This window comes from Collinsella sp. LCP19S3_C9 (assembly GCF_052121575.1).
Classification (GTDB): Bacteria; Actinomycetota; Coriobacteriia; order Coriobacteriales; family Coriobacteriaceae; genus Collinsella.
This window is the reverse complement of record NZ_JBQKDZ010000001.1, coordinates 56,988-113,716: the sequence shown is the minus strand read 5'-3', so window position 1 is coordinate 113,716 and position 56,729 is coordinate 56,988. Positions and strand designations below refer to the sequence as shown.

The following is a 56,729-nucleotide window of genomic DNA, read 5'->3' as shown; positions in this document are numbered from 1 at the left end:
GAAGATCTCGAGGAACATCTACCTCCAGGCCATTAAGGACGGATTCCTTGGGTGCATGCCCATCGTCCTCACCTCTTCGATCTTCCTGTTGATTGCCACCCTTCCCGGCGTAGTTGGCATCACGCTGCCCCAGCCGCTCATCGACTGGTGCAACAAGCTGTACAACTTCACCATGGGCGTTATGGGCATCATGGTTGCCGGCACCACCGCCAAGAACTTCACGGCTTCCATGAACCGTCGCATGCCCGCCGGCAAGGTGCTCAACGACGGCTCCACCATGGTAGCCGCCCAGTGCAGCATGCTGCTGCTCGCTGTTACGCAGTTCACCACCAAGTTCGACGGCTCCGAGCTTTCGGTCTTCGATTGCACCAGCATGGGTACGCGCGGTCTGTTCTCGGCCTATATCGCCGCGTTCATTACCGTGTGGGTCTATAAGTTCTGCGTCTCGCGCGATCTGACCATTAAGCTGCCCAAGGAGGTTCCGGGCGCCATCGCTCAGAACTTCCGCGACATCATCCCCTTTGGCGGCGCCGTCATCATCTGCGGCATCATCGATGTCGTCGTGCGCAACCTCATGGGCGTTCCGTTCTCCGAGCTGCTCATCAAACTGCTCTCCCCGCTCTTCACTGCAGCAGAGACCTACCCCGGACTCATCCTTATTCAGGCAGCCACCGCATTCTTCTGGTTCATCGGTGTCCACGGTCCTTCGATCGTCCAGCCGGGCATCGACCCCATCCGTCTTGCCAACCAGGCCGAGAACCTGCAGGTTCTGCTGGCAGGCGGCCACCCCGCCCACTCCCTCACATTTAACATGTCGCTCGTGGGTGAGTTCGGAGGCACCGGCGCCACGTTCATCGTGCCGCTTCTGCTGATTCTCTTTATGAAGTCCAAGCAGCTCAAAGCCGTCGGTAAGGCTTCGATTGTTCCTGTTGCCTTCGCCGTCAACGAACCGCTGCTCTTTGGCGCGCCGATGATCCTTAACCCCTACATGCTCATCCCCTTTGTTGCCGCCGGCTGCGTCAACGTAAGCGTTGCCAAGTTCTTTATCGATAACGTGGGCATGAACGGCTTCTCCTTCGTGGTGCCTTGGGCTACCCCTGCCCCCATCGGCATTTTCATCACCACGAACTTCCAGCTCATCGCCCTGGTATTTGTCGCGATCATTATCTTGCTGGACGCCATCATCTACCTGCCGTTCTTGAAGGCGTACGACAAGCTGCTCTGCGACCAGGAGGCCGAGCGCGCCGCCGAGCTGGGTCTCGAGTCCGATGGCGCTGCCACCATCGCCGCCAGCACCTCTGCGCCCGCCGTCGAGCCGACCGCCGCTGCCGCCGACAGCAAACCTGTCGCCGATCAGCCCGAGCCCGCCGCCGATGCATCCGCTAAGAAGGATGTCGACGGCCTGAAGGTCCTCGTCCTATGCGCCGGCGCCGGCACCTCTGCCATGCTCGCCAACGCCATCAAGGAAGGTGCCGCACAGACCGGAGAGAACATCGCTTCCTCCGCAGGCGCCTATGGCCAGCACACTGCCATCATGGATCAGTACGACGTTATCGTGCTCGCCCCGCAGGTTCGTAGCTACTACAACGACATGAAGGCCGACACCGATCGCCTGGGCATTAAGCTGCTCGCCCCGCGCGGTAAGGAATATATCGACCTTACTCGCGACCCCGCTGGCGCCATCAAGTGGCTCCGCGAGAACCTCGACTAGTTCCTCCCTCTGTTGGTGCCCGGATCCCCAGTTCGGGCACCTCTCCCTATTCGTATCCCACAGAAAGGATGACTCATGACCAACCCCATGCAGTTCCCCGACGGCTTTGTGTTTGGCGGCGCCACCGCCGCTTACCAGGTTGAGGGCGAGACCCGCACGCACGGCAAGGGCAAAGTGCCCTGGGACGATTTCCTGGCCGCTCAGGGTCGCTTCTCCCCCGACCCCGCAAGCGATTTCTACAACAAGTACCCGGTCGATATCGACTTGTGCCAGCGCTTCGGCATCAACGGTATCCGCGTCTCCATCGCTTGGAGCCGCATCTTCCCCAACGGCACCGGTGAGATTAACCCCGAGGGTGTTGCCTTCTATCACGAGCTCTTTGCCACCTGCAACAATGCCGGCGTTATCCCCTATGTCACGCTCGATCACTTCGATACGCCCGAGGCCTTTTACCAGAACGGCGGCGAAGGCTTCCTGACGCGCACGACGATCGACGCCTTTGTCGAGTACGCCAAGTTCTGCTTTGCCGAGTTCACCGAGGTCAAGCACTGGTTTACCTTTAACGAGATTCCCGCGACCGCCGAGGGCAGCTTTATCGTCGGCAACTGGCCGCACGGCGAGAAGTACCGCCTGGACAAGGCCTTCCAGCTCATGCACAACATGATGGTGGCCCACGCCAAGGCCGTCGTCGCCTTCCATGAGGGCGGCTTTGAGGGCGAGATCGGCATTGTCCAGAACCTGGAGCCCAAGTATCCCCTCGACCCCAACAACGCTGCCGACTGCGAGGCAGCTCGCATGGCCGACGTCATCAACAACCGCTGGGTACTCGACGCCACCTTCCGCGGCCACTATGCCGCCGACACCATGGAGGCTGCGACCAAGCTGGCCCATATCGCCGGCGGCGAGCTCGACGTCCGCGACGAGGACATCGCCGCGCTGACCGCCGCGCTCCCCTACAACGATTGCCTGGGCGTCAACACCTACAAGTGCCAGTTCCTGCGTGCTGCCGAGGGCGAAAACGACATCAACCATAATGGCACCGGCGACAAGGGATCTTCGCGCTGGTTCCTCAAGGGCGTGGGCGAGTCGTGCGTGCGCGAAGGCGTTCCCACCACCGATTGGGACTGGATCATCTATCCCGAGGGCCTGTACGACCTGCTGCTGCGCATTAAGAACGATTACCCCAACTACAAGAAGATCTACATCACCGAGAACGGCATGGGCTATAAGGACGACTTCGAGGATGGCTTTATCGACGACGCCCCTCGTATCGACTACATGCGCCAGCATCTCGCGTGGATCCTCAAGGCGATCGACGGCGGCGTGAACGTCGACGGCTACTTTGTGTGGTCGCTGCAGGACCAGTTCTCCTGGACCAACGGCTATAACAAACGTTACGGCCTGTTCTACATCGACTTTGAGACCCAGAAGCGCTATCCCAAGGCGAGCGCGTACTGGTACAAGAACGTCGCGGAGACCGGCCTGCTCATGGCCTAGTTTCCGCCGCATACCCCCTGTCGGCCGCATACGAATCCCTCCACGGGTTCGTATGCGGCCTCTTTTGTTTTGGCGCGGCCCGAGCAGGTCGTTTGTCTCGGATTTGTAACATCTAACCGAATATTTCGGCCCTAGCTGTTACAAATCGAGACAAACAGAACGCCCGAGCAGAAATATCTCGATCTGTAACATCTAACTCGCTTTTAACCGTCTAACTGTTACAGATCAGGACAAAGGTGATGGCTGGATAGACAAAATCTCGATCTGTAACACCTAGTCGAGTTTTTGGGTCCTAGCTGTTACAGATCGAGACAAACGGAATAGGCCGAGCCAAAAATCTCGATCTGTAACATCTGACTCGCTTTTGGCCGCCTAGATATCACAGGTTGAGACAATTTGATAGCGAAGTCCCCATTTGCGCGTCATATCGCATAGCGCTGACGCGCCGATTCCCCACAATGACAGGGGGGGGCAAAAGTCCTCACACAGCGCTAGCTAGCAATCCTGCAGCGCTAGCTAGCAGATGATCTGCGTATGCTCCTCGATGGCGGCACGATCCTCGGCGGTAATACCCGGCTCGCACACCACGGCATCCAGGCTGTCCAGACGGCAGAAGGTGTAGAAGTCGCGCTTGCCAATCTTGCTGGAATCGGCGATCAGATAGCGCGAGTCTGCCTTGCTAAAGGCGAGCTGCTGGATGCGGCCCTCTTCCATGTTAGACGTAGACACGTCGCCGTCCAAAATGCCGTTGGCACCGATAAACGCCGCGTCGATACCCAACGCACGCAGGGTATCCTCGGCCGTTGGTCCCACAAAAGCGGCGGTGCGGCGACGATACATGCCGCCCACGAGGCACAGGTCGCAGTCTTCGCGCGCCTCGAGCAGGCTAAACACCGAAAGCGAGTTGGTCACAATGCGCAGGCGAAACGCCGGCAGCATCGACGCCATCTGCTCAACCGTAGTGCCCGTACCCAAAAAGATGGTCGAACCTTCCTCGATAAGCTCCACGGCGCGGCGCGCAATCTGCAGCTTTTCCTCGGCATGCTTGGTGCGCTTTTCGCTGTGCGAGTACTCGTGGCGCAACATAGCGTGGGGACGACCCTGCGCACTGCGGGCGCCGCCGTGCACGCGCTCGATCTCGCCCAGGCTCGCAAGCTCCTCAAGATCACGGCGGATCGTCATATCCGAGACGCCCAGTGCATCCGAAATCTCCTTGACCGAGACCGTGCCCTGCTCCTCGAGCAGCTGACGAACCTTATCCTGTCGCTCTGCCTTAATCACGATGAATCCTCGCCGTTCTTTGCGCGCATATCATTCAAACAGTAACGAACAAATTGTATCAGACTCGTGCGCGTCAAAAATGAACGCCCGCACAGCTCCAATCATCACTTTTTTGAGAAAAATACCCCCTGCTTTAGTGGGATGTAGTGATAATCTCGCCTGTTCGCGCTACAGTTTGTCGGAAATACCTCGATGTTAGGAACCAAATGATCACTTCTGAGCTTTTCGGCACCGCGCCGTGCGGTACCCCCGTTCATCGTTACACCCTCAACGGGCCCGAGATCTGCGTTCGCATTATGGACTATGGCGCCACCGTGCTGGGTATCGATGTGCCCGACATTCCCGGCAACGTGCGCGATGTGGTGCTGGGCTTCGATAAGCTCGAGGATTACTTTGACAACCCCGCCTGCTTTGGCGCGACCATTGGCCCCGTGGCAAACCGCACTGCGGGCGCCACGATCACCATCGACGGTACGGACTGGCATATGCCCGCCAACGAGGGCGCCAATAACCTGCACAGCGATCTTGAACACGGCCTGCACAAGCGCGTGTGGGATGTTGAGCTCGACGAGGCCCACAACGCCGTGCGCATGACCACCTCACTTGAGGATGGCGAGTTGGGCCTGCCCGGCAACCGCACCTTTACGGCCGTGTTTACCGTAACGCACACCGGCCGCTTCCGTATCGAGTATGGCTGCGAGAGCGACCGTGCCACGTACGTGTCCATGACCAACCACACGTACTTTAACCTTGCCGGTCATAATGCCGGCATGGACTGCGAGCACTTCTTTGTTGCCAACGCCGCCCACTACCTGCCCATCGACGACCAGAACATTCCTACTGGCGAGATTGCTCCGGTCGAGGGAACACCGTTTGATTTTCGCGAGTTACGCCCCGTCGCGCCTGGCATGGAGGCCGACCATCCGCAGATTAAGCAGGCACGCGGCTACGATCACTGCCTGTGCATTGGCGGCTATCAGTACGGCCGCAATCTGCGCCGTGCCCTGCACGTCGAGGAGATGTGGACCGGCCGTGAGCTGGACTACTACACCACCGCCCCGGGCGTGCAGCTCTACACCGGCAACTGGCTAGGCGATGAGCACGCCAAGGACGATGCCAACTACGGCTGGGGCGCCGGCTTTGCCCTCGAGGCCGAGATGTACCCCGACACGCCGCACCGCCCGCTGTTCCCCCAGGGCATCGTGGGCCCGGGTCATCCCTACAGCAATGTGATCGAATACCACTTTATGAGGCACTAAGCCCATAACGCAACATATCGCACAGCAGCGCCCGCCGGCACACCGCCGACGGGCGTTTTTCTACCCAGTTGTAGGCAACCAGGCACATCCCGGCTTGAATGATTAGTGCATTTAACGTGAGAAAAGCTGTCAGAACACTTGCGCGGATTTACGATGTCCCGTATCATAGACAGCCGTTGACGCCTCAGCTGCGTCACCACATGGCCGCCAGCGTAGCTCAGTTGGTAGAGCACCGCTCTCGTAAAGCGGGGGTCACCGGTTCGAGCCCGGTCGCTGGCTCCATTGCACAAGACAGCCGCCTTCGGGCGGCTTTTTTGTTTTCGATTTTGAGTGCGCGCGCCCACCCACGCATCGCCACAGCGTCAGCTCCCCTATTCAAAAACAGAAACCCCGTTAATCGTGATTCCCCTAGGAAAACACGATTAACGGGGTCGTAGCGTGCTTCCCTTAGGGGAAACACGCCATCAGACGAACAGCTCAGTCGGGCAGTTCGCTACTCCTCCCAGTAGGCGTCGGCAAGCAGCTTAAAGCAGATCTTCTTGACCGGCTGCGCGCCATCGCCCGGGAACTCGAGCGTGGGCATGTGAGGCTCGCCGGCAACGAACAGCGCAAACTTGTCGTCGGCAAGATCGCCGGCGATCGAGGCGTCGGAATCGACCAGATCGTAGTCGTCCTTCTCGTCAAACTCCTGGACCAGCGTCAGGCTACCCGTAGCGACCTTAAAGGCCTCGCGACCCTCGACGTCGATCTGCAGGTCGTGATAGCGCTGATGCGTCTCATAGTGAGCCTCGGCCTCGGGACGCGTCGTGGGAGCCATGACGTTCGCAAAGACCTTGTCGCCCAAAATCGGATGGCTGCCGACCTCGAGCTGCGCCGGGTCGTTCTCCTCGAGCCAGTCGATCAGCACGTCGAGGCCCTTGAGCATTCCGCGGTACTCCTCGATATCGCCCAATGCACCGTAAATCATCTAAATCCCCTCTCGGATCGTTTCTTTGGCGGCTACTCGGCAAACGCGTTGCCAAAGCTGTTGCCGCCCGCATACGTCTCGACCAGGGTAAGGTCGGGAATGAACACGACAGTATCGGCGTCGCGCCCCGGCATAATGCTACCGCACTTGTCGTTGGCTCTAACCACAAGCAAACAACCGATGCCGGAGCCGACGCCCAAGCTCTTACAGCTCGGTCACGACAACGCCGTTGTAGACCTCGTCCCAACGGTCCATAACCAGATGACCGGTCATGGGATCCATGGCATTGAGCTTGCCGCAGGTGTTGGCGGTACGCAGCACCGTCTCGTCGTCCGCGCCGGCAGCGATGGCATGCGCGAAACCGGCGATAGTGGAGTCGCCGGAACCCGTAGCGTTAACGGCAGGAATATCGGGGGTCTTGGCACGGAACGCACGTCCGTTGTGGAAGCCCACGGAGCCGGCAGCGCCCATGGACACGACGACCCAGGGGATATCGGAGAAGCGGTCATCAGAGGCAAGTGCGGCCCGGAGCTCGTCCACATCGTCGGTGGTAAAGCTCGTGCCCAGAAGGCCGTTGATCTCGGTTAGGTTAGGCTTGACCAGCTCGGGCTTGACCTCGGACTTGAGGGCAGCCTCAAGCGAAGCGCCCGAGGTATCGAGCAGCACCTTGGCGCCGGCGTTCTCGGCAATGCCCGTAATCTTGGCATAGTAGTCCGCCTCGACGCCGCGGGGCAGCGAACCCGAAATAGTGACGACGTCGGCCTTGCTCGCAAGCTCGGTAAACTTGGCGGTAAAGGCATCCAGCTCCTCGGGGGCAATCGTCGGGCCGCTCTCGAGCAGCTCGGTCTGGTTGCCGGCGTGGAGGATGTTGAGGCAAATGCGAGTCTCGCCCTTGATGGGCACAAAGTCGTTGTTAATACCGTTGGCATCCATGAGCTCTGCCATATAGGCGCCCATATGGCCACCGAGCAGACCGGTTGCCACAACGTCGTCGCCCAGCTGGCCCAGCACACGGGCCACGTTGAGACCCTTGCCGCCGGCGGTCTTTTCGGGCGTCACACGGTTGACGTCGTCGATAATGAGCTCATCGAGCTGATAGCGCGTATCGACAGACGGGTTCATCGTAACGGTGAGGATCATTTTAGCTCCTTATCTCGCGGGCTCCTTGTGCCTCGCGATACGAGTCGACAAAACGGAATTACAGAATCTCAATCGTGAACGAGCGAACGACGGTCTCCTTGGGCTTGGCGACAAGGCAGCCGCGCTTATGCTCAAGTACGTCGTCCTCATCGGAGCAGGTCGAGAGGCCGCCCCAGGGCTCAACTGCCACAAAATCGCCCTCGGGCTTGCTCCACACGATGAGGTACGGGAAGCCCTCAAAACTCAAGCGAACGCCCTTGTCCTCGCCCTTCTTGGAAAGCGTGACCTGACGACTCTCGAGCACGTCAAAGATGGTCTCCGCAAAATCGAAGAGCTCATGCGACAGGGGCAGCGTCTTTCCCACCATGGGGTTCTTTGAACGGTTAGCTACATCAATCAAGCCAGTCGAGGGTACGGCGGTGCAAAGCTCCGCAGCCTCGTCTTTCTCGAAGCGCAACTCGTAGTCCGTATAGGCCTCGCCCTCGTCGAGCGGGCACCTAAAGCCGGGGTGTCCACCGATAAAGAACGGCATGTCCTCGGTGCCCTCGTTGGCCACCTCATAGGAAACGCGCACGGCAGCGTCCTCGAGCGTATAACGAGCGACAAGCTTAAACGGGTAGGGATAATCTCTCAGCAGCGCGGCGTTATCCTCCGAAGCCAGGCACATAGCCAGCTCGTTTGCGCTTTGGCTCAGCAGCTTCCACTCCTGTTTGCGCGCAAACCCGTGGCGAGCGAGCTTTACATGATGCCCGGCAAACGTCATGGCGCTGCCATCGCGCAGGCCTCCGCAAATCGGGAAGCAAATCGGTGCCTGGCCGGACCACACGGCGGGATCGCCCTGCCACAAGTACTCGCGGCCTCCGGCCTCAATCGAGGTAAACGAACCACCAGCCGTGGACACCTTAATAGAAATCGAATCGTTGGAGAGAGCGTATTCCATTGCCCATCCTTTCGAACAACTGCTTTTGCTCGCAAGTATCCGTCTCGGCCCTGACCAAAGGACAAACCCGCACGCTCAGCGATGTGTCCGGTATCCCAGCAATGCAACGGGGTACCATACAGACATTGATGCAATTACAGCTGGAAGGTCTTCTTATGCGAACCATCATCCTCTACGCCTCGCGCCATCACGGCAATACGAAAAAGCTCGTGGACGCCATCGTCGAGGCACACCCCGAGATCGATACCCTCGACGTCAAGGCGCTCGGCAAAAACGAGTATCCCAACCTGCACGAATATCATCTGATCGGTGTCGCCACGGGCATCTATTACTCCGAGATCGACAAGGACATGGCACGCGTGCTCACTAACGTGCTGCAGCCGCAGGACAAGGTGTTTGGCCTTATGACCTACGGTGGCAAAAACAAGTGGTACGGCAAGGATATCGATGGCATCTGCCGCATGAGGCAGGCCATCTTTATGGGTGTCTACGGCTGCCCCGGCTTTGATACGTGGGGGCCGTTCAAACTCACCGGCGGTGTCCAAAAGGGACACCCGACCGCTGAGGAAATTAAGGGCGCCGTCGACTTCTTCGACAAGATCGAAGACGAGTATGGCGACATCATCGTCGAAGAGTACGCCAAGCGCGAGAAGCGCCTAGCATACGAGAAGGAGCATCCTGCAGGAGGCCTGGTGACCGGCGTTAAGCGCACGGTAAAGAAGATCGCTAACAAGCTATAACTGTGAAGGTACTTTTGAGCGTTTAACCCATGCGGCGGGTCCGAGCAGATTCGGGCCCGCCGTCTTTTTCTATCGTTACTCGGTAAAGGCGTTACCGACGCTCTGACCGCCAACATACGTCTCGACGAGGGTGAGCTCATGGTCGAACACGACAAAGTCGGCGTCGCGACCCGGCATGATGCTGCCGCACTTATCCTCGATGTGCACGGAGCGTGCCGGCACCTCGGTTGCCATGCGAATGGCGATATCGGCACTGGCAATGCCCCAGTCGACGATGTTCTTGACGCCCTGGGCAAGCGTGAGCACCGAGCCGGCAATGCTCTTGCCGTCGGCGAGCCAGCACAGGTTGTCCTTCATGATGACGTCCATGCCGCCACTGGTGTAGCTGCCCTCGGGCATGCCGCCGCAACCCAGGCAGTCGGTGATGAGCACCGTATGCTGCCAGCCCTTTGCCTGCAGCAGCGCCTTGATAGCGCCAGGGTTTACGTGCTTGCCGTCACAGATGATCTCGGCGTAGGTCTCGGGCGTGGACATGGCAGCACCCACAACACCGGGCTCACGGTGATGCAGTCCGCGCTGGCCGTTATAGGTATGCGTAAAGCAGCTGGCACCGGCGTTGATGGCGGCGATGCACTCATCGTAGGTGGCGTCGGAGTGACCGATGCTGGTCACCACACCCTTGGCGTTCAGAGCAGCCGCATAAGCAGCGGCACCGTCGTGCTCGGCTGCCATGGCGCTCTTAACGATGCGACCACCCGCAGCCTCCTGCCACTGATCGAAGACCTCCTCGGAGGGATCGATAAGATAAGCGGGGTTCTGCGCGCCCACGTGCTTCATAGTAAAGAAAGGGCCTTCCAGGTAGATGCCCTGAATGCGAGCACCGCAAAAGTCGGGGCCACGGCCTTCGTCCGCCTGAGCGATGGCGGCGCAGGCGTCCTTGATCTGCTCGACGCCATCGGTGAACGTCGTGGGCAGCCAGCTGGTGGTACCGCGACGGGCGAGCTCGGTCGAGCTGATATCGATGCCCTCGGGATCGTTATCGGTAGTCGAATGGTTATAGAAGCCATGGATGTGGGTGTCGACCATGCCCGGAGCGATCCACGATCCCGTGTAGTCCTTGATCTCGCAGGAGGGCTCGTCGGCCTGCCAAGCGCCAAAGACGCCGTCCTCGACCATAAGATAGCCGCCCAGTTGCGGGCCTGCCGGCAAGAAGAACTTGTCAGCCTTAATTGCGTACGTGCTCATATGTACTCCTTACTTCTAAAGCAGTTAACTGTGGTGATGTTTATACCCAGCTCACGTAAAACAAAAAGCGCCCGCCCGCCGTTACGAGCGGACGGGCGCCCTTACAGGGGGACGCGATTAAGCGGTGAAGGGGTGAATCGTCACGCCCTTGACCACGCGGTTGACCGTGCCCGTGGGGCTCGGCGTGTCGGGCGTGTTGCCCACGCGCACGGAGTTAAGCAGGCTGATAGCCTGAGCAAACATCACGAACGGCAGAGCAAGGTAGCCCTCGGGAAGTGCCTCGTAGCCCTTAAAGGTGAAGGACTCACCCTCGTAGACAGTAGCGCCATCCTGCTGAACGGCAACGGTGTGCTGAGCAATATCGTCGCCACCGATCTCATTGAGGATGTCGATGTCGTACTGACGGGTGTAGGCGTCGTTGTTGACGAACACGAACACGAGGGTCTTGTCGTCGACGAAGGACTTGGGTCCGTGACGATAGCCCATGGAAGTGTCGTAAGAAGTGGCAACCAGGCCGTGAGCGAGCTCGAGGATCTTGAGCTGGCTCTCCTGGGCAAGGCCACCGAAGGAGCCAGAACCCAAGTAGGTCACGCGGTTGAAGTCTCCAGCGAGGTAATCGGCGATCTCGGGCTCACGGGAGATGACCTCCTCGCCCATCTTGGCAATCGTCTCGACCCACTCGGCCTTCTGCTCGTCAGAGGCAGTGTCGAAAATAAGGGTGGCGAGCAGGGTCATGCAGGAATAAGAACCGGTCATGGCGAAGCCCTTGTCGTTGGCGCGCGGAATGAGCAGCGTCAGCGCGTTGGGATCATCGGCAGACTCGACGGCGAGCTTGCCCTCGGGAGCGCAGGTGATGTTGAGGAATTTGACGTTGTGGACAAGCTCCTTGGCAACGGCAACGGCGGCAAGGCTCTCGGGGCTGTTGCCAGAGCGGGCAAAGGAAACCACGAGCGTGGGATCCTCGGCACGCAGGAAGTCGCGCGGGGCGCTCACGATGTCGGTCGTGGCAATGGGCTTAAAGTCGTAGAGATCAGTGTTGCCAGCGTGACGCAGGTACGGGGCGCAGGTATCGCCAACGTAGTCAGACGTACCGGCACCGGTGAAGACAACGGACAGACGGCCCTCGCCCATAGCGCGAGCCTCGGCCAGAAAGGCCTCGATGGCCTCCTTGTTCTCACGATAGATGTTGAGCGTATCACGCCAAAGCTCGGGCTGCTGAGCAATCTCGGCCGTGGTGATCTGGGCGCCGAGCTCGGTGAGCTCCTCGACACTCTTCTCGAACATTTCTAATACCTCTCTCTAGAAGTAATCCTCTGACGTGCAATTATACACTTCGGTTGGTTATCTGGTAGTAACCAGTTAAATGCAAGGAATCACCATATGGAAACGATGCGAACACTAGTTGCTACGCTGGTGGTAAACCTTGTATTTAAACTGATCGGCACGAGCAACCGAGAGCGTATACTCCACAACCTCGTTTGACTCGTTATACGTAGTCCTGACCAAATCGAGCACAGGCGACCCCTCGACAATTGCCAAAAGGTGGGCATCGGTGGGACGGGCTATGCTCGCATAGAACTCCTCTTCGGCCACGCGAATCTTTTGCTGAAAGTCCTGCTCAATCACATCGTAAAGCGGCTTACTCTCCAGCAGTGGTCGCTTTAGGGACAGAAATTGACGAACCGGCAGATAGCTGCGTTCGACCATCATGGGCATGTTGTCGGCAGAACGAAGGCGCTTGAGCTTAAAAACGCGATCACCGATATGCAATCCCATATGCTCGGCTAGATTCTTATCGGCCTCCATCTCGCAAAACTCGAGAATCGTGGTCTCGGGGTCACGACCCATCGCGCGCATCTGTTCGGTAAAGCTGTAGGACTGCATAAGATTGGTTGCCTTTGCCGAACGGTCGGTCACAAAGGTACCGCGACCGTGCTGCCGAACCACCAGTCCTAAACGCTCCAGTTCCTGCAGAGCCAGGCGTACCGTGGTGCGCGAGAGACCATAGCGCTCCGAAAGTTCGCGCTCGGAAGGAATCATGTCACCGGCGCGATATTCATGGTCAATCTTTTCGGTCAGAATATCGACCAGCTGATCGTACAGCGGTTGCTTACGCGCCCCGATCGCCATCCTATCCTCCCATTTTCTCAAACTCGGCTACTACCTTGGGTGGTTAACATTATCTGTCTGCCACATCCGAATCATCAAGAAAACAAAAGCCGCGCGCTCTTTCGAGCACGCGGCTTTTAACATACACATGGCTTAAGGGGTCGGGGTGTGAGCCGCGTAGGGACACACCCCTCAAGCTAGAGCCTTACCAGATGCTCGGCCAGAGACCAAGCGGGCCAGCGCCCAGGATGCCCAGGACGAAGAGCAGCAGAATGCCCTTGGTCGGGGTCCAGCTGTGCTTAGCGAACATGTAGTAAAGCAGCAGCGTAAGCATAAGCGGGACGAGCTTCGGGACGATGGTGTTGAGGGTGTCGGCAACAGAGAAGTTGACCGGATCCTCGGTAACGGTGCCGTAGGTCACGGACTCCATGCCGTTGCCCAGATCGGTGACGCCGCACTCGACAGCGTTGCCGTCGGCATCGGAAGCGGTGAGGGCGTTGCCGTCCTTATCGGTCATGGCGATGGTACCGGCCTCAGCGGTCTCGGTATCGATGCCCTCCATACCGGTGAAGTTCTCGGCCTCCTTCTCGGAGACGATCACGGTAGTAGCGGAGAGGCCACGGGTGGTGCCGTTGGGAATCTGGAGGTTGATCTGGGTGCCACCCATGGTGACGACCAGGCAACCGACGACGAAGACGCCCATGATGGAAGCGGCGCGCGTGAAGGCCTGCATGTTGGCGGTCAGAGCGTCAATAGCGCTGGTGCCAAGCTTGTAGGACCAGTTCATGAGCCAGAAGCGCAGTGCGAACTGGACGGCGTTGAAGATCACCAGGAAGATGATCGGCGCAGCGGCGTTGCCGTTGATGGCCATGTTGGAGGTGATGCCAGCCGTGATAGGCACGAGCGTCAGCCAGAACAGGGCGTCACCGATACCACCGAGCGGGCCCATTGCGGCGACGCGGACGGCGCGAATCGTGGGGATGTCAACCTTGTTCTGCTCGAGCGAAAGCACGATGCCCATAACAAAGGTGACGAGGAACGGGTGAGTATTGAAGAACTCCAGGTTGTGGCTCATGGAAGCCGCGAGGTCGTTCTTGTTGGTGTGGATCTTCTCCAGACCGGGGATGATGGAGTAGAGCCAGCCAGCGGCCTGCATACGCTCGTAGTTGAACGAGGCCTGCAGGAAGCAGGAGCGCCAAGCCATCTTGTTGAGGGTCTTCTGGTCGAGCTGCGGAGCAGGAGTGAGATCCTCGTAGTGCTCCGGGATCACATACTCATTAGATGCCATCTTCGAAGTCACCTCCGTCAGAAACAGCTGCACCCTTCAGCTCGGTCTGCTGCTGGAAGTCCCAGAAAGCGATGCCGAAGCCGATGAGAGCGAGGATGAGCAGGGCAGGAGTTGCCAGAGAATCGTTGGCAACGGTGATGATCGCGAGGCCAAAGCCCATGAGGAAGAAGCCCCACATATCGCGGTTCATCATAACCTTGAGCAGGACGGCGAAGCCGACGAAGCGCATCATGCCGCCTGCAGCGGAGAGACCGGTCTGCAGCCAAGCCGGGATGGCGGAAGCGATGGTCTGACCGATGGTAGCGCCAGCGATGAAGAACAGGGTGACGACGATAGCGAAGATCAGGCCGAGCAGAGCCATGGCGAAGTAGTTCAGACGCTCGATACCCTTGGTGTCAGCGTTGTGAGCCATGTTGTCCGCGGAGGACATGAGCGGCGACATAAGCGTGAAGACCAGGGTAACGCCGAGCTGACCAAGCAGAGCGAACGGAATGGCAAGGCCGACTGCCGCGTTAGGCTCGAGGCCCGTGGCGATTGCGAGAATGGCTGCCATGATGCCGCCGATGACGGCGTTAGGCGGCTGAGCGCCTCCGATCGGCATGTTGCCGATCGTCATGAGCTGATAGGTACCACCCACGAGAAGACCGGTGTTGAGGTCGCCAAGGATAAGACCGATGACGGCGCCGGTGACGATGGGCTGATAGAGAGACTCGAGGAAGTTGAACTGGTCGATTGCCGCGACGAACGTGACGATGAAGACCAGAGCGACCTGGATGATCGAGTATTCCATCTTGCTCCTCCTTTCAAAATGCATGTACGCACTTTTGATATCACGTACAGAACGTCAGGGTTTCACTCCTGACAATGTGGATCACGAGGATTACGAGAAGAGCTTGCTCGTGTCCTCAACAGGCGTGCTCGGAACGCGCCTGATCTCCAGCTCCACCCCCAATTCCTTCAGCTCTTTAAACGCAGCGACATCCTCGTCGTTAACTGCGACGGAGGTGGCGACTTGGCGCTTTCCTTCCGACATGTGCATGTTGCCGATGTTTACCTTCTTTATAGGCACACCGCCCTTGACGAGCGTAAGCACGTCTTCCGGTGTTTCGGCCACGATGAAGATCTTCTGGCGCGGGCTCGCCTTGCCGATGACGTCGATGGTCTTCTGCAGGGAGAAGAAACGCGTAGCGACGCCGGCGGGAGCGGCCATCTTCATGAGGTTCTGACGCATGGTATTGGTTGACACGTCGTCGTTGGCGACGAGGATGAGGTTGGAGCCCAGAGTGGAGTTCCACTGGGTGGCAACCTGACCATGAATCAGTCGGTTATCGATGCGGGTAAGAAGAATGTTGGGTTCTGCCATGCTGATCAGCTTCCTTTCGCTATTTGCTGACGACAGTTACTTGATCTCCTGAATCGCGTAACGCGAAACATCTACGACGGCTCCGGATCGGACCTTGATCTGGACCTTCTCGCCTTCGATGCCCTTGACGGTTCCGTAGATACCGCCGGCGAAAAGAACCTCCTGACCCGGCTTGAGCTCGGTGTGCAGCTCCTTGAAGTACTTCTGCTTCTTCTTCATGTTGATTTGCGACCAGATGGTGTAAATCAAGCCCATGATGACAAGCAGGCCTAAAAGAGCGACCGAGGAGCTCAGGACGTTGGCTCCGAAATCGGCCATTAGATGCCGTCCTCGTCGCCGAAGATATCCTCTTCGTCGGAGCCGGCAACGGATGCGACCGTCTGGGCGGTGATGCCCGTCTGGCCAACGGTCACTGCCTGCTCGCCAAGCTCGGCGAGCGTGGCATTGCCGCGGAGGAACAGAAGCTCAATAACCATGGGGAGGTTGGTGCCAGTCAGAACCTCGACGTTGTCGACATCCTGGGCAATCATCATCGACTGGTTAAACGGGGTGCCGCCAAGCAGGTCGGTAAAGACGAGCACGCCATCGCACTCCTCGCGCATGGCGGTAATAGCGGCGCGGAGATCCTCACCGTAGGAAGCAGCCTGGTCGCCCTCAAAAGGAACGACGGTAAAAGCAGGCTGGTCGCCGGCAACCATAGCGATAGCGCTTGCAAGGCCGGGTGCAAACTGTCCATGACCGGTAAGAATAAAGCCAACCATTCAAATTTCCCTTCCGAAGGTGTGTACGATCTGAGTCCGATGATTTTCGGAAGCCAGCGGGCGCTCGCCCTTAAAGCTTCTTAGAAAGCGTTCTTTGAAGACCAGTGGTTTCTCAACTGGTAGTAACCACGTGACGTGTTGTTGTCACTATATCACCCCAGAAGAGGTCGCTTTCGTTGATTCATACAGTAAAACGTTTTTGCACCGCTCACGGTGATATTTCGACCGTTTACCGGTCGTTAACACATCTACCTGCGGTTTTGAAACCGTTTCGAAATGTTTTGGCAAAAGATCGGATCTTTTCCCGTGTCTAAACAACGCAGGGCGGCTAAAAATAGCGTGTAGAAAAATTGCAGGTCATTGTGAAGATATGTGAATTGGTCTTTTTGACTTAATACCAGTCTGAACCAGTTTTGAGATTATCGGTGAACGGTCGTTTTCGACCGTTCACCGGTTACTTGCAATCGTTTGCAGTTGTTTTCCCAGATGAATTAGGGAGACCCGATGAAGCACGTGCGTGATCATTCAATCTGCCCTTTCCGTCTCAATAGATAGCCCTCCAACGCAAAAAGCCCCCTAGAACGATTTCCGTTCTAGGAGGCTTCATCAGATATTTCGGCTTCGTACTCGAAGGCTCAGGCAAACCCTACGCAAACAGGCCGTAGATGCTGATATTGGCCTTGGCGTAGAGGCCGTTGGCGTACTCGGTCCACTTGGAGCTGGCGCTCGAAGCCTGCGAAGAGTACTGCTGGTAGGCGGTGTAATAGGCGGTCATGGCCTGCTTATAGGTAGCGCTATCGGCCGTAAAGGCATCGTCGGCAAAAGCCTTAGCGTAGGTGCTATCGGCGTCCTTCCAGGTGCCCTTCTTGCTATCCCACTCGTCACCGGCAAGGTTGATGATGTAATCGGCGTAGTCCTTGCTCGCGGTGTCCTCGTTGCCGTCAGAAGGCTCGGTCGGAGCGATCGGCATGCTTGCGGAGCTATCGCCCACCTTCTTCTTGTAGAGCTTCTGCAGCGTTGCGGACTGGCGGACGATCTGCTTGGCCTGGTCCTTGGACACGCCATACTGCGTGGCCATGGTCTTGTAGTCCGAAGTGCCAATAGAATCCTCGACGTACTTCTTCATCTCCTTAGAAGAGACGGTGATGCCCTCGTCCTCGGCGGCGTCGAGCAGGATCTTGTTGCGCACGTAGGACAGGATAACGTCGGCAGAGGGAGCGGTGTAGTTGCCATCGCTATCCTTGACGGTATCAAGGCTGTACTGGCTCTCGATGGCCTCGCGCGCGGTGATGTCGCTCTTCTTGCCGTTGTAGCTGTAGCTTGCCACGGTCGAATCGAGCTGGTCCTCGGTGAGGGTCGCCGAGCCGACGCCCTTGCCGCCAAAACCACCGTTGCCGATAAAGAAGCCGACCACAGCAGCGATCACGATGGCGACCACAAAGGCGGCAATCATCGTCTTCTTGTGCTTGGATGCGCTGTCGTCCACGTCGGAGTCATCGTCCTCGTCCTGCTCCTCAGGCATGAGGTTCTCGTCGGCGGCATCCGCGGCAATCTGAGCCTCCAGGCGGGCGTCCTCCTCCTCGGCGGTCGTGCCGGCAGCAATGTGCTCGGCAGACGTACCGGCGACCAGGTCGATCTTCTCGTCCTCGTCACCGTCGGGGCCTTCGCCGCGCTCGATGATCTGGATGCCGTCGATCTCGTCCTTTTCGTCCTTCTTTTGAATCAGACCCATATCAGTTACTCCTTGTTAAGAAACATAGTCCTCAATAGAATACGCCCGACAGAGCGCCGGGCGTATTCATTCTCAGGTTATCCGCAAACGTATAAGTACCGTTTAGGCGTTTGAAGCCGTATCCCCTTAGGCAAGATGCGCGATAACGGCATCGGCAAAGGCCTGCGTGCCCACGGCGCCCTCAATGGAGCCGGTCTGGGCACGACGCACGTCACCGGTAACCTGCTCGCCCTCGTCGAGCGTGGCAGATACGGCGGCGCGAATACGATTGGCAGCGTCGTTCTCGCCCAGGTGATCGAGCATCATAGCCGCAGACAGAATCTCGGCCGTGGGATTAGCGATATCCTGACCAGCGATATCGGGCGCGGAGCCATGCGTGGCCTCAAAGATGGCACAGTCGGCTCCGATATTGGAGCCGGGGGCCATGCCAAGGCCGCCTACAAGACCGGCGCACAAGTCGCTGACAATGTCGCCATACAAATTGGGCAGGACCAGAACATCGAAGTCGTTGGGGTTCTGAACCAGACCCATGCAGGTGGCGTCGACGATCTTGTCGTTGAACTCGATATCGGGATAGTTGGCAGCCACCTCGCGAGCCACGCGCAGGAACAGGCCGTCAGTCGCCTTCATGATGTTGGCCTTATGCACGGCCGTCACCTTTTTGCGGCCGCAGCGGCGAGCATACTCAAAGGCGTACTCCACAATACGGCGGCTCTTGGCGATGGAGATGGGCTTGATCGAGATGGCGGAATCCGCGGCGAAGGTTTTCTGACCCGAGCGCTCGACAAGCTGTGAGAGCTCCTCGACCTCGGCAGCGCCCTCGTCGAACTCAATACCAGCGTAGAGGTCCTCGGTGTTCTCGCGCACGATAACCAGGTCGACACCGCGGAAGCGCGAGCCATCGCCCGGTTGCGACAGGCAGGGGCGCACGCAGGCGTACAGGTCGAAGTACTTACGCAGGGCAACGTTGACGCTGCGGAACCCCGTACCGACCGGCGTGGTGATGGGGCCCTTGATGGCAACTTTGGTCTGGGCGACGGCATCGAGCACATGCTGGGGCAGCGGCGTGCCAAACTCGTCCATGACGCCGGCACCGGCCTCCTGGACGTTCCAATTGATCTGGACACCGGCGGCCTCGACCACGCGGCGCATGGCCTGCGTAATCTCGGGACCGATACCGTCACCGGGAATCAGGACTACATCGTGCGCCATAATCTGTTACTCCTCGTCTTCGGCGTCGTCAGATTTTTTAACGCTAGCACGCTTCTTCTTTTTGGAGAGATCCAGGCCAAAACGTTTAACAAGCATTTCGCAAATCTCGCTCGAACGGGCCTTGAGATAGCTGCCCTTGCCGTTCTCGGCATCGAACTTAAGGCGCAGCGCAAGCTTCTCGGCGATCTCGGCATCGATCTCGCCTTTGCCAAACTCGTACAGGCAGCCGAGCATATCGCGATACTCGAGGTCACCGTGGTAGCACTGGATGGCCTCGTCCAGGATGGGCCAAGCCTCGCGCGAACGCTCGACGCTCGTGGCACCCCACACGCACAGCAGGCGGAAGGCGGCATAGCGCAGCGTGGAGGAAATCTCGTCAAACAGTGCGGTCTCGGCGCCCTCAAAGGCATCACCCAGCTGGTCGGGGCAGGTGGTGGCAAGCGCCGCCAGGGCATCGAGGGCCTCCCAGCGAGTCTGAGCCTCGGGCCGGTCGAGCGCCTCGATCAGCGCGGGCACGCAGGGCACGACGCGCTGCGGGTCGCGCTCGGCAAGCAGGTGCAGCACGCGGGCGGCAAACTGGCGGATACGGCGCGTGGGGCAGCCGAGCTCCTGGACCAAGCGGTCGACGGTGTTCTCGTTCTCCTCTGCCAGCTGAAGCTGTGCCAGCTCCTCGTCGGTGAGCTGTTCGTCTTTGTTTTCTGCCATAGTTACCTCTTCTTACTATTTCTTAGTGTGCCTGCCAGCACCCTTGCTGTCATCGGTGACCGAGATGAGCTGTCGGTCAGCCGCGCCATTGCGACGCGCGCGGCGGCGCTCCTCGGCGTCTCCTGCGTCGGCGGCGGCGCGGTGAGCCTGGTTGACGTTAAAGACCTCATCGTGCTTGCGCCACGGACCAACGGACTCGCCAAAGCTCATCTTAAGACCGGCGATAAAGCCGCCAAGCCAGCCGATCGGCGCAAACTGCACCAGCGGGAACAGCGAGAACACCCAGGTCAGCAGGACGACTGCCGCCGCTCCTGCAAAGTTGGCAATCCAGTAGTCGCGCTTGGTGACGACGCGCTTTTCGCACGCCCACTGGCCGCACAAAAAGCCAATGTAGATCGCAAAGAGAAAGAGCACTAGTGCAAGCACCACGAACGTCCAGCTCATGGGCGCTACTCCTCGTGATGGTGGCCGCAGCAGCACTCGTGGCCGTCGTCATGGCCGTGGCCGCCGCAGCACTCGTGGTCCTCGCCATGGTGGTGGCCACAACCGCACTCGTGGTCGTCGCCATGCTCGCCGCAACCACAGCCTTCCTCGTGAGCACCATGCTCCTCGGGACGATACTGCGACCAGTCCAGACCGGCGGCAATGGCGTCGGCCTCCTCCTTATAGAGGACATTGATGGCCTGGGTACCCAGCTTGGCACCACCGATGGCGTCGAGCATGTCATAGAGCGTAAAGGCCACGTCGGCGCCGGGCAGCGCAAGCTCGCGGTCGTCGGCATAGGCGAGCGCCAAGCGCAGGTCCTTGATGAAGTGCTCCACCATAAAACCGGGCTTGTAGTCGCCGTCGAGCGCCTTGGGCGCCAGGCTCTCCATGGCACCGGACTTGCCGGTGCCGCCCAGGATCATCTGACGGGTCTTCTCCATATCAAGGCCGCTCAGCTCGGCAAACGCCAACGCATCGGCCATGCCGACCATGCAGGCGCCCAGCGACACCTGGTTGGCGAGCTTGGCAGCCTGGCCCTTGCCGGCGCCATCGAAGCAGCAGATGGTTGCCGCAAAGGTGGAAAGGATATCGCGGACCGGGGCAATGTCGTTCTCGGTAGCGCCCACGATAGCCGTAAGCGTGCCGGCGATAGCACCCGACTCGCCGCCGGTGACGGGGCAGTCAAACGCCATGCGGCCGGAAACCTGGGCGGCCTCGGCAATGTCGCGCGCCAGCTCGGGCGAGCTCGTGGTGAGGTCGATCAGGACCGCACCGGGCTTAGTGCACGCGAGCAGACCGTCGCCCGCCAGGTAGAGCTCCTCGACCTCGGAGGGATAGCCCACCATGGTAAAGACGACGTCGGCGTTCGCCGCGGCATCTGCCGGCGTATCGGCCCAGACGGCACCGCGCTCAACAAGCGCTGCAGCCTTGGACTTGGTGCGGTTGTTGACCGTGACGGGATAGCCAGCGTCCAGAATGTGGCCGGCGATAGGGGCACCCATGATTCCGGTGCCGATAAATGCGACAGAGAGCTTGTTTGCCATGAAACCTTTCCTTTTGGGTTGGGTGTTATTACCAGGTTGAATACTCGTTGCCAGCGTTTGGGCTGTGAGTCGAGGGCGATTACGGACGCAGCGCTTGTCTACTGGCCGCGCACGCGGCGGGCGATGCGGTCGGAAAGCGACGCCTTGTCGGTGCGGTTCTTGCCCCAAAACGCGCAGGCCACCATGCCGGGGCCCACGTGCGAGCCGATGGTGGGGCCCACGGAGCTGCGAATGATCGTGACGTCGGCGCAGCCCTCCTCCTTGCGGATGGCGGTTTCGAGCCAGTCACCGTCCTTTTCGGCATCGGCCGTCATGATGGCGATGGGCATGGTGCGATCGGGCACGTAGTTCTCGCGGAACGACTTGAGGATGGACTTGAGCGCCTTCTTGCGGCCGCGGTTGACGCCGATCAGCGACAGCGAGCCGGCAAGGTCGTAGGAGAGCTCGGGCTTGACGTCGAGCTTTGCCGTGAGCTGCGCCGCCGCGGGCGGAATGCGGCCGCCGGCAGCCAGCGCATCGAAGCTCTCGAGCGTAAAGTAGCCGTGCACGTAGGTCTTGGCCTCGTTTGCCCAATCGACCAGCTGCTTGGCAGTCAGTCCCGCCGAACGCTGGCGCACGGCCTCAAGCGCCAGGAGCTCGCCGGTCGCGCAGGGCAGAGCGTTGTCGACCACGTAGAGCTCAAAGTTGGGATACTCGGCGCGCACGGCATCTGCCGCCTGGCACGCGGAGTTGTAGCTCGACGACAGCGCCGAGGTAAAGCACAGGTAAACCGTGGGCGTGCCCTCTTTGGCGCACTCGGTAAAGAACTCGATATAGCGACCGAGCGACACAGCCGAGGTGGACACGCGGGCACCGGCGCGCATACGGTCGTAGAACTCCTTAGGGCTCATGCTCGACCAGATGTCGTCCGTGCGCTCCTCGCCATCGATAATGAAAGGGAAGCCCAAGATATCGACATCGAGGTTCGCGGCGACCTCGGGGTTAAAGTCGCAGCAGGTATCGACGACGATACGGCAACGGTCCGAATGACCGGCGGATGCGGCCTTGTCCATCAAAGCGACTCCTTACGTAAAAAAGGCGGCCACCCGCATGGGATGGCCGCCAACCGTTAACTCATGCAAGTTAACGTATTTTACTCGTCAAGTGTTTCGATGCGGGGCTTGATGATGCCATATCCACCATTCTTACGGTGATACACCACATTGATGAGGCCAGTCGTCGCGTTCTCGAACACGTAGAAGTCGTGGCCGAGCAGATCGGTCTGCACCAGCGCCTGCTCCTCAGTCATCGGGGTGACATCGATGACCTTCTCGCGGACGAGCAGGTCGTCGTCCTCCTCGGGCAGCAGCAGGTCGGCCAGATCCTCGACGCGCTCGACCGGTGCGACATCCGCGGCGCTGGCACCGCCCTGGCGGTTGTCCACAACCTTGGTCTTGAACTTGCGCAGCTGGCGGGTGACCTTATCGGCGGAGAGATCGATGGCGGCATACATATCTGCGCCGTGCTCGGCGACGCGAATCACAGAGCCGCGGGCACGAACCGTGACCTCGACGATTGCCGGGTTGGGGTTCGAGGGGTTCTTCTCATAACGAAGCACGACGTCGACTGTCATGGGCTCGATATCGAAAACCTTGAGCGCCTCGCCGATCTTCTCGTCCACATGCGCACGCAGAGCATCGGTTACCGTCGTCTTGCGTCCAGAAACCTTGATATCCATACGTGGCTCCAATCTGCCTCGGGGACTTACTGTACTGGCTATGTACCCATTGCCGTGCATTTAATCACCCGAATTCCCAAAGGCCCGAATAACGACTGCTTGATACCGCATACCGAAGTCTCGCACTTTTCCGCGGCAAAGTGCGCTATATGAGGGCGTCGGCGGAGTTGGTTTTTCTCCTGGAAATTGCCCTTGAGCTGCTGGTTTTATCAAAATTGAAAAGCCGGGCTCCCCTATGGGGGAGACCCGGCCATGCGTGTTGAAACCGTGAAGAAGCGCCGCGTTCAATGTATGGCAGGCGCCACCCCTACCAATAACTAGCTATTGAGCTTGTTGATGTCATCGTCGGTGATGGCGCCCTCCTGGCTAGACGACGGGCTGTCGCCGTTGTTATCGGAGGTGTCGCCATCGGAGGACTCGGTCTCGTTGGACGTAGATTCGGATGCCTGCACATTGGCCCCCGAAACAGTCTTGGCGGTAAGGTCATAGGGCATTTGGCCGTACCAGACGCAGTGGACCGCCTCGAGCGTGCCGTCGACCGTGATGTCGTCGAGGGCATCGCTCACGGCACGGCACAGCTCATCGTTAGAGCTAAGGCCTGCGACGCCAAGCGTGGAGGGCGTCTCGAGCGTGCCGACACAGGAGATCTGGCTCATCAGGCGCGCGAGGTAACCACCGGCCGTGGAATCACAGATCACGTAATCGACCTCGCCCGACTCGAGTGCCTCGAAGCACTCGTTGATGTTGGAGAAGGTCTTTTGGTTGGCTGTGATGCCCTGCTTGGCGAGCGCTTCCTGCGAGGCCGAGAAGGTCTGAACGCCCAGAGTAGCGGTGTTAAGCGTTTCGGTGGAAACGCTCGGCGACTCGCCGTCACTGCTCTTGCCGAATACGGCGGGGGCGTCGTACAGACAGGTGCCAAGCGAGCTGATATCGCCGTCCGTAGAGCTGACGTCGCCAATGAAGATATCGGCCTTTTTATCGCTGAGCGCGGAATCGGCCGAGGACGCATCGACAAAGGCGACCTTGAGACCCATGCGGCATGCGAGGGCACGAGCGGCATCGACCGCATAGCCCGTCAGGTTTCCGTCGGCATCCTGCATGGCTTGCGGGGCATCGGAAGTATCGAGGGCGACCGTCAGGGTTCCCGGCGTGACCAGGGCATCGTCCGATACCGTGGGGGTAACGGTCTCGCGCTCGATCTGGTCGATCGTGGGCGTCGTGAACGTGGACAGTGGATTGAACGCGCATCCACTCAGGCCCAAAACGGCAATGACCGCCGCGGTCCCAGCACCCAACCGAGCTGCATGCATCAAGCTGCCCCTCACCATGTCCGCTACCCTGCCTTCTGTGTCGTATACGATCCGTGCCCTGCACGGAATATCGGGTTGTTCCCACCAGCTGACCTGGTATTTGACCCCACACTTGCGCACCGGGGCGTTTGCTCGGGAGGCCGCAGCCACCTTCACGACTGGCCCGCTCGCCCGCGAGGCGGTATTGCCCCAAAGAAAGTAGAACGGACGGTACGGCTTACATCTAGGACGCGCCATGATCGCGCCGCGCGCACGCGGTCGCTTACGTGGATCCCTTTGACCGCGTCTGTCTTGGACTTGGATGGGCGCATTGCCCGTCCGCAACCACAGCCTGGCGGGAACGTAGCGCATTATAACTAAGTTCAAGCTAAAGTTTAAGGTTAGGTCGTCATTCGCACCGCGAGTACAGATTTCGCAGGTCGAGGCGGGCAGCACACGGCGCTCTTCATCGGGACGGAAGTCCCTCCAACTGATGTGACCCATTTGCCGGCGCTCGGCGCGCATCATGTGTAGCGCCGAGGCGCCGGTCAGGATTACAGAGGCTGCCAGTTGCTCGCCTGTCGGCTCGACGCGCCGCGCAATCTTCACTGCCACAAAACCACCCCTACCAAACGCGTGCGATAGCGAGGCCATCGACGGCTTTGGCGCCGGCGCGCTTAAGCTCCGCCGAGGCCGCTGCCATTGTTGCGCCCGTGGTAATGACATCGTCGATGAGCAGCAGACGACAGCCACGTACATCCTCGACCGTCTCGTACATGTCCCGGGCATGTTCCCGGCGCTCGGCGCGACCGAGTTCGCGCTGGTCGCCATGACCGTATTTGACCAAGGCGTCCAGCAATGGCACGCCCGAAAGATCGCAAAACGAGCGAGCGATTGCTTCCATGTGATCAAATCCACGCCGCCGAAACGCCGCCGCAGTCGCGGGAACAAATACCACCGCGTCGACACCGGACAGCACGCCGCCGTAACGGTCGGGGGCTGCTACCTGGGCATGCAAGGCGGTGTCGTAGAGCAGCTCTGCCAGATACGGTGCCAGACGGCGCTCGCCCGCATCCTTGTATGCCTTGATGATGCGCGGCAACGGATGTGCATAGACAGCGCACGCCAGGCAGCGATCGAGGGCCTTAGCCACCGCCGAAGACGCACCCTCGACCGAGCACTCGGTACACAGCAGGTCTCCAAACGGAGCGCCACACCTCGTGCAGCTGTGGCGCGGATCGACAAGCGTGAGCGACGCCAGGCACTCCCGACAAATAAGCGCACCGGCACGCTCGCAACCGGCGCATCGCGTGGGCGAAAGAACCTCGAGTGCCTCATGCGCCGCGCGCTCGGCAAACGGTAGCAATTCATCCGCTAACGGCAAGATGCCGGCACTCCGTAAGCGGCTCAAACCATTCAGATAGTTATTTATGACAAAACCCTCCCTACGCTTGGGCGAAGGGAGGGCTGTCGATTCAGTGCCATGATACCCCGTTGCACTTGGGGTCAGACAAGTCGAATCCGCTTGCGGGCGCTATTCGCCGGCAGGCGGTTGCGGTGCGGACGAGGTGTGGGTCGAGCCTTCGCCACCATCCTGGCGCGGCTTGCGGGAACGGCGACGGCGGCGGCGCTTCTGACTCTGGTCGGCCGAACCCTCGCCACTGCGATCCTCACGCGGTTCGCGCTCGTCGCGAGCACCGCCGCGCGAAGCCTTGGCGGCAGCTCCTCCGCCATCGCCGGGGCGACGGCGCGTGACCTTGACTTCACCATCCGAAACCTGATCGGCCACAGAAGGAACCGAGGGTTTCTGCTGCGTGCCCGAGGAATGGCGACGGCGCGGACGCGGCGCGCGCTCCTCCTCGCCACGTGGCCTGCCAGCCTTGTCGGCAGGCGCGTCGGAGGCCGAGGCGCCCTTGGGAGCGGCACCGGCCTCGCGAGCGGCTGCGGCGCGGAAGGCGTCCTCGCGCTCCTCGCTCGACAGGTGGCGGCGACGACGGCGCGTGGGGTTCATGCCGCCGCCGCGGTTTTGCTGCTGGGGCTGCTGAGCCTCGCGCTCGCGAGAGGCGTTCTTGCCCGCGGTCTCGCCGTTGTCGACGGACGCCGCGCGCTTGCGGCGACGACGGCCGCCGGCCGCCTCCTCGGCCTCGGAAGCCTCGGCCTTGCCGCGGCCCTTTCCGCGGCCACGACCCTCGCCCTGGCCCTGACCGGCACAAGCATCGGATTCGGCATCGCGACGACGGCGCTTGGGCATCGACGTGCCGGCCAGACGGTCGGCACTCGACAGGCCATCGCCCACGTCGACGCCGTTCTCGCGATCGAGCTCCATGAGCGCCAGGCGCATCTCGGGCGACTCGATACGCTCGAGCACATCGCGCGTCACGCAGTCGGGGCGGCAGCTGCAGCCCTGCTCGGCGGCCTTCTTTTTGCAGCCCTCCGAGCACGTCATATCGGCCAAGTTGACCTTAAAGACTTTACCGTTCTCCAGGCGCAGCACCAGCTGCTCACGCGGCGTGTCATATTCCTGGATACGCGCCTTGCCGAGCGGCGTATCGATGAGCGTCTTCTTTTTGGGCGCACGGCTCTTAAAGTCCTTGTACGCCTCGAACTCATAGCGCAGGCAGCACATCAGGCGGCCGCACACGCCGCTGATCTTAGACGAATTGAGCGGCAGGTCCTGCTCTTTTGCCATGCGAATCGAGACGGGCTCAAACTGTCCGCCAAAGCGCGTGCAGCAGAGCTCCTGTCCGCATTGGGCATAGCCGCCCACCAAGCGAGTCTCGTCGCGCACGCCAATCTGGCGCATGTCAACGCGAATGTGCAGCGTCGAGGATAGGTCCTTGACGAGCTGACGAAAATCGACGCGCTCCTCGGCCGCAAAGTAGAACACGGCTTTCTCGCCGCCAAACAGGTATTCGACACCCACCGGCTTCATCTCGAGGTCGAGATCTTTGACCAGACGGCGGAAATCGACCATGGCCTCATCGCCCTGGATGGCCAGGTCGTCGGCAAGCTGCAGGTCGATATCGCTCGCCACACGCAGCACGGGCTTGAGCGGCTGACCGATCTCGTCTTGCGGCACCTCGAAGGGATCGGCCGTGACCAGGCCGATCTCGGTTCCGCGCTCGGTGGAGCAAATGGCATAATCGGCCTCGAGGATATCCAGATCCTGCGGGTCAAACCACAGGTCGCGCGAGGCGTAGGTAAACTTAACGGGTACGACTAACGGCATTTCAGTGCCTTCCTGATATCGAACAGCATGACCTCGATGGCCAGCTGGGGAGTAACGTTTCTGGCAATGTTGCGCTCGGCGGTCGCGACCGCCTCGAGCGCCCGGGTGGCACCCGCAACATTCGTCGCGGCGGCAAGCCGCCCGATCGTGTCGCGCACATCCTCGTTCACAATGTCTGCCGCCTCATCCTGAAGCGTCAGCAGCACGTCGCGCATGAGCGTCCGCGCGCTCGCCAGCGCTTCCATGATACCCGAACGCTCGCGCGCATTGAGTTCGCGCTTGTTGCGGTCCTCAAGCTGCTTCAATGCTCCACGCGACAGATAATCGGCGTTTTGCTCGAGCACCTTTTCCTGCGTGGACTTGACCTCGGCGAGCGGAGCCTTAACGGCGACGATGAGCGACTTGGCGCGGCTGAGTACATCGGCCTCGTCGGCGGCGATGAGCGAATCGATGGCGCGGATCATCTGGCGGCGAGCATCCTGGCGCTCGGCGCTCTTAAGGAACTCGATGCCGCGCGTGGGGCTCCCCGCCACGGCGACCGCCATGCGACAGCGTGCGAGATCCTGGCCCGTCGCGCGGCTCACGGCCTTCGTGGCCACGGCGGGCGACACCAGCCGAAACGGCACGCACTGGCAGCGGCTCACGATGGTGGGCAACATCACGTCTGCCGAGGTGCCCAGCAAGATAAACATAACGCCCTCGGGCGGCTCCTCGAGCGTCTTGAGCAGTGCGTTGGCGGTGTTGGCGCGCAGCTGCTCGGCACGGTCGATGATGTAGACCTTGGCCTTGGCACGGATGGGCGCCAGCGGCACGTCGTCGAGCAGCTCGCGGGTCTGGGCGATGAGGTAGCCCGTAGCGCTCTCGGGCGTGTAATAGTGCACGTCGGGGTGCGTATGGCGGGCGACACGCACACAGCTATCGCATGAGCCGCAGCCGTCCTGCTCGCACAGGAAGGCTTGGGCGAGCGCCCAGGCGGCATCGAGCTTGCCGGCACCGGGAGCGCCCAAAAACAGGTAGGCGTGCGATGCGCGGCCGCTGGCGACGGCGTTGGTCAAAAAATCGCGTACGCGCTCTTGGGTGTCGAGCTTGGCCAGCAGGCTTGTCTGAGCGGGGGCCATGTTACTCGGCCTCCTGGGCAAGCGTGGCGGTGACGGCGTCCTGGGAAATGTCGAGACCGTACGCACGAACCTGCTCGACCGTCTGCGCGAAGACGTCCTCGATGGAAGCGGTGGCGTCGATGAGCTTCACGCGATCTGGTTCCTCGGCGGCAATGGCACTAAATCCCTGGTAAACGCGCTCCTGGAACGCCATGCCCTTGGCCTCCATGCGGTCGACCGCACCACGGGCGGACATGCGCAGCGCCGCCTGCTCGGGCGTGATGTGATAGACGAGCGTGAGCGCCGGGTGCGTCCCCGCGACAGCAAGGTTGTTGGCGTCGCGTACCATCTGGCGATCGAGGCCGTCGGCAAACGCCTGGTAGCAGGTCGTGGAATCATAGAAGCGGTCACACAGGACCACCTTGCCGGCCGCAAGGGCGGGAGCTATGACCTCGTGCACCAGCTGGGCACGTGCGGCCTCGTAGAGCAGCAGCTCGCAGGTATCCCCCATCGCCGTATTGGCGGGGTCGAGCAGCAGGGCACGGATCTTTTCACTAATGGCGGTACCACCCGGCTCACGCAGGGTCACGACCTGGTAGCCAGCGAGCTCGAGCGCACGGGCCAGCAGGCGCGCCTGCGTGGACTTACCGGCACCATCGACGCCCTCGAGCGTGATAAAGCTATGTTGAGCGGGCTCAAAAGCCATGGGCGCAGTCCCTTCCTACAAGGCGCGTAAATGCAGATATATCAACCAAATCATGATACCCCAGGGGCAGGCGCACCCCAAATCCAACCTAGTCATTGGGGACGTTCTTAATTGACTGGTCGTTTAAGAACGTCCCCAATGACTAAAGGCGCCTTTCCAAAGTTGCGGTGAAATAGGGACTGACTGAACCTCTAAGACCGCCAAACAGTCCCTATTTCACCGCAACTTATGATGGGGAATTTTGGATGCTTGGTATAATCGTCGTATGGCATTGAAATGTGGCGAAAGGAGTGGCAATGTCTCGGTATTGCGCCTCGTGCGGCAAGCTTCTTGCAGATAATGCCAAGTTCTGCACCTCGTGCGGTGCACCCGTTGAGCAAACAGCCGCGAGCGATAGCCAGCCCGCTTTTGAGCAGACCGGGCCCCTTGATACGCCGCAAGCCAAGGCGGACGATCCCCTCGCTTATCGCCCCGACCCCGCCGCAAGCCCCGCGGCCGTCGAGACCACGCAGTGCATACCCGTCGCGAGCGGCTCGCCCCAACAGCAGCCGGCTCCCGCATACGCGCCTGCTTCGCCACAGACCCCCGCTCCCAAAAAGAGCGGCACCGGGGCGCTTGTCGCCGTTATCGTTGCGCTGGTGGCAATCATCATCGCCCTGGTCATCTTCTTTGTGATCAAACCGTTCGACAACTCCGCCACGCAGACGACTGCCGAGGTTACCAAGCTGCACCACGATGTTGACGATGATGACCTCAAGTCTCTCGGCGACCCCAATAGCCTTTACGACGATGACGATGACGACGAGGACGAGGCTGGCGGCGAAGCAACCCTCTCCGAGCAGAACCTCTACCGTCGCCTGAGCGAATACTACGACCTGCTCGAGGACCTCGATAGCCAGGTCCGCGCCTGCGCGCAGGCCTTCAATGGTAGCTATCTGGAAGAAGATCGCACCACCCGCCAAAATCTCGCCGACGTCGCCGAGCGCACGGAGGAGACCATCGAGCAGTATTACGATATCGTCGAGGACCTGGACGTCCCCATGAGCTCCAAGAACTACAACTCCTGGAAAGACATCATTGCCCTGTATGACGACCTTGATCACCGCATCGACGCGATCTGCGATGCCTGGGAGATCAGCCTAAAGTACGCAAAGCCCTCGGACCATAAGGACGAAATCGTGGCGCCGCTGGCACGCGACAACGAGCCGGGAACCAGCAGCAACAAGTATCGCTTGGACTTTGAGGACCGCTATCCCAGCGCCAAACCCGTCGAGGTGAACTAGCGTTTTGTCGTTCCCGAGCTGGCAGTTAGGGACGTTCCTAAACTGCCGGCAGAAAAGGAACGTCCCCAACTGCCGAACAAAAAACGGGCGAGGATCATGGGACCCTCGCCCGTTTTTGTTTTGGGCAATGTTTCGGCTGCGCCGCTACTTGCTGGCGGCCGCCTTCTTTGTGGTCGTCTTTTTCGCGGCAGCCTTCTTGGCAGTCGTCTTTTTCGCCGTGGTCTTCTTCGCCGTACTCGCCTTGGTCGTGGTCTTGCGGCCGCGGGCGGGCTTCTTTTCCTTGGTCGGGCAGCCCATGTTGACGCAGATGCGCCACGGACCGCGCGCCGTGTTGACCACCACGATGGGAGCGCCGCACTCGGGACAGGTCTCGCCCGTCGCCTCGAGTTTGCCACGCGCCGGCAGCGGATAGCTCACGCCGCAGTCATCGTAGTTGGTGCAGCGGATAAAGCGCTTGCCGCTCTTCTCGCTCTTGTGCGCAATCAGGTCGCCATGGCGTCCGGCCTCGGCGCACACCTTGCACTCGCCCACCTTAAGGTCGGGCTCGTAATTGGTGGGACACGTGGGGTTCACGCAGATCTCGAAAGCCTTCTGGCGGAACGGCTGACACTTAATGCGCGGTGCGCCGCATTCGGGACACACGGCGGCCTCGCCCTCGAGCGGGCTCACCTTGACGCCGCTCGGCACCGGATAGGTCACGTCGCAGTCGGGCCAGCCCATGCAGCCGATAAAGCTGCCGCGGGTCTTGGCGCTCGTCTTCATGACCAGATCCTTGCCGCACTTGGGGCAGGCGCCCACGCGCGCATCGGCCGTGACGGCGTCGCTAATGGCGTCGCCCAGCTCCTGCGTGTGCTTGAGCAGCTCGTCGAGCACGCCGGCCAGCAGCGCGCGCGAGTGCGTCACGACATGCTCTTCGGTGTCCTCGCCGCGCTCCACGCGGGTCATGTCGCCGTCGAGCTCGCTGGTCATATCGGGGCTCGTGATGCGCGGGGCAAACTGCGTCAGCGCGTCGATGATGGCGATGCCCAGCTGGCTCGGCTCAACGGGATCGTTTTTGAGGTAGCGCACGGCGTACAGGCGCTCGATAATGCTCGCGCGCGTGGACTTGGTACCCAGGCCGCGCTTCTCCATCTCCTGCACGAGCTTGCCCTGGCTGTAGCGCGCGGGCGGCTCGGTCTGCTTGGCCTCGAGCTTAATGTCGAATACGTCGACCGTGTCGCCCTGCTCCAGCGGCGGCATCTGCTCGTCGCGCTTGAGTCCGTACGGGTATACCTCGCGGAAACCCGGGGTCACGAGCACGTCGCCCGAAGCCACGAACGGCTCGCCGTTCACGTCGAGCTCGAGCTTGGTGTTCTCGATGGTGGCGGGGCCCATAAGCGTCGCCAGGAAGCGACGGGCGATGAGGTCGTAGAGCTTGCGCTGGCCGCCGTCGAGCGTGGACGGATCGCCCTCGCCCGTGGGGTAGATAGGCGGGTGGTCGGTGGTCTCGACCTTGCCGCGCGTGGGCTTCATGGGACCGGCGAGCACCTTTTTGCATACGGGCGCCAGCGCCGGGTTGATCTTTGCCAGATCGCTCACCACGGCGCCCAGATCGAGCGTCGCAGGGTACACGGTGTTATCGACGCGCGGATAGCTGATAAGACCCGCCATGTAGAGGGACTCGGCGATGCGCATGGTGCGTGCGGGCGAGATGCCCTCGGCCGCAGCGGCAGCCTGCAGCGAGGTGGTCGCAAACGGCGTGGGCGGCTGCTGCTTGCGCGAGCGCTTGGTCACCGCGGCAACGGTTGCCGTCGCAACGCCGTCGACATGGCCGTACGCCATCTCGGCAGCATCCTTGTCGGTAAAACGCGCCGTCTTGTGCGCGATCTTAAAGCGGTCGTCCTCGGCAGCAGCCTGCGCGGCAGCCATGCCGCGGATTTGCCAGTAGTCCTCGGGCACAAACGCCATGCGCTCGCGCTCGCGCTCGACCACCAAGGCGAGCGTCGGGGTCTGCACGCGGCCGGCAGAACGCACGTTGCCAAAGCCGCCAAACTTGGCGAGCGTCAGGTAGCGCGTGAGCACCGCACCCCAAATGAGGTCGATGTGCTGACGACTCTCGCCGGCATCGGCCAGGTTCTGGTCGAGCGAGACGAGGTTATCAAAGGCCTGCGTGATCTCGGCCTTGGTAAACGAAGAATACTGGGCGCGGGCAACCGGCAAGTCGGGCGCAACCTCGCGCACCTTGTTGAGGGCGTCCGAACCAATCAGCTCGCCCTCGCGATCGAAGTCCGTGGCGATGATGACGCTGTCGGACTTCTTGGCAAGGTTCTTGAGCGAGCGAATGAGTTCTTTCTCGGCCGGCAGCTTGATAACGGGCGCCCAGGTAAGGTAGGGCAGGCTCTCGAGCTTCCAGCCTTTGATGGAGATACCGTCGGCAAGGAACGGTTTGCGCTTGGTGTCATAGGGCGGACGCGCCAGGCCATCGGGTATGTCGGCCGGCAGCATCTCGCCGTCCTCGGTGACCGAATACCAACCCAGCTTTTTATCGAACAGCACGCTGTCGCAAAAATCGGGCGCAAGGATGTGACCGGCAAGGCCGATTGTCACGCACTCCTCGCCCTTCCACTCAAAACGGTAGATGGCGGTGTTGTACACCTTGTCCTTTTTGGGCTTGCCCGTGGAAAGACGCTCGGCGATCTGACGCGCGGCGTCGTTTTTCTCGGCGATGATGAGCTTCAAAAGAGGCTCCTATCTCGTGTGTCTGCGGCTGCGCCCGCACGTACGACGGCCGACTTACGCCCTTGTTTGTTCGATCTGCCCGATGAGCCAATCGCACCAGGCATCCATGCCCTCGCCCTTGCGTGCGCTCACGGCAAACCGCGGCGCCTGCGGATTGAGGTCATCGAGTGTCTTAGTATACCTATCCATGTCAAAATCGAAAGCCGGGGCCACATCAACCTTGTTGAGCAGCTGTGCGCCAGCGTGCTGGAAGATGCCCGGGTACTTAATGGGCTTGTCGTCGCCCTCGGGCACCGAGAGAATCATGATGGACAGGTTCTCGCCCAGGTCAAAGTCGACCGGACAGACCAGATTGCCCACGTTTTCGATAAAGATAACATCGATGTTTTGAAGGCCCACTGCCTGGTCGAACGCGTCAACGGCCTTCATGATCATGTTGCCCTCGAGGTGGCACAGACCGCCCGTGTTGATCTGAATGGCGGGCATGCCGGCTTCCTTCATGGTGATGGCGTCGACATCCGAGGCGATATCGCCCTCGATGACGGCACAGCGCAGGCCGGCTTTGTCGCGCAGGCGCTCGTTGGTGCCCAGAATCGTGGTGGTCTTACCAGAGCCGGGACTCGACAGCACATTGATCACATAGGTGCCTGTCTCTTTGAATCGCTGACGCAGCTGATCTGCCAGGCGCTCATTGCGCGACAGAATTGGCGATGCGATATCAATAGTTTTCTCGGCCATACTCGGCACTCCTTACTTCTACCATTTATACCCCGTCCCCAAATGGCAGGCTGGTTAATTGTCGGGGGTTTCGATCTCGATGCTGGCGATGTCGAGCTCGCGTCCGTGCAGCAGGCGCACGTTGGTGCCGCCACACTGAGGACAGCGGCAATGGAAGCGGTCGTGCTCAAAGACCTCGCGGCAGTCCAGGCACTCGCTTTGTGGATGGACTTCCTCCACGGCAAGCTCGCAGCCGCGCGTGAGCATGTCCTCGTCGCGAAACGTCTCCCACGCAAAGTCGAGTGCCTCACGCACAACTTCGGTCATATCCCCAATGCGCAGCGTTACCAAAACAGCGCGCGAGGCCCCCGCCCCACGCGCCGCGCGAATCACTGTATCGAGTATGCCGTTGACAATGCCAACCTCGTGCATACGGATTTACTCCTCGTCGTCGTCCTCGTCGTCGTTCGAGAACAGATCCAGACGGCTCACAAACAAGCCTTCCTTGCCATCGCGCGCGGTAATGACCACGCGGGCGATGGCGAGCGAAATCTCGTAGAGCGAGAGCAGGGCGCCATACATGAGACCCAGTGTAACGGGCGAGCCGTCGGGCGTAATCACAGCCGAGCCCGCAAGCAGGCCAACGTATACGTAACGCCAGGCACCGCGGAAGGCCGCATAGGACACGATATGGAAGACAGACAGGTAGAAGATGATGAGCGGCAGCTCAAACGCCACACCAAAGCCGATCATAAAGAGCAGCTCCATGTTGACGTAGTTCTCCAGATCGGGCAGCGCCGTAGCGACGGCCGAGGTTTCGCCGATGAGCCACTCAAAGCCCGCAGGGATGATGATGAAGTAGCAAAAGATTGCGCCCAGGAAGAACAGCACCGTCGAGGCGAGCACCGTGGGCACAACCCACTTGCGCTCGTTGGGGCGAAGCGCCGGCAGGAAAAACGCCAGAATCTGCCAAATGATCATAGGCGTGCACATGACAACGGCCATCTTGAGGGCCAGCGAAAAGCGCAGACCAAAGCCGCCGAGCGTGGTGGTGATGTAGAACTTACCGTCCGGCACAAAGGAGCGGATGGGGTCTTCCAGGATGTCGAGCACCACGGGCGTGGCGAAATACAGCACGATGGCGGCGGCAAAGACCGACACGACCACGATGGTCAGGCGACGACGGAGCTCACCCAGATGATCGAAGAGCGGCATGCGCGCAGGTCCGATAGGCATTACTCATCGCCTCCCTTCGGGGCACGGGCGGCAGCGGCGTCGTCCTCGGCCTCGAGCTCGCGAGCGAGCTGGTCGACGACGGCCTTGCGCTTGCGGGGACGACGGGCGTAGAGGTCAGCCGTCGTGGGCTCTGCCGGCTCGGGCTCGGGCTCCGGCTCTGCAGCAGGCTCGGGCTCGACGGCGGCAGCGGCAGACTCGGGGCCCTCAGCCTCACCAGCAGCACCTTCGTCCTCGGCAGCACCCTCACTCGCGGCCTTCTCGGCGGCAAGGCGGGCACGGCGCTCGGCAAAGGTCTCCTTCTTTGCGGGCGCGGCCGTCTCGACGGCATCCTCGTCCGCATCGGAATCGTCATCGACGGCAGCCTTCTTGGGCTTGACCGGAGCCGAAGCGGCCTCGCTTACCGGATCGATAATCTCGGACTGAACAACAGCCGTCATCTTTTCCTGCGTCTCGCGGAACTGACGGATGGCACGGCCGATCGTGCGGCCCATCTGCGGGAGCTTATCCGGGCCAAACAGCAAAAAGCCGAAGACCACGATGATCGCGAGCTCACCCTCTCCAATACCAAACACACATACCTCCAAGGCTCGATGTGAGTCGAGCCCGCACCGCGCCATTCGGCCGGAACTCGTCTATTCATTCGGTCAAGTATAGCGCCCGGACGTCAAAACATCCGAGCGCATCACAAACATATACCAAACGGCACGCCCTTTTTGGGGCAGGGCTTATGCCGCCGTAATTGAAATCTCCTGGTCGACACCCAGCAACTGAACCACGCGCATCACCGGGGGCTGCACGTTGACGCAGCCAAACCGCTTGTCGTGATCGGCTGCGTGGTGCGCGGCGCCCACAAGTACGCCAATACCTGTCGAGTCGATATAGCTCACCTGGGCAAAGTCGAGCTCAACGGCCTCGGTGGGCTGCTCGAGCGCCAAGTCGATGGCGTTACGCAAGCTGTCGGCGTTAGAGATATCAATCTCACCGGTCACCCTGATGGTGTAGAGCTCCGGCGTGGGGTTGGTGGAAATACCCAAATCCATGTATACGCTCCTTTGCGTATCGAGAGTGCGGATAGTACTGGACGCGGATTTGCGGGGCCCTACGCGTTAGGCGCGCTCGGCACGAGCAAGCTCGGCAGCGACGAGCTTGACGGCCAGCACCAGCACGTCGAGTGCGGCCTCCAGGTCCTCGACCGTGGGATAACTCGGCGCGATGCGGATGTTGGTGTCGCGCGGGTCCTTGCCATAAGGCCAGGTGGCACCTGCCGGCGTGAGCTTGACACCCAGGTCGGCGCAAAGCGCGGCGACCTTTTGGGCCGAGCCCTCGGGGCCATCAAAGCTCACAAAGTAGCCGCCGCGGGGATGCGTCCAAGTAGCGCAACCCGTATCGCCCAGGCCCTCAGTGAGCTTGCACTCGACGGCCTCAAAGCGCGGACGCAAGAACTCGGCATGCTTTTTCATGTGCTCCTTGACCGCCTCGATGGTGGGAAGGAAGCGCACGTGGCGTAGCTGGTTGAGCTTGTCGGCGCTGATAAGACCGGCCTTCAGGCGCTTGGAGAACTCCGCGATGACCGCGGGACTCGCACCGATAAAGCCGATGCCCGCGCCCGGGAAGGTGATCTTGGACGTCGAGGCGAATGCCACCACGCGGTCCTCGGTACCCGCCGCGCGGGCAAGATCGAAGATGTTGGCGAGCTCGTCGGTCTCGTCGTACAGGTCGTGCACGCAGTAGGCGTTGTCCCAAAAGATGCGAAAATCGGGCGCGGCCGTGGGCATCTCGACCAAGCGGCGCACGGTGTCCTCGCTAAAGGTGATGCCCGTGGGGTTGGAATACTTGGGCACGCACCAGATGCCCTTGATGGAATCGTCGGTGGCAACCAGGCGCTCTACCTCGTCCATGTCGGGGCCGCTGCCGGTCATCGCGACGGGGACGTTCTCGATACCCAGGTCGGCGGTGATGCCAAAATGACGGTCGTAGCCGGGAACCGGGCACAGGAACTTGACCTTCTTACCGTCGTGCGCGGCCTCATAAGCCTCCCAAGGCTCGCTGCCGCACGAGCCGCAGCGCCAGAACATACCGGCGATATCGTGCTCGATCAAAAGGCTCGACGAACCCAGTACGAGCGTCTGATCGGCGGGGCAACCCAGGAACTCCCCCGCCAGCTTGCGTGCCGAGGGGATGCCCTCAAAGCAGCCGTAGTTGGAGCAGTCGACGTTACCGTCGTGCAGATCGGCGTCGGCATTGAGGATATCGAGCATGGGGCGCGAGATGTCCACCTGGGAGGGCGACGGCTTGCCGCGCGCCATGTCGAGCGCCAGGCCCTTGGCCTTGACCTCGGCAACCTCGGCTTTGAGCGCCTCGATGGCGGCATCGAGTTCGGTGGTTTCCATCTTCTGGTAGATCGTCTGCATGGGTGCGACCTTTCGCAAAGCGGGACGTTGCAGTTTGTCTAAGTATAGACCGCTACCGCCGCAACGGTATGAAGCCGTGATAGATTAAGTCCATCGCAATGAATTACGATATCCACCGTATGACCCGTATAGCCGCATGGCACATCCAAGGAGGCAGTATGGAATACGGCTCTTTTCAAGCCGAGGAGTTCGGAGACCTGCAGCGTCTGGTCGACGGCTTGTTTTATGACCGTAAGGCCATTGACCGCCTGGATCTAATCGTTCAGGCGGAGATCTTGGACCTGGCGCCCGATCTCATGGAAATCGTGAATCTTTTGCCGCCCGGCCACTACGACCGCCAATCGCTTTGCGACCAGCTTAACTCGGCCCTTGCCGCCCACGGCTGGGGCGCCGTCTACGGCACCGTGGAATAAAAATGGCAAATAAATGAAATGCCGTTTGTGACAGTGCTCACAAACGGCATTTTTTCACACGAGGGCATCCGGGGCATGTCCGGCCCCGGTTTTCGCGCTCCTACTCGTCCTTGGGCGAAGGGTGCTTGCAGACCACGCTCATGTAGATCATGCCCAGCACGGCCGCGGTAACAGAACCAGCAAGAATGGCGGCCTTGGCGGCCAGAACCTCGAACTGGGCCGTCGGGAAGGCGAGGCCGCTGATGAGGATCGACATGGTAAAGCCGATGCCACCCAAAATGCCCACGCCGGCGATCATATGCCAGTTAACGTTATGAGGCAGCTCGCAAGCCTTAAGCTTGACCAGGGCAAACGTCACGCCAAAGATACCGATCGGCTTACCCAGCAGCATGCCAAAGTACACGCCGAGGGTCACCGGGTCGGTAAGCAGCACGCTCATGTCCACGCCCACAAGGCGAACCTGCGCGTTGACAAACGCAAAGATCGGCAGGATCACAAAGTTGACCGGCGTGGAGATCAGGCGCTCCATGCGGATGAGCGGCGGGGTCACACGGTGCATGACACGCTCGACCTTGGTAGTCGAAAGGGTAAAGTCGTGCTGGCCCAGGATGTGCGCCTCGTCGTCGTAACGGTCGTCGAGCAACGGCAGGTACTCGCCAAGCCAATCGGTAAGGCTATCGAGCTTAACACCGCACTTGGCCGGGATGGTGAAGGCCAGGATGACACCGGCAAGCGTGGCGTGCACGCCGCTCTTAAACATGCAAAACCACAGCAGCAGACCAAGCACCGAGTACGGGGCAAGGCGATAATGCTGAGTCTTGTTGAGCCACACAAGTGCGCAGGTCACAACTGCAGCGGCACCCAGCCAAAACGGACTGGGGCTCTGGCCGTAGAAAATGGCGATGGCGGCGATGGAGATGAGGTCGTCGGCGATGGCGAGCGTCGAGAAGAACACGCGCACGCCGTTGGGCACGCGATTGCCCAAAAGCGACAGCACGCCCAGCGCAAAGGCAATATCGGTTGCCATGGGGATGGCCCAACCGTTGCGGGCGCCGGCATGGTTAAAGATCAGGTAGATGCAGGCGGGAACGACGACGCCGCCCACGGCTGCCAGCATGGGAAGCATGGCCTGACGCGGATTCTTGAGCTCGCCGACCGTCATCTCGTACTTAAGCTCAATGCCCACCAACAAAAAGAAGATCGCCATGAGAAAGTCGTTGACGAAAAGCTCGACGGTGAGGCCAGCCGTAAGGTTGCCCAGACCCACATACAGCGGGGTCTCCAAAAAGTGATGGATAGCCTCGTAGACATCGGTGTTGGCGCAGATAACGGCGGCGATGGCGGCGATGACCATGACGGCGGCGGAAATCGTGCCATTCTCGGCGATGCGCTCCCAGATGTCATGACGTTCAAAGCGCTTGCGCTCACGAACGTTGAACAGCTGCTCAGTTGCTGCCATGGGCGGCTCCTTTCACGGGAAAGCTCCCGTCTTAAAAAAGCACGGCCCGCCCAAGTGGCGGCACCGCGCTCCAACGTATTACGCTTGCATCTAGCCTACCCTGCACGACAAGCACGCAGGCGTGGCCGAAAAGCGGAACCACAGGTTGAACATTATTTGCCCAACGGTACGGGCGCCCCTGTCCAATAGAGGACGCGGTCCCGCGCACAAAAAACGACCGGAGCGCGGGGCGTCCGCGGTCCGGTCGTAGCAGGCTACAAAACCTAGCAGGCGGCCATGATGGGGGCAGCGACCTGCTTCTTACGGGAGAGGACGCCCGGCATCCAGACGCCGTCGTGCTCGTCGGCAATGCCCAGGCCCTTCTGAGCGGCCTCGGTCTCGCCCTCGAGCAGGACCTGCGAGCCCTCCTCCATGATGTCGGTGATGCACAGGACGATGCCGTCGGCACCCTTCTCGGCGGCGTAGGCGCGCATGGCCTCGCGGATCTCGTCGATCATGCCGAGCGCACGGCTCTTGTCGACGGTCTCGTACTGGCCGATGAGCAGCTTCTTGCCGGCGGGCTCGAACATCTTGATGTCGTTGCCGACCATCTCGGCTGCGGTGAAGGAGCCGGACGGACGGGTGAGGAAGACCTCCATGCCAAACTTGACCGGGTCGACGCCCACCTGCTCGCCGAGCTTGGCGGCGACGGCGCGGTCGACATCGGTGGTGGTGGGGCTCTTGAGCATGAGCGTGTCGGTCATCATGGCCGAGAGCAGCAGCTTGGCCTGAACGTCGGAAAGCTCAACGCCGAGCACGCCGGCGAGCTTAGTGACGATGGTGCAGCTGGAACCCCAGGGCAGGCAGATGTAGTGCAGCGGGCCGGCGCTCTCAAAGTCGCCGATGCGGTGATGGTCAACGACGCCAAAGACCGTGGCGTCCTTAAGGCCGGCGACGGACTGGGCGGACTCGTTGTGGTCGGTGAGAACGACAAGCTGGCCGGCCTCGACGGACTCAATCATGCGGGGCTCGGCAATGCCGGCGTCTGCGAGCAGCTTGGCGGACTCTGCCGGAAGCTGACCAAGAGCGCAGACCTCATAGGTGTTGCCGGCATACTCAACCTGATTGAGCAGCTGAGACAGAACGACGGCGCTCATGATGGCGTCGTTATCGGGGTTCTGGTGACCAAAGACAAGAACGTTTGCCATGGGTATCCTCCACTTGGTATGTGTAATTAGACGTAGCTATGGTAGCACGCTGGCAGCTGGCCTTTGGGGACGGAAGGGCCACGGCATATTTTGTGGCAGGTATGGGGGCCAAGGCTGTCCCTTTTGCACCATGTTGGTGCAAAGTAACCTGGCCCCCTTGCACCAGCTATTTACCGGCAGCGCGCAGGGCTACGTAGGCAGAACCGATGATGCCGGCGTCGTTTCCGAGCGAGGCAACCTTAATGGGCGTCTCGCGCGAGGCGGAGAGCGCGTAGCGCTGGAAGTACTCGCGAACCTTATCGAGGTAGACATCGGCCGAGGCGGAGGCGCCGCCGCCGATCAGGAACATCTCGGGATCGACCACGTTGGCAATAAGCGCCAGGGCACGGCCGAGATAGTCGGCCATGGTATCGGCCGCGGCCAGCGCGAGCTTATCACCCTCGCGGCAGGCTTGGAACACGTCCTTGGAATCGGAGGGGCCGGTGAGCTCGATGGGCTCGACGCCCGCCTTCTTGCACTCGGCAAGGTAGTTGCTCACCACGCCGGTGGCGCTGGAATACTGCTCCAGGTGGCCATGGCCGCCGCAGCCGCAAGTGCGCTCCTCAGCCGGATTCAGGCACATATGGCCAATCTCGCCGCCAGCGCCCACAACACCCGACACCACATCGCCGTTGACGATAACGCCGCCGCCCACGCCGGTACCGATGGTGACCATCACCACATTCTGCACGTCCTTGGCAGAACCGAGCCAAGCCTCGCCCATGGCAGCGGCGTTGGCATCGTTCTCGTACTTAACGACCGCATCGGGGCAGTGCTCCTGAATGGCGATCTTCAACTCGGGCAGGTTAATGGCAATGTTGGCCTTGACCTTGGCATCGCCCGCTGCCGGAATGGGGCACGGAACAGCAAGGCCAATGCCCGCCACAAAGGCGCGCGGAATCTGTGCCTTGGCGACCACCTGGTCGATAGCCTCGGTCACCGCGGCAAAGCCCGCAGCGTCAACGATGGGAGGCGTGGGCACGCTGACCTTCGCAAGCAGGTTGCCATCCCCGTCGAACAGGCCCTCCTTAACCGAAGTGCCGCCGACGTCGATGCCGATGTAGTACTGCTTAGGTTCCATAGGGGCCCGCCTTTCTCGTTTAAACATTGTCTGTATGGTACCGCTCCCAAGGCAAAAACCTACCAAAAAGGGACAGGTTTGTTTTGGTAGGTTTTATCTGGGGAAATGCAGAATACAGGATTCGTTTCGCTGGGTGCTAAATCGGTTCGGCCCCGTCCTCGGACCGATTAGATTTCTCAACACGACATTATTCGAATGTATATTTATTTAGAGCGCTTTTATTTTTAGCGCAAAGCGACTTTTAGTAATATATCTATCGAACTTTTCAATGACTCAATAGGGATACTTAGGTGTTGAGTATACTTTCTTTTATACTCAATCAAGTTGGAAAGGAGGTCCCATGATTCCCAAATACGAGGCGATAGCTGCAGATATTCGTCGAAGTATTGAGGATAACGCTCTTAAACCAGGCGACAAGCTTCCCACCGTCGTTGAGTTCTGCGAGCTCTATAGCGTTTCCAAAATCACCGTCAAACGAGCTATCGAGCAAATCACCGAGGAAGGTCTTGTTACCAGCCGTCGTGGATCGGGTACCTACGTTAAGGACACGGCGGGGCTTCCCGGCCAAGCGTTTTTCCAGGGCAAAAACGACCGTGCCCAGGGCTTTTCGTATGAGCACCGCGGGGAGAAGGTGACCTCGGTGGTCTATGATTTCTCGATTGTTAATCCACCAGCGGACATCGCAGCCCAGCTGGGAATTGCCGAGGATGACTTCGCCTATCACATCGTGCGCGTGCGTCAGGCCGATGAGAAGCCCATCGTTATCGAGTACACCTACATGCCCCTCGAGCTGATTCCGGGCCTTAAAAGGAAGGACCTGTACGGATCGGTCTACCGCTTTGTCCGCGAGCAATGTGGGCTGAAGATCTCGAGCTTCCACCGTACCATTCGCGCCGTGGCAGCAACCGAGGAAGAAGCCGAGCGCCTGGACACCAAACCTGGCTCTCCCCTGCTCGAGCTCAACCAGATTGGCTTTTTGGACAGCGGCGCGGCCTTTGAGTATTCGGTCTCGCGCAACGTTGGCGACCGCTTTGAGTTGCACAACGTAACGTTGGTATAGGTTTTTGTAGTCATGCGGGCGCTCGTTTTGAGCTGTTTGTGCAACGCCCGCGCAACACAATGGGGTATGAATATGTCCGATTTGATTAAACTGACGCCGATCTTCCACGAGAAGATCTGGGGTGGCCGTCAACTCGAAACCGTATTTGGTTACGACATTCCCGAGGGTCCCATCGGTGAGTGTTGGGCCATCTCGGCCCACCCCAACGGTGACTGCCAGATTGCGGAAGGCCCGTATGCAGGCCACACGCTGTCGTGGCTGTGGGCCGAGCACCGCGAGCTCTTTGGCAGGTGCGAGGGCAAGGAGTTCCCGCTGCTCATTAAGATTCTGGACGCCAAGGACGACCTTTCGATCCAGATTCATCCCAACGACGAGTACGCTGCCAAGCACGAGAACGGCAGCCTGGGCAAAACCGAGTGCTGGTATGTGCTGGACTGCGAGCCCGGCGCCACAATCATCGTCGGCCAGCGCGCGCATGACCGCGCCGAGGCCGCGCAGATGATCGAGGACGGCCGCTGGGACGACATGCTCAACGTACTGCCGATCCACAAGGGCGACTTTTTCCAGATTGATTCCGGTACCGTGCATGCCATCAAGACCGGCACGCTCATTTTGGAGACGCAGCAGTCAAGCGACGTGACGTATCGCCTGTACGACTACGACCGTCCCGGCACCGATGGCAAACTGCGTCCGCTGCACATTGAGCAGAGCCTCGATTGCATCGACTTTGATGCTCAGGCTCCGACCGACGGCACGGTGGCCGCGCCCGAGGTGAACGGCGTAACCGAGCTCGAGTCTTGCTCCTGCTACACTGTCGATCGCGTACGCGTCGACGGCAGCAAGACCTTGGAGCAGCGCTGGCCCTTCATGTGCCTGTCGGTCATCGACGGCGAAGGCACCGTCTGCGGCGACCCCGTCCACAAGGGAAGCCATCTGCTGGCACCCAGCACCGTCAGCTCCATTGACCTCGAAGGCCAGATGGAACTGATTATCAGCCACCTCTAGGTCGCGCCAACAACCGAAACGTAATAAGGGGCTCTCCCGACCATGTACGGAAGAGCCCCTACTCGTATCTATCTATCAGCCCACCCGGTTCTCCAGATCAAAAAGCGAACGAGCAGAGCGACGTTCGCAAGCTGCAGGCCAAAACGCCACAAGGAAGAGGGCGCGCCGGGGGCTTTGGTCGATCGCGAGTTCCGCACGAGCCGGAGAGCACTTAATGTGCTCTCCGTGCGAGCAGGACTGTCCGAGCAGGCGACCAAAGCCCCCGGCGCGCCCGGTCAACCTCGCAGTTAGGCATTCAGCTTGACGATCGGAGCGAAGCCCTTCATAAGCTTTTTGGTCTGGCCGGTCTTTTCGAATTGGACCTCGATCATGTCTCCAGCGACCGAGATCACGGTACCCGTGCCAAAAGTCTTATGACTCACGGTATCGCCCGCGGCAAAGTCCTGCGACGCGCTGGCGCGATCGACCTTGCGCTCCACTGTCGGGGACACCTTAGACGACGGCTTTTTGGCTCGCGGTGCGCCCGAGCCAAAGGTCGAGGCAACGCGACCGGCGTCGGGCGAGACCCCACGATGGCGCTCGGTCCCGTAGCTGCTGCCGCCAAAGAAATCGTCGAAGCTCGATCCGCCGCGCGAACCGGAACCGCCGGTCGAGCGCGTATGCGAACCAAACACCTTGCCGCCATACATATCCGAACCCGTGCCCGAGCCAAAGGTGCCGCGACGGTCGCCGCGCTTCTCCCAGCCCGTGCCCTCAAAACCGGCAGAACCGATACCGCTAAACTCGATATCCTCAAACGGAATCTCGTTGAGAAAGCGCGAACGCGGGTTGGCGGAGGTCGAACCGTAGGTGCGACGCGTGGCCGCATAGGTCAAGAACAGGCGTTTGCGGGCACGCGTGATGGCGACGTAGGCCAGGCGACGCTCCTCCTCGAGCTTGCCCGGATCATCGCTGCCACCAAAGTCGTGGACGTGCGGAAAGATACCCTCCTCCATGCCGGCCACGAACACCGCCGGAAACTCCAGGCCCTTGGCGGAGTGGATGGTCATCATGGTAATGGCATGCGTCTCGCCGGCCAGGGAATCCAAGTCGGAGCGCAAGGCCAGCCACTCCATGAGTGCCGGCAGCGCCTTACAGGTGAGCGGACCGTAGGTACGCTCGATCTCGCCGGCATGCACGGCACCCGCCGACAGCTCCGTCGGCGCGGCATACGCGTTGCCTGCGATGGCGGCGGCCAGGGCATCCTGCGGAGACAGCGCCGGAGCGGCCAAGCCATCGAGCGGATTGGAGCCCGCGGCGTCACGGGCGCCGACGAGTGCCTCAAACGAGGATGCCGGGGCAGATGGCCCCGGTTCGGGCGCAGACACGCTCACCACGACGGGCTCGGGCTCGGCGCCGGCAGGCACGTCGGCAACACCGGCTGCGCGCAGCTCTTCTAGGCTCTCGAGCGTACCCTCGATATCCTCGTGCGTCTCCTCAAATTCCGCCGCAACGCCCAGAAATTCCTGGATGTTCTCGGCGCGGCTCTCAGATTCCATGGTGCCCTCGGCGCGAAACGCCTGCAGAAGGCCCGTCTTATCGACGATCATCTCGACAACGTCCTTGAGCTCGCCGTCCATGCGGCGGCCCTCGCGCACCAGTGAGACAAAGCTCGACAGGCCGTTGCGCACCTTGGCGCTAAACATGCCGGTTTCGGCGCACGCGATCTCGCAAGCCTGGAAGAACGAGCAACGGTTGTCGCGTGCCAGCTGCTCGATCTTTTGGATTGAGGTGGAGCCAATGCCGCGGCGCGGTGTGTTGATGACGCGCTTGACGCTCATCTCGTCGGCCGGGTTCACGATCATCTTGAGGTAGGCCATGACGTCGCGAATCTCGGCACGGTCGAAGAATCGAGTGCCGCCCACGATCTTGTAGGGCACGCCCGCGCGCAGAAACATATCTTCGAGAATACGCGACTGGGCGTTGGTGCGATAAAACACGGCGATATCGTCGTAGCTCGTGCCTTTGGCATGCAGTTTCTCGATCTCACCGGCAATCCAGCGGCCCTCGTCGCGCTCGTCGCTCGCCTGGAAGGCCTGAATCTTCTCGCCATCGCCCTCAGCCGTAAACAGGCGCTTGTCCTTGCGCTGCGAGTTGTGGCGCACCACGGCGTTGGCGGCGTTTAGGATATGGCCCGTAGAGCGGTAGTTCTGCTCGAGCTTAACGGTCTTGCAGTTTTTAAAGTCCTGCTCAAAGTCCAAGATGTTGGTGATGTCGGCGCCACGCCAGCTGTAAATGGACTGGTCATCGTCGCCCACAACCATGAGGTTTTGGTACTTGGCGGCCAGAAGGTTGGCGATTTCGTACTGGACGTGGTTGGTGTCCTGATACTCGTCGACGCTAATGTAGCGGAAGCGCTCCTGGTACTTGTCGAGCACCTCGGGGCGGGTGCGCAGCAGTTCGAGTGTGCGCACGAGCAAATCGTCGAAGTCCATCGCGTTGGCGGCGCGCAGGCGGCGCTCCAGCTCCAGGTAGACCTGCGCGGCCTTTTTGTCGTTGGGGCTATCGGCGGATTTGAGCATGTCCTCGGGGCCGATCATGGCGTTTTTGGCCGAACTGATCTTGCTGCGAATCATGTTGATGGGGAACTGCTTTTGCTCGATGCCGAGCGCCTGCATAATGTCACGCACCATGCGCTTTGAGTCATCGTCATCGTAGATGGTGAACTGACCGGTGTAACCCAGCAGGTCGGCGTCCTCGCGCAGCATGCGCACGCACATGGCGTGGAAGGTGCACACCCACATGCCGCGGGTACCGCTGGGAATGAGCGCCGTCAGACGCTCGCGCATCTCGGCCGCGGCTTTGTTGGTAAACGTGATGGCAAGAACCTGCCAAGGCTTAACACCCAGGTCGCCGAGCATATGCGCGATGCGGAAGGTCAGGACGCGAGTCTTGCCCGAGCCTGCGCCGGCGAGGACCAGCAACGGGCCCTCGGTGGTCAGGACGGCCTCGCGCTGGGCGGGATTAAGGCTGTCGATGTCGACGAGCGGCTTGACGGGCTTGGGTGCCGGCGCGGGAGCGTCGTAGATGTCGAGCGGAACGAGCTCGGGCTCCGGCGCAGCGGGGGCGATGTATGCATCGAGCGGCACGGGTTCCGGCGCGGGCGGCACGGGTACCGCGGCGTTCTTTTCCCAGGGCAAGGGCTGGGTCATGGGCGACTCCTCATCTGACGGACGGCGCGCCTGCGGGCGGCGCCATAGTTTGAGCCGTACCAGTATACCGAGCCGCGCGGACACCGACGCAAATCACACCACGACTCCGTGCGCCGCGCTCTGGCCGCCGCGCAGCGTCAACCAAGTTACAGGCCGAGCATAGGCTCCAGAACAAAGAAGTACGCGAGCACCACGATGCCCAGAATAATGCGGTAGACGCCAAAGCACTTAAAGTCGTGACGGCGAACGAAGCCCATGAGCCACTTGATGGCAATAAGCGAAACCACAAAGGCCACGACGCAGCCCACGCCCAGAATGGCAATCTCGTTGGTGCCAAACGTACCGCCCTTAACGAAGTACTTGACCAGCTTGAGCGCGCTCGCGCCAAACATAACGGGAATGGCCAGGAAAAACGTGAACTTGGACGCCACCGAGCGCGTGCAGCCCAGCAGCAGGCCGCCGATAATGGTAGAGCCGGAGCGTGATGTGCCCGGAATCAGCGAAAGCACCTGGAAGCAACCGATACCCAATGCGGTCTTCCAGCTCAGGTCCTCGAGCGTGGCGATGGATCCAAAGTCCAAATCCTCGTCATTGTCATTGTCTTCGGTAATATCCGCCGCAGGAGCCGCGAAGTGTGCACCGGCGGGACGCCCGCCCGCCACCACAGCACACGAACCAAACGAATCGGCAAGAGCGGCGTTCTCGCGCTTACTCGCACGCCAGTTCTCAATCACGATAAACAACACGCCGTACACGATGAGCGCCAGCGCCACGACGGGGGCGTTATAGAAATGCTCCTCCATCCAGTCGTTGAGCGGCAGACCGATCGCCGCGGCGGGAATACAGCCAAGCACAATCTTGCCCCACAGCACCCAGGTGTCGCGACGACCCTCCTTGCCCTTGCTGGGCGAGAACGGATTTAAGTCGTAGAAGAACAGAACGCAAACGGCCAAAATGGCGCCAAGCTGAATCACGACCAGGAACATATTCCAGAATGTCTCGCTCACATTCATCTTGACGAACTCGTCCACCAAGATCATGTGGCCCGTCGACGAAACGGGCAGCCATTCGGTGATGCCCTCGACCAGGCCCATGAAGGCAGATTTTAGAAGCTCGATGATATCCAAAGGGACCCCCTCGTTTTTCACCCGCCGATAGTTGTTCTGCGGACGGTTGCGGGCGATGTCCCATTATCAACCGTTCGGCCGCGGCCGCGCCCACCCTTACCAAAAATCTCGCCCGTTCACAGAATTGCGAGCGGTCAAACCGAAATCCTTGGGTATAACTGCAACAAGCTAAAGTGTCCGGCGGCCAACACGTCGTCCGATGCACGAGCCCCGCGCCCGTGCGATAGACCAAGGAGGAAACCATGAACGAGGGCTATACCAAGGTATTTGTTTCACTCGACGGTACTGAGCAGCAGGATTTTGTGCTCACACGCGCTATCAAGGTCGCCGCAAACAATGGCGCCAAGCTGATCATCGGTCACGTCATCGATTCCACGGCGCTCGAGAGCGCCGGTTCCTATCCGGTCGATCTGGTCAACGGCCTGGAGGAGGCCTTTAAGAACTCCATCGCCAAGCAGCTCGAAGAGGCCAAGGCTAATCCCAACATTCCCGAGGTCGAAGTCATGATTCGCGCCGGCCGTATTCGCGAGACGCTCAAGGACGAGATGCTCGACGTGGTCAAGCCCGATCTGGTGCTCTGCGGCGCTCGTGGCCTTTCCTCGATCAAGTATGCGCTCCTGGGTTCGATTTCGACATTCCTGCTGCGCAACACCGACTGCGACATTCTGGTCGTGAAGTAGGTTCCTTCCCGCCGGCGCAAGGCCTGCGGGGTTATCACGCCGACGTCCTCGCCGCTTCGCGGCTGCGGGATGTCGGCTTAGATAACCCCTCCCGGCCTTGCGCCTTCGTCACCGTACTTCAGCGAGTTAGCTGAATAGAGAGATGGCGTGCCGCCCTGGTTGGGCGGCACATTTTTTTGGGTGATTTTTTTAGAGCCTCATAGCCATGTTCACGCTCGGGAACATAGCCATCCGCACCACAAGACGGCCCGACTACTCGAAGTATTGAAACTTGTTGGTCGAGAAAGCGAATGTTACGACAAAGCCTTCGCCGGAGTCGGATGCCGCGGTGACGTCGATGCCCATCTTGGAACACAGGCGCGCCACCAGGTAGAGGCCGATGCCCGTTGCGCGTTTGGTGGTGCGGCCGTTATCGCCGGTAAAGCCCTTCTCGAACACGCGCGGCAGGTCAGCCGCGCTCACGCCGCAGCCGTTGTCCGCGACGGTAAGCTCGATGCGCTCGTTTGCCAGGCCCTCGTCCAGCAACGCACCCGAAAACACAATCTTCGCGCCGTCCTCACGCGCATATTTAATGCTGTTCTGAATGAGCTGGCCCAGAATAAACTCGAGCCATTTCTCGTCGGTGAACACCTCAAAGTCGAGGTTCTCGCACACCGGAGCCACGTGCGCCGCAATGAGCTCGCGCGCATTGGCTTTAATCGCGCCCGTCACCAAGCTCTTGAGACCCCAGCGGCGAATCAGGTAGTCGCGCTCTACGACTTCCGAGCGCGCATAGTACAGCGCCTGATCGATATAGCGCTCCACGCGAGCCAGCTCGCGACCCAGTTCATCCACGCGCGACAGATCGTCTTCGCTGCCGTCCAGGTTTTCCAAAATCAGATGAGCCGCCGCCAGGGGCAGCTTGGCCTCGTGGACCCAGCTCTCGATATAGTCGCGGTAGTCATCGGTCTGGCGCCGGCCTTCCGCCACCTCGTCGCAAGCGGCTTTGCCCACCCGGCGCAAGACCTCATATTCGAGCTCGCCCTCGGCATAGGTCGGGCATTGCACCATCTCCTGCACCCAAGCAGGGCTCCCCAGCTCCTCTGCCGCGCGCTCCAGCTGGCACAGAAAACGACGACGGCGCACGTACTCGATCACGATGCCCAGCATGCCAAAGATAAAGGACACACCGACCGCCACGACCACGATGGATGCCGGGGCGCCGGCGACCGTCAGTACAAAACAGCTCAGCAGAACGCCGCAGGTCCACACGGCGACGGGAAGCAGTGCATCTTTAAAGAACTTGGCAAACGACATAACCGGCCCCTAGACCGAATAGCCTTGGCCGCGATGCGTCGTCAAATACCCCTTGATGCCGATTTTTTCGAGCGTGGTGCGCAGGCGGTTGATATTGACGGTGAGCGTATTGTCGTCCACGAAGGCGTCGGAGTCCCACAGGTCCTGCATGATAGCCGAGCGCGAGACAATCTTGCCCGCGCGGCCCAAGAGCAGCGAGAGGATACGCAGCTCGTTTTTGGTGAGCTCGGTACTGTCGCCGGTTGCCGTATTGGTAACCATGGAGCGGGCGAGGTCGAGCTCCAGCCCCTTGTGGACGAGCGTGCTGCGATCGCCCGCCGCCGCGGTGCGGCGCAGCAACGCATTGATGTGCGCCACGAGCACACGGGCGCTGTAAGGCTTGGGAACAAAGTCGTCCGCGCCAAGCGTCATGGCCATGACCTCGTCGATCTCGGTCGTGCGCGACGTGAGGACGATGATAGGAACCTCGGATTCGCGGCGAACCTCGTGGCAGATATGTTGGCCGTCCTTGACGGGAAGCGTGAGGTCGAGCAACACCAAGTCGGGCGCGGCGGCAAGGATATCGCGCGAGACATGCTCAAACGATTCGCAGGCCTCGATTTCAAACCCGGCGCGGGCAAGGATGTCGACAAGCTCACGACGAATGCGCTCGTCGTCCTCAACGACATAGATCAGCGCCATGGATTCCGCTCCCCTCTTGGTTGTCTTGCCCCATTATGACCGCGGAGCCGCAGGTGCGTGCCTCGCGAGGCACCAAGGTGACAGAACTGTTCGCGAACGAAAGCGTTTGGCTCGCCCCTCGCTCGCAACGGGAGCGAGGATCAAATGATTATTAAATCCCCGTCCCAGGAAAATCATTTAGCGGTGGGCACGGAGCTTTTCGTAGCCTTCGGCAAAGAAGGCAACCGTAGCGGCGTCGGACTCGGCGGCGTCCGTCTCGGCGGCAGGGACCACGCCGTGCTCGTCACTCACCAGGAACAGCGCGCCCTTGAGCTGCGCGGGAATGTCCACGCGCGTGACCGGGATGCCCTTGGTCTGGGCCAGCTGCTCGATAAGCGTTGCCGTGCCACACAGGCACTCGTCCGCCGGTGCCACAAAGACCAGCTCGCCGTTGTTGACGGCGGCGAGCAGCTCGGGCGCCACGCCGGTTTCGTCGGCCTCGGAGCGGGCCTCGGCGGAGCGGGCACGCAGCGCCTTGGCCGAAGTATCGGCCAGCGGCTCGTACTCCCCCACCGTCATGGCGGCATTGCCGTTAACGTCGATCACCAGCATGAGCACGCCGTCGCGCGCGGTGTAATCGCCCTCGGCAAGCGACCACTCAACGTGCTGCTTGGCCCAGCTGAGCATGTTATGGGTGAGCGGCTCGCCCTGCACCAGGCGCTCGGACAGCGCACGAATGTGGCGGTTGAGCATGGGCACCTTTTTGTTGGACATGCGCCAACGGCAGACAAGCGCGGGCTTGTCGAGCGTAAACTTCTCGACCGCCTCCTGATTGGCGCAAAAGTCCTCGTACGCACGCTGGTCCTCGGCATTGCCAAACAGCTCGGCATCATCCACAACGGCCATATCCAACCTTTCTCAAAAACATACACCGCACCGTTATACCCAAAAAAGCCGCCTGCACCAACCGGCACGGGCGGCAATAGATAGCTTTAGTTCGGGGCGAGCAAATACCGCTGGTGGAGCATAAGCCAGCGAGCCGGACCCAAGTGCCTCAGGTCGCCGCGAAAGAGGAGCGACGCGTACTTCTGTACGCGAGCGACGGTTTGAGCGGCGAGATGAGGTGCTTGGGGCCGGCGCAGCGTCGAGCAGTTACGCGGTTTGGTAAAACCGCGTAACGATCATTAGTGGCGGAAGTGGCGGGCGCCCGTGAAGACCATTGCGATGCCATGCTCGTTGCAGGCCTGGATGCTCTCGTCGTCGCGCTTGGAGCCGCCGGGCTGGATGATGCAGGTCACGCCGTGCTCAGCAAGCACGTCGACGTTGTCGCGGAACGGGAAGAACGCGTCGCTTGCGCAGGCAAAGCCGCCCTTCTCCACGCCCTCGCGCTCGCAGAAGTCCTCGGCGCGCTCGCAGGCAAGCAGTGCGGAGTCAACGCGGTTGGGCTGGCCCGGGCCCATGCCAATGCCGGCCTTACCCTTGGAGACCAGGATGGCGTTGGACTTGACGCCCTTGCAGACCTTCCAGGCAAACTCAAGCTCGGCCATCTCGGCATCGGTGGGCTTGCGGTCGGTGGGGAACGTAAAGGTCGCGGGATCCTCGATCACGTGGTCGACCTCCTGCACCAACATGCCGCCGTCGATGGAGCGCAACTCCACCTTGGCGCCGTGGTCCACGCCGCCGGTAGCCAGCACGCGCAGGTTGGGGCGCTTGGCCATGCGCTCGAGCGCCTCGGCGGTGTAGCTCGGGGCGATGATGACCTCGACGAACTGCTTGTTCTGATCGGCAAAGTGCTCAACCAGCTCAAAGGGAACCTCGCGGTTGCAGGCGATGATGCCGCCGAAAGCGCTCTTGGGATCGCAGGCAAAGGCGCGGTCGTAGGCAGCCGTGATGTCCTCGGCAACGGCGGAGCCGCAGGGGTTCTGATGCTTGAGGATCACGCAGGCAGGCTCGTCGAACTCGCGAACCAGGTTCCAAGCGGCATCGGCGTCCAAATAGTTGTTGTAGCTGAGCGGCTTGCCCTGAATCTGCTCGGAGCCCACGAGCGGGAACTGCGAGCTCGCGGAGTTCTCGCAGCCATCGGCAAAGCGGTAGACCGTAGCCTTCTGCTGAGGATTCTCGCCATAGCGCAGGTCGTCGACCTTCTCCAGCGAGACCTCGAGTTTGGCAGAGGTGTCCGCCACGTCGCTTGCCTGGGCAGCAAGCCAACGGGAGATAGCCGTGTCGTAGGCGGCGGTGGTCTGGTAGACCTTCACCTGCAGGCGACGACGGGTGGAAAGCGTGGTGCAGCCACCGGTCTCGCGCATCTCGGCCAGGACGGCATCATAGTCGGCCGGGTCGGAGATGACGGTAACGCTCGCGGCGTTCTTGGCGGCAGAGCGAAGCATGGAGGGGCCACCGATATCGATGTGCTCGATGGCATCCGCGAAGGTGACCTCGGGGTTGGCGACGGTCTTCTCGAACTCGTACAGGTTGACGACGACCAGGTCGATCAGCTTAATGCCGTGCTGAGCTGCCTCCTGCATGTGCTGCTCGGAATCGCGGCGAGCCAGCAGCGCGCCGTGAACCTTGGGGTGCAGCGTCTTGACGCGGCCGTCCATCATCTCGGGATAGCCCGTGAACTCCTCGATGGGGGTTACGGGAACGCCCGCGTCCTCGATGGCACGAGCCGTGCCGCCCGTAGAGATGATCTCGACGCCAAAGTCGTCAACCAGCGTCCGTGCGAAATCGACGACGCCCGTCTTATCGGTAACCGAGATCAACGCGCGTGCGATCTTCACATCAGATCCCATGCAGTCCTCCTGTCTGGTACGCCGCCGTGCTCTGTGAGTCGGTGATACGTCGATCTGCAGCGCTCGCGCAGCGGCATTGAAAATACTGATTCAATGTAGCGCATCGAGCGCATCGATGCACCCCGTAACGGGCGCATGTGCAGAAAAAGCTTGCGAGCGGGGGTTGCAGGAGCGCCACTAGGCACGGTGAGTTGATGGAACACAGGGGCACCATAATTAGATGCCAATGGCATGGTAGAACTGTGCTCGATATGCATCCGCAATAGAAAGAGGCACTATGGTCTCGCGGGTTCTCTACCGACCGTTTGATACCGAAGACTTCGACGCCATCGCGCTGATCTTGCAGCAGCTTTGGCATAACAATTCGGATAACGAAGAGTACAACCGCCTTGAGGCCGCGTGCGACCTCGCCTATTGCCTTTCATCATCGACGTTTTCGCAGGTCGCCGTAATCGACGGCCAGGCGCGCGGCATTGCACTCGCACGTGCGGGGCAAAGCAGCGGCGCCACCGTTAAGGAGCATTGGATGGATACCGAACGCGCATTGCTGTCGCAGATGCGTGAGCTGGAGCCCGATGCCTGTGCCGAGTATCTCTCGTTTGTGCGCGCCACCATTCGGACCAACAACCGCCTGCTCGAGAGCAGCCCGCTGCCGCATGACAACGAGGTCACGTTGCTTGCCGTGGATCGCGATGTCCACGGCCTGGGCGTTGGCTCGGTTCTGCTCGATGCCGCGGTCTCGCACCTGTCCTCGCGCGGAGCGTCGAGAGCGCACCTGTATACCGACTCCAACTGCTCGTGGAAGTTCTACGAGCTGCACGGCTTTAAGCGCACGGCCACGCACCGCGCCAACCGCGAAGAGCGCCGCCACGACATGCCGCGCGAAAGCTTCCTCTACGAACTCGACCTAACAGCTTAAACCTGGCAGTTAGGGACGTCCCCTTTGTGCTGGCACCCCGGGACACTCCTTGGCAGCAACCACACCTAGTCGTTGGGGACGTTCTTAAATGACTAGTCGCCGGGGACAGTCTTGAACAAAAGAGTCACCGAAACCCTCGCTGGCATCACCCTATAGAGGATTCTGCAAATGGCGGTGGGCAAAAGTAAAAGATCGGCGCATTTTGGCGCATAAAAAGGGGATGGGCTTTCCCCGACGGCTGCCGAGAAAAGCCCATCCCATAATTTAGGACCGCTAGAACGTTCCGCCGCCGCCTCCGCCGACGCCGCCGCCCCCGCCGCCCGAGAAGCCACCACCGCCGCCGCCGCTCGAGCTATCGGAACTCGAAGCCAGCTCACGGATGCTCTCGTGATACACGCCATCGAACGAATCGAGCGGAGACTGGTTTCCGTAGTGATGGTAGTACCACCAGTAGCAGGGGTAATTGTCGTAGAAGCCGTCGGCCTCGCGCACCTCGGGCGGCACGGCCTCGGCAAGCTGACGCAGAACTTCCTTGGAAACGCCCAGCGCCGCACCCATCACCAGAAGTTTATTCCACAGCACCAGATCGCCGGGGACGGCTTCCTTTAGACGCGTGAAGTCCTCGAGCCAATGCTTGAGCGCCTTGCAGCGAGCCGCCACCTCGGCGCCCTCCGGCGTAAGGCGGCGGAACGTAAGGCCCACGCCAATACCCACCAGCACAATCGGCACCGAGATAACCGCGGCGACAATGTTCGCCTGTGCGCCGTCGGTAAAGAAGATGGATCCCACGGGAACAAAGGCGATCAGAGTACCAAGAACCAGGCAAAACACCATTGCGACAATGCCGTCCGAGGCAACGTACTCGCTATCGGCCAGTTTGCCCTTAACGGTGCTCTGATAGTCCTTGAGCTTGTCGCCCACGGGCGTAGCGTGCTGCTTAACATAGTGTTGCAGCTCGTCAAACGTGCGCGAGCGATCGCCGTTCTCGTCGGGCTTAGCACCGGCAAAGAAAACCTTGAGCACCATGCGGTCAATGCCCTTGGCCGACCTCCAGCCCGCATCACTCACCGTCACACGATACGTCTGTTCCTCTTTTTCGCGATGGAGCAGGCCCTTCTTGCCCTTGGTCGCGATTGCCTCCTCTAACTTGATCACGCGATCGTCGGTGAGCTTCATGAGCGTGGCGATATATGCCTGATCGGGCACCTCGTTCCAGCTCATGAGGGCCGAAAGCACGGCGGGATGGTCGGCCGAGGGCACGTCGCGGAAGTATTCGTCCTGGAACAGCGGTTTGGGCTTGCGCTTGCGCAACTTGAGCACGACGATCGTGCCGGTAAAGGCCACCGCCGCGACAACGCTAACCACGGCAAGTGCATTGGCGATCATGCGGGCGTGAGCGCGGCGGGCGTTGGCCTCCTCGGCCCACGCCTTCTCCTCGCTCAGAATTGTCGACATGCGTTCCTTGCCCGAGACGGCGAGCTGCGGCACCCAATCGCTGGGGAAGGCGATGCGCGCCTCGGCGAATTCACCCTGATGCACGCAGGGTATGGTATAGGTGACCATGGGCTCGTCCGCGTCGAGCGACACGTCGCCCGTGAGCGGACCGTGGCCCCATGCACGGAAGTTATCGCCCTTGACGGCCGCCGTTCCGGCAGCGGCATTTGCGAAGTAAACTTCCATCTCGACGTCATCGGAGTCCGCAGACCAGCCGTCGCCCACAAACTTCCAGTAAAGCTCGGCGGTATCGGACCAGTTCATAACCGCACCGGTCATGGTGTAGCTCACGTAATAGATCGCGCTGTCGCCACTCTCGTGGGGGCTGAACACCTTGATCTTTACGCCGCCGTCGGACTGCTCAACCGTATAGACGCCGTTGTCGCCTTTGTTTGCATAGTCAACCCTGCTAAACGCGGCATCATCTTCCTCGACGCTCAGCAC

General features: G+C 60.6%; 52 protein-coding genes and 1 tRNA gene (2 of these 53 cut by a window edge). 11 read left to right on the top strand and 42 right to left on the bottom strand.

Annotation, left to right across the window (positions count from 1 at the left end; genetic code table 11):
* On the top strand, positions 1–1,711 hold the 3' portion of the coding sequence (locus tag ACTQXI_RS00530) for a PTS lactose transporter subunit IIBC (RefSeq protein WP_441048689.1). 47 nt of this gene lie to the left of the window's left edge; the window shows 1,711 of its 1,758 coding nt (coding positions 48–1,758); its start codon lies beyond the left edge, outside the window; it ends in the stop codon at positions 1,709–1,711.
* 75 nt (positions 1,712–1,786) lie between these two features.
* On the top strand, positions 1,787–3,208 hold the full coding sequence (gene lacG, locus ACTQXI_RS00525; RefSeq protein WP_441048690.1) for a 6-phospho-beta-galactosidase: 1,422 nt from the start codon (positions 1,787–1,789) through the stop codon (positions 3,206–3,208).
* Between the two features lie 516 nt (positions 3,209–3,724).
* On the opposite strand, the gene ACTQXI_RS00520 is transcribed toward lacG, so the two are convergent.
* Positions 3,725–4,489 carry a DeoR/GlpR family DNA-binding transcription regulator gene (locus tag ACTQXI_RS00520; RefSeq protein ID WP_441048691.1) on the bottom strand — a complete coding sequence of 255 codons (765 nt, stop codon included), beginning with the start codon at positions 4,487–4,489 and terminating at the stop codon, positions 3,725–3,727.
* A gap of 206 nt (positions 4,490–4,695) precedes the next feature.
* Between ACTQXI_RS00520 and ACTQXI_RS00515 the strand changes: the two genes are divergently transcribed.
* Together ACTQXI_RS00515 and ACTQXI_RS00510 are read left to right on the top strand one after the other, a co-directional pair.
* Entirely contained in the window at positions 4,696–5,748 is a 1,053-nt protein-coding gene (locus ACTQXI_RS00515; RefSeq protein ID WP_427795498.1) for an aldose epimerase family protein, read from the top strand.
* Positions 5,749–5,954: 206 nt separating this feature from the next.
* A tRNA-Thr gene (locus tag ACTQXI_RS00510) sits at positions 5,955–6,030 on the top strand.
* Between the two features lie 211 nt (positions 6,031–6,241).
* On the opposite strand, the gene ACTQXI_RS00505 is transcribed toward ACTQXI_RS00510, so the two are convergent.
* The 4 genes from ACTQXI_RS00505 to ACTQXI_RS00490 are packed head-to-tail and all read right to left on the bottom strand — an operon-like array spanning position 6,242 to position 8,795.
* Positions 6,242–6,715: a YhcH/YjgK/YiaL family protein gene (locus ACTQXI_RS00505; protein WP_117654927.1), complete on the bottom strand. Its 474-nt coding sequence runs from the start codon at positions 6,713–6,715 to the stop codon at positions 6,242–6,244.
* Positions 6,716–6,747: 32 nt separating this feature from the next.
* Complete coding sequence (locus tag ACTQXI_RS00500) at positions 6,748–6,888, bottom strand: hypothetical protein (protein WP_441548120.1); 141 nt, start codon at positions 6,886–6,888, stop codon at positions 6,748–6,750.
* Positions 6,889–6,919: 31 nt separating this feature from the next.
* Entirely contained in the window at positions 6,920–7,855 is a 936-nt protein-coding gene (locus ACTQXI_RS00495; RefSeq protein WP_441048692.1) for a hexose kinase, read from the bottom strand.
* 58 nt (positions 7,856–7,913) lie between these two features.
* Complete coding sequence (locus ACTQXI_RS00490; protein WP_441048693.1) at positions 7,914–8,795, bottom strand: aldose 1-epimerase family protein; 882 nt, start codon at positions 8,793–8,795, stop codon at positions 7,914–7,916.
* Between the two features lie 155 nt (positions 8,796–8,950).
* Between ACTQXI_RS00490 and ACTQXI_RS00485 the strand changes: the two genes are divergently transcribed.
* Positions 8,951–9,535: a hypothetical protein gene (locus ACTQXI_RS00485; RefSeq protein ID WP_441048694.1), complete on the top strand. Its 585-nt coding sequence runs from the start codon at positions 8,951–8,953 to the stop codon at positions 9,533–9,535.
* A gap of 75 nt (positions 9,536–9,610) precedes the next feature.
* On the opposite strand, the gene nagA is transcribed toward ACTQXI_RS00485, so the two are convergent.
* The 20 genes from nagA to tmk form a co-directional block, all read right to left on the bottom strand.
* Positions 9,611–10,780, bottom strand: coding sequence for an N-acetylglucosamine-6-phosphate deacetylase (nagA, locus tag ACTQXI_RS00480; protein WP_154514990.1), 1,170 nt, complete (start codon positions 10,778–10,780; stop codon positions 9,611–9,613).
* Positions 10,781–10,897: 117 nt separating this feature from the next.
* Positions 10,898–12,064, bottom strand: coding sequence for an SIS domain-containing protein (gene agaS, locus ACTQXI_RS00475; protein ID WP_441048695.1), 1,167 nt, complete (start codon positions 12,062–12,064; stop codon positions 10,898–10,900).
* A gap of 114 nt (positions 12,065–12,178) precedes the next feature.
* Positions 12,179–12,910 (bottom strand): GntR family transcriptional regulator, encoded by a 732-nt coding sequence (locus tag ACTQXI_RS00470; protein WP_154514994.1) that lies wholly within the window; start codon positions 12,908–12,910, stop codon positions 12,179–12,181.
* 184 nt (positions 12,911–13,094) lie between these two features.
* Complete coding sequence (locus ACTQXI_RS00465) at positions 13,095–14,177, bottom strand: PTS system mannose/fructose/sorbose family transporter subunit IID (RefSeq protein ID WP_138374505.1); 1,083 nt, start codon at positions 14,175–14,177, stop codon at positions 13,095–13,097.
* Positions 14,167–14,967, bottom strand: a complete 801-nt coding sequence (locus ACTQXI_RS00460; RefSeq protein WP_154514996.1) for a PTS mannose/fructose/sorbose/N-acetylgalactosamine transporter subunit IIC — start codon at positions 14,965–14,967, stop codon at positions 14,167–14,169. The genes ACTQXI_RS00465 and ACTQXI_RS00460 overlap by 11 nt, the downstream gene beginning before the upstream one ends.
* 90 nt (positions 14,968–15,057) lie before the next feature.
* Positions 15,058–15,540, bottom strand: a complete 483-nt coding sequence (agaV, locus tag ACTQXI_RS00455; protein WP_441048696.1) for a PTS N-acetylgalactosamine transporter subunit IIB — start codon at positions 15,538–15,540, stop codon at positions 15,058–15,060.
* A gap of 36 nt (positions 15,541–15,576) precedes the next feature.
* The gene (gene yajC / locus ACTQXI_RS00450) at positions 15,577–15,858 is read right to left on the bottom strand and encodes a preprotein translocase subunit YajC (protein WP_022094612.1); all 282 of its coding nucleotides are present in this window, start codon (positions 15,856–15,858) and stop codon (positions 15,577–15,579) included.
* Positions 15,858–16,301, bottom strand: a complete 444-nt coding sequence (locus ACTQXI_RS00445) for a PTS fructose transporter subunit IIA (protein WP_117743271.1) — start codon at positions 16,299–16,301, stop codon at positions 15,858–15,860. Before ACTQXI_RS00445 ends, yajC begins: the two co-directional genes overlap by 1 nt.
* 646 nt (positions 16,302–16,947) lie before the next feature.
* Entirely contained in the window at positions 16,948–18,033 is a 1,086-nt protein-coding gene (locus tag ACTQXI_RS00440) for a hypothetical protein (protein ID WP_441548119.1), read from the bottom strand.
* Positions 18,034–18,159: 126 nt separating this feature from the next.
* Complete coding sequence (locus tag ACTQXI_RS00435; RefSeq protein WP_441048697.1) at positions 18,160–19,245, bottom strand: isocitrate/isopropylmalate dehydrogenase family protein; 1,086 nt, start codon at positions 19,243–19,245, stop codon at positions 18,160–18,162.
* A gap of 6 nt (positions 19,246–19,251) precedes the next feature.
* Complete coding sequence (locus tag ACTQXI_RS00430; RefSeq protein ID WP_427718960.1) at positions 19,252–19,950, bottom strand: hypothetical protein; 699 nt, start codon at positions 19,948–19,950, stop codon at positions 19,252–19,254.
* Positions 19,951–19,965: 15 nt separating this feature from the next.
* Positions 19,966–20,394, bottom strand: coding sequence for a hypothetical protein (locus tag ACTQXI_RS00425; protein ID WP_427728604.1), 429 nt, complete (start codon positions 20,392–20,394; stop codon positions 19,966–19,968).
* 5 nt (positions 20,395–20,399) lie between these two features.
* Entirely contained in the window at positions 20,400–21,479 is a 1,080-nt protein-coding gene (locus tag ACTQXI_RS00420; RefSeq protein ID WP_427718955.1) for an NAD(P)-binding domain-containing protein, read from the bottom strand.
* Positions 21,480–21,577: 98 nt separating this feature from the next.
* Complete coding sequence (locus tag ACTQXI_RS00415) at positions 21,578–22,531, bottom strand: DegV family protein (protein ID WP_441048699.1); 954 nt, start codon at positions 22,529–22,531, stop codon at positions 21,578–21,580.
* 80 nt (positions 22,532–22,611) lie between these two features.
* Positions 22,612–23,196, bottom strand: coding sequence for a ribosome hibernation-promoting factor, HPF/YfiA family (gene hpf / locus ACTQXI_RS00410; RefSeq protein ID WP_055285508.1), 585 nt, complete (start codon positions 23,194–23,196; stop codon positions 22,612–22,614).
* 317 nt (positions 23,197–23,513) lie between these two features.
* Entirely contained in the window at positions 23,514–24,506 is a 993-nt protein-coding gene (locus ACTQXI_RS00405; protein ID WP_441548138.1) for a substrate-binding periplasmic protein, read from the bottom strand.
* Positions 24,507–25,110: 604 nt separating this feature from the next.
* Positions 25,111–25,869: a ComF family protein gene (locus ACTQXI_RS00400; protein WP_441048700.1), complete on the bottom strand. Its 759-nt coding sequence runs from the start codon at positions 25,867–25,869 to the stop codon at positions 25,111–25,113.
* A gap of 150 nt (positions 25,870–26,019) precedes the next feature.
* Positions 26,020–27,714 carry a PSP1 domain-containing protein gene (locus ACTQXI_RS00395; protein ID WP_427718946.1) on the bottom strand — a complete coding sequence of 565 codons (1,695 nt, stop codon included), beginning with the start codon at positions 27,712–27,714 and terminating at the stop codon, positions 26,020–26,022.
* Complete coding sequence (locus ACTQXI_RS00390; protein WP_441048701.1) at positions 27,705–28,832, bottom strand: DNA polymerase III subunit; 1,128 nt, start codon at positions 28,830–28,832, stop codon at positions 27,705–27,707. Before ACTQXI_RS00390 ends, ACTQXI_RS00395 begins: the two co-directional genes overlap by 10 nt.
* Before the next feature lies 1 nt (position 28,833).
* Complete coding sequence (gene tmk / locus ACTQXI_RS00385) at positions 28,834–29,517, bottom strand: dTMP kinase (protein ID WP_427747986.1); 684 nt, start codon at positions 29,515–29,517, stop codon at positions 28,834–28,836.
* A gap of 296 nt (positions 29,518–29,813) precedes the next feature.
* Here tmk and ACTQXI_RS00380 point away from each other — a divergent pair, with 296 nt between their 5' ends.
* Complete coding sequence (locus ACTQXI_RS00380) at positions 29,814–30,800, top strand: zinc-ribbon domain-containing protein (protein ID WP_441048702.1); 987 nt, start codon at positions 29,814–29,816, stop codon at positions 30,798–30,800.
* Positions 30,801–30,944: 144 nt separating this feature from the next.
* On the opposite strand, the gene ACTQXI_RS00375 is transcribed toward ACTQXI_RS00380, so the two are convergent.
* The 7 genes from ACTQXI_RS00375 to ACTQXI_RS00345 all read right to left on the bottom strand — a co-directional run bounded on the left by ACTQXI_RS00375 (position 30,945) and on the right by ACTQXI_RS00345 (position 37,882).
* A complete protein-coding gene (locus ACTQXI_RS00375) occupies positions 30,945–33,518 on the bottom strand; it encodes a DNA topoisomerase I (protein WP_441048703.1) in 2,574 nt (857 codons plus the stop codon).
* 54 nt (positions 33,519–33,572) lie between these two features.
* Positions 33,573–34,256: a hydrogenase nickel incorporation protein HypB gene (gene hypB, locus ACTQXI_RS00370; RefSeq protein ID WP_441048704.1), complete on the bottom strand. Its 684-nt coding sequence runs from the start codon at positions 34,254–34,256 to the stop codon at positions 33,573–33,575.
* A gap of 54 nt (positions 34,257–34,310) precedes the next feature.
* Positions 34,311–34,667, bottom strand: a complete 357-nt coding sequence (gene hypA / locus ACTQXI_RS00365; RefSeq protein ID WP_152068469.1) for a hydrogenase maturation nickel metallochaperone HypA — start codon at positions 34,665–34,667, stop codon at positions 34,311–34,313.
* Between the two features lie 6 nt (positions 34,668–34,673).
* Entirely contained in the window at positions 34,674–35,471 is a 798-nt protein-coding gene (tatC, locus tag ACTQXI_RS00360; RefSeq protein ID WP_427718932.1) for a twin-arginine translocase subunit TatC, read from the bottom strand.
* Complete coding sequence (locus ACTQXI_RS00355; protein WP_441048705.1) at positions 35,471–36,043, bottom strand: twin-arginine translocase TatA/TatE family subunit; 573 nt, start codon at positions 36,041–36,043, stop codon at positions 35,471–35,473. Before ACTQXI_RS00355 ends, tatC begins: the two co-directional genes overlap by 1 nt.
* A 153-nt stretch (positions 36,044–36,196) precedes the next feature.
* A complete protein-coding gene (locus ACTQXI_RS00350; RefSeq protein WP_154515032.1) occupies positions 36,197–36,511 on the bottom strand; it encodes an STAS domain-containing protein in 315 nt (104 codons plus the stop codon).
* 66 nt (positions 36,512–36,577) lie between these two features.
* The gene (locus ACTQXI_RS00345) at positions 36,578–37,882 is read right to left on the bottom strand and encodes an aminotransferase class I/II-fold pyridoxal phosphate-dependent enzyme (RefSeq protein ID WP_441048706.1); all 1,305 of its coding nucleotides are present in this window, start codon (positions 37,880–37,882) and stop codon (positions 36,578–36,580) included.
* A gap of 158 nt (positions 37,883–38,040) precedes the next feature.
* Between ACTQXI_RS00345 and ACTQXI_RS00340 the strand changes: the two genes are divergently transcribed.
* Positions 38,041–38,295 carry a hypothetical protein gene (locus ACTQXI_RS00340; protein ID WP_154515036.1) on the top strand — a complete coding sequence of 85 codons (255 nt, stop codon included), beginning with the start codon at positions 38,041–38,043 and terminating at the stop codon, positions 38,293–38,295.
* Between the two features lie 100 nt (positions 38,296–38,395).
* Here ACTQXI_RS00340 and nhaA read toward each other — a convergent pair whose 3' ends face one another.
* From nhaA to ACTQXI_RS00325, 3 genes are all read right to left on the bottom strand, one after another.
* Positions 38,396–39,754 carry a Na+/H+ antiporter NhaA gene (gene nhaA, locus ACTQXI_RS00335; RefSeq protein ID WP_154515038.1) on the bottom strand — a complete coding sequence of 453 codons (1,359 nt, stop codon included), beginning with the start codon at positions 39,752–39,754 and terminating at the stop codon, positions 38,396–38,398.
* A 263-nt stretch (positions 39,755–40,017) separates the two neighbouring features.
* On the bottom strand, positions 40,018–40,941 hold the full coding sequence (locus ACTQXI_RS00330; protein ID WP_441016085.1) for a manganese-dependent inorganic pyrophosphatase: 924 nt from the start codon (positions 40,939–40,941) through the stop codon (positions 40,018–40,020).
* A 166-nt stretch (positions 40,942–41,107) separates the two neighbouring features.
* Positions 41,108–42,061, bottom strand: coding sequence for an ROK family protein (locus ACTQXI_RS00325; RefSeq protein ID WP_427728539.1), 954 nt, complete (start codon positions 42,059–42,061; stop codon positions 41,108–41,110).
* Between the two features lie 340 nt (positions 42,062–42,401).
* Here ACTQXI_RS00325 and ACTQXI_RS00320 point away from each other — a divergent pair, with 340 nt between their 5' ends.
* Positions 42,402–43,121, top strand: coding sequence for a GntR family transcriptional regulator (locus ACTQXI_RS00320; RefSeq protein ID WP_441048707.1), 720 nt, complete (start codon positions 42,402–42,404; stop codon positions 43,119–43,121).
* A 72-nt stretch (positions 43,122–43,193) separates the two neighbouring features.
* Positions 43,194–44,126: a type I phosphomannose isomerase catalytic subunit gene (locus ACTQXI_RS00315; protein ID WP_441048708.1), complete on the top strand. Its 933-nt coding sequence runs from the start codon at positions 43,194–43,196 to the stop codon at positions 44,124–44,126.
* Positions 44,127–44,413: 287 nt separating this feature from the next.
* Here ACTQXI_RS00315 and ACTQXI_RS00310 read toward each other — a convergent pair whose 3' ends face one another.
* Together ACTQXI_RS00310 and ACTQXI_RS00305 are read right to left on the bottom strand one after the other, a co-directional pair.
* Positions 44,414–47,317 carry an ATP-dependent helicase gene (locus ACTQXI_RS00310; protein ID WP_441048709.1) on the bottom strand — a complete coding sequence of 968 codons (2,904 nt, stop codon included), beginning with the start codon at positions 47,315–47,317 and terminating at the stop codon, positions 44,414–44,416.
* Between the two features lie 146 nt (positions 47,318–47,463).
* Positions 47,464–48,444: an undecaprenyl-diphosphate phosphatase gene (locus ACTQXI_RS00305; RefSeq protein ID WP_441048710.1), complete on the bottom strand. Its 981-nt coding sequence runs from the start codon at positions 48,442–48,444 to the stop codon at positions 47,464–47,466.
* 242 nt (positions 48,445–48,686) lie between these two features.
* Between ACTQXI_RS00305 and ACTQXI_RS00300 the strand changes: the two genes are divergently transcribed.
* On the top strand, positions 48,687–49,124 hold the full coding sequence (locus ACTQXI_RS00300) for a universal stress protein (RefSeq protein WP_154515052.1): 438 nt from the start codon (positions 48,687–48,689) through the stop codon (positions 49,122–49,124).
* Between the two features lie 252 nt (positions 49,125–49,376).
* Here the strand turns inward: ACTQXI_RS00300 and ACTQXI_RS00295 are convergent, their stop codons facing one another.
* The 4 genes from ACTQXI_RS00295 to purH form a co-directional block, all read right to left on the bottom strand.
* Positions 49,377–50,420 carry a sensor histidine kinase gene (locus ACTQXI_RS00295; RefSeq protein WP_441548118.1) on the bottom strand — a complete coding sequence of 348 codons (1,044 nt, stop codon included), beginning with the start codon at positions 50,418–50,420 and terminating at the stop codon, positions 49,377–49,379.
* Between the two features lie 9 nt (positions 50,421–50,429).
* The gene (locus ACTQXI_RS00290; RefSeq protein ID WP_427728526.1) at positions 50,430–51,101 is read right to left on the bottom strand and encodes a response regulator transcription factor; all 672 of its coding nucleotides are present in this window, start codon (positions 51,099–51,101) and stop codon (positions 50,430–50,432) included.
* 177 nt (positions 51,102–51,278) lie between these two features.
* Entirely contained in the window at positions 51,279–51,986 is a 708-nt protein-coding gene (locus ACTQXI_RS00285; protein WP_427748083.1) for a hypothetical protein, read from the bottom strand.
* Positions 51,987–52,264: 278 nt separating this feature from the next.
* Positions 52,265–53,872, bottom strand: coding sequence for a bifunctional phosphoribosylaminoimidazolecarboxamide formyltransferase/IMP cyclohydrolase (gene purH, locus ACTQXI_RS00280; RefSeq protein WP_427794233.1), 1,608 nt, complete (start codon positions 53,870–53,872; stop codon positions 52,265–52,267).
* Positions 53,873–54,149: 277 nt separating this feature from the next.
* Between purH and ACTQXI_RS00275 the strand changes: the two genes are divergently transcribed.
* Positions 54,150–54,791 (top strand): GNAT family N-acetyltransferase, encoded by a 642-nt coding sequence (locus ACTQXI_RS00275; protein WP_427728515.1) that lies wholly within the window; start codon positions 54,150–54,152, stop codon positions 54,789–54,791.
* Positions 54,792–55,064: 273 nt separating this feature from the next.
* Here ACTQXI_RS00275 and ACTQXI_RS00270 read toward each other — a convergent pair whose 3' ends face one another.
* Positions 55,065–56,729, bottom strand: partial view of a DUF2207 family protein gene (locus ACTQXI_RS00270; RefSeq protein ID WP_441548117.1) — the 3' portion only. It continues 279 nt past the right edge of the window; the window shows 1,665 of its 1,944 coding nt (coding positions 280–1,944); the start codon falls outside the window, past its right edge — the gene reads right to left on this strand; it ends in the stop codon at positions 55,065–55,067.

Excerpts from the sequence above, each read along its gene's own strand:
- lacG (WP_441048690.1), top strand. The coding sequence starts at position 1,787 with ATGACCAACCCCATGCAGTTCCCCGACGGCTTTGTGTTTGGCGGCGCC.
- ACTQXI_RS00515 (WP_427795498.1), top strand. The coding sequence starts at position 4,696 with ATGATCACTTCTGAGCTTTTCGGCACCGCGCCGTGCGGTACCCCCGTT.
- ACTQXI_RS00505 (WP_117654927.1), bottom strand. The coding sequence starts at position 6,715 with ATGATTTACGGTGCATTGGGCGATATCGAGGAGTACCGCGGAATGCTC.
- ACTQXI_RS00495 (WP_441048692.1), bottom strand. The coding sequence starts at position 7,855 with ATGATCCTCACCGTTACGATGAACCCGTCTGTCGATACGCGCTATCAG.
- ACTQXI_RS00490 (WP_441048693.1), bottom strand. The coding sequence starts at position 8,795 with ATGGAATACGCTCTCTCCAACGATTCGATTTCTATTAAGGTGTCCACG.
- ACTQXI_RS00485 (WP_441048694.1), top strand. The coding sequence starts at position 8,951 with ATGCGAACCATCATCCTCTACGCCTCGCGCCATCACGGCAATACGAAA.
- nagA (WP_154514990.1), bottom strand. The coding sequence starts at position 10,780 with ATGAGCACGTACGCAATTAAGGCTGACAAGTTCTTCTTGCCGGCAGGC.
- agaS (WP_441048695.1), bottom strand. The coding sequence starts at position 12,064 with ATGTTCGAGAAGAGTGTCGAGGAGCTCACCGAGCTCGGCGCCCAGATC.
- ACTQXI_RS00470 (WP_154514994.1), bottom strand. The coding sequence starts at position 12,910 with ATGGCGATCGGGGCGCGTAAGCAACCGCTGTACGATCAGCTGGTCGAT.
- ACTQXI_RS00465 (WP_138374505.1), bottom strand. The coding sequence starts at position 14,177 with ATGGCATCTAATGAGTATGTGATCCCGGAGCACTACGAGGATCTCACT.
- ACTQXI_RS00460 (WP_154514996.1), bottom strand. The coding sequence starts at position 14,967 with ATGGAATACTCGATCATCCAGGTCGCTCTGGTCTTCATCGTCACGTTC.
- agaV (WP_441048696.1), bottom strand. The coding sequence starts at position 15,540 with ATGGCAGAACCCAACATTCTTCTTACCCGCATCGATAACCGACTGATT.
- yajC (WP_022094612.1), bottom strand. The coding sequence starts at position 15,858 with ATGGCCGATTTCGGAGCCAACGTCCTGAGCTCCTCGGTCGCTCTTTTA.
- ACTQXI_RS00445 (WP_117743271.1), bottom strand. The coding sequence starts at position 16,301 with ATGGTTGGCTTTATTCTTACCGGTCATGGACAGTTTGCACCCGGCCTT.
- ACTQXI_RS00440 (WP_441548119.1), bottom strand. The coding sequence starts at position 18,033 with ATGGGTCTGATTCAAAAGAAGGACGAAAAGGACGAGATCGACGGCATC.
- ACTQXI_RS00435 (WP_441048697.1), bottom strand. The coding sequence starts at position 19,245 with ATGGCGCACGATGTAGTCCTGATTCCCGGTGACGGTATCGGTCCCGAG.
- ACTQXI_RS00430 (WP_427718960.1), bottom strand. The coding sequence starts at position 19,950 with ATGGCAGAAAACAAAGACGAACAGCTCACCGACGAGGAGCTGGCACAG.
- ACTQXI_RS00425 (WP_427728604.1), bottom strand. The coding sequence starts at position 20,394 with ATGAGCTGGACGTTCGTGGTGCTTGCACTAGTGCTCTTTCTCTTTGCG.
- ACTQXI_RS00420 (WP_427718955.1), bottom strand. The coding sequence starts at position 21,479 with ATGGCAAACAAGCTCTCTGTCGCATTTATCGGCACCGGAATCATGGGT.
- ACTQXI_RS00415 (WP_441048699.1), bottom strand. The coding sequence starts at position 22,531 with ATGGACAAGGCCGCATCCGCCGGTCATTCGGACCGTTGCCGTATCGTC.
- hpf (WP_055285508.1), bottom strand. The coding sequence starts at position 23,196 with ATGGATATCAAGGTTTCTGGACGCAAGACGACGGTAACCGATGCTCTG.
- ACTQXI_RS00405 (WP_441548138.1), bottom strand. The coding sequence starts at position 24,506 with ATGCATGCAGCTCGGTTGGGTGCTGGGACCGCGGCGGTCATTGCCGTT.
- ACTQXI_RS00395 (WP_427718946.1), bottom strand. The coding sequence starts at position 27,714 with ATGCCGTTAGTCGTACCCGTTAAGTTTACCTACGCCTCGCGCGACCTG.
- ACTQXI_RS00390 (WP_441048701.1), bottom strand. The coding sequence starts at position 28,832 with ATGGCCCCCGCTCAGACAAGCCTGCTGGCCAAGCTCGACACCCAAGAG.
- tmk (WP_427747986.1), bottom strand. The coding sequence starts at position 29,517 with ATGGCTTTTGAGCCCGCTCAACATAGCTTTATCACGCTCGAGGGCGTC.
- ACTQXI_RS00380 (WP_441048702.1), top strand. The coding sequence starts at position 29,814 with ATGTCTCGGTATTGCGCCTCGTGCGGCAAGCTTCTTGCAGATAATGCC.
- hypB (WP_441048704.1), bottom strand. The coding sequence starts at position 34,256 with ATGGCCGAGAAAACTATTGATATCGCATCGCCAATTCTGTCGCGCAAT.
- hypA (WP_152068469.1), bottom strand. The coding sequence starts at position 34,667 with ATGCACGAGGTTGGCATTGTCAACGGCATACTCGATACAGTGATTCGC.
- tatC (WP_427718932.1), bottom strand. The coding sequence starts at position 35,471 with ATGCCTATCGGACCTGCGCGCATGCCGCTCTTCGATCATCTGGGTGAG.
- ACTQXI_RS00350 (WP_154515032.1), bottom strand. The coding sequence starts at position 36,511 with ATGGATTTGGGTATTTCCACCAACCCCACGCCGGAGCTCTACACCATC.
- ACTQXI_RS00345 (WP_441048706.1), bottom strand. The coding sequence starts at position 37,882 with ATGCAGACGATCTACCAGAAGATGGAAACCACCGAACTCGATGCCGCC.
- ACTQXI_RS00340 (WP_154515036.1), top strand. The coding sequence starts at position 38,041 with ATGGAATACGGCTCTTTTCAAGCCGAGGAGTTCGGAGACCTGCAGCGT.
- nhaA (WP_154515038.1), bottom strand. The coding sequence starts at position 39,754 with ATGGCAGCAACTGAGCAGCTGTTCAACGTTCGTGAGCGCAAGCGCTTT.
- ACTQXI_RS00330 (WP_441016085.1), bottom strand. The coding sequence starts at position 40,941 with ATGGCAAACGTTCTTGTCTTTGGTCACCAGAACCCCGATAACGACGCC.
- ACTQXI_RS00325 (WP_427728539.1), bottom strand. The coding sequence starts at position 42,061 with ATGGAACCTAAGCAGTACTACATCGGCATCGACGTCGGCGGCACTTCG.
- ACTQXI_RS00320 (WP_441048707.1), top strand. The coding sequence starts at position 42,402 with ATGATTCCCAAATACGAGGCGATAGCTGCAGATATTCGTCGAAGTATT.
- ACTQXI_RS00315 (WP_441048708.1), top strand. The coding sequence starts at position 43,194 with ATGTCCGATTTGATTAAACTGACGCCGATCTTCCACGAGAAGATCTGG.
- ACTQXI_RS00310 (WP_441048709.1), bottom strand. The coding sequence starts at position 47,317 with ATGACCCAGCCCTTGCCCTGGGAAAAGAACGCCGCGGTACCCGTGCCG.
- ACTQXI_RS00300 (WP_154515052.1), top strand. The coding sequence starts at position 48,687 with ATGAACGAGGGCTATACCAAGGTATTTGTTTCACTCGACGGTACTGAG.
- ACTQXI_RS00295 (WP_441548118.1), bottom strand. The coding sequence starts at position 50,420 with ATGTCGTTTGCCAAGTTCTTTAAAGATGCACTGCTTCCCGTCGCCGTG.
- ACTQXI_RS00290 (WP_427728526.1), bottom strand. The coding sequence starts at position 51,101 with ATGGCGCTGATCTATGTCGTTGAGGACGACGAGCGCATTCGTCGTGAG.
- ACTQXI_RS00285 (WP_427748083.1), bottom strand. The coding sequence starts at position 51,986 with ATGGCCGTTGTGGATGATGCCGAGCTGTTTGGCAATGCCGAGGACCAG.
- purH (WP_427794233.1), bottom strand. The coding sequence starts at position 53,872 with ATGGGATCTGATGTGAAGATCGCACGCGCGTTGATCTCGGTTACCGAT.
- ACTQXI_RS00275 (WP_427728515.1), top strand. The coding sequence starts at position 54,150 with ATGGTCTCGCGGGTTCTCTACCGACCGTTTGATACCGAAGACTTCGAC.